Raw genomic sequence first — 57671 nt, 5'->3', positions numbered from 1 at the left:
AAGTTTAAAAAAATGGGGGAATACTATGACGTTACGATTTGGTGTCATTGGAACCGGTGCAATCGGTAAAACACATATAGATCGGATTACCAATAGATTATCAGGTGGAGAAATTGTTGCGGTGACAGATATTAATCAAAATTCCGCAAAGTCAGCCGTAGAAGAATATGGTATTCAAGCAAAAGTATATCCTGATGATAAAAGTTTGATTGCTGATGAGAATGTTGACGCAGTAATCATTGCAAGTTGGGGACCAGCCCATGCAGAAAGTGTGTTAGCGGCAATTGAAGCAGGAAAATATGTATTTTGTGAAAAGCCATTAGCCACGACCGCTGAGAAATCGTTAGAAATTGTCGAAGCTGAAATGAAGTTTGGAAAACCATTAGTACAGGTGGGATTCATGCGGCGTTATGATCAAGGGTATAAACAAATGAAGAATGCCATTGTGAATAACGAAATTGGTGAGCCGCTAATGATTCACGCAGTACATCGCAATCAATCAACAAGTGAAAATTACACAACTGATATGGCTGTAGTGGATACATTGATTCATGAGATTGATGTACTCCATTGGTTAATCAATGATGATTATAAATCCATTCAAGCCATTTTTCCTAAACGTACAACAAAAGCATTAGATCATCTACAAGATCCTCAACTTTTCATTATTGAAACTCAACGTGGCATTGTGATAACAGTTGAAGTATTTACGAATTGTCAATTTGGGTACGATATTCAATGTGAAGTAATTGGTGAAATAGGAACGATTAAATTACCAGAAGTTCCAACACCAGTAGTACGAAAAAATGCTGCAATTAGTCAACCTATTTTACAAGATTGGAAAGACCGTTTTATTGTTGCTTATGATTTAGAAATCCAACATTTTATTGATTCCATTAGGAAAAAAGGTTACCCAGAAGGACCTACATCATGGGATGGTTATATCGCAGCTGTAACAAGTGATGCAGGAGTAAGAGCGCAAAAAACCGGTCAAAAAGAGTTAATTGAATTAAAAGCTAGACCTGAATTTTATAAATCAAAAAATTCGCCGATACAAAATCTTATGAGCTAGTGCCTAAAGAATCTGTGTTTCGCAATTTCAACCGCATTATAGTGGAGTAAGAAGAATAAATTCTTAGTACGAGGAGGAAATAGTCCATTGAAGATGGGGATTTGCGCTTGGTCCGTTCCAATGGATGGGCCATACGGAGTAAAAGTAGCGGCAGACTACGGTTTTAAAGGAATGCAACTAGATATTGGGGAGCCTGAAAGAGGTTTCCAGCTTTCTTACCCTCATGTACAAGAAGTTTATAGACAATTTGCAAAGGAATATGACATTACATTCACTGCTATATCTGTAAGGCTATTTGATCGTTATGGAATGACAAGAAAAAACGGAACGCCTGAAAAAGATATGGTAATGGAAGGTATTGAAAAAGCAATCCAAGCAGCTGAAAGCATGGACATTCCGATTGTCATGCTTGGAAGTTTTTTGGATGGTGAAATTAAAACCGTGGAAGACTTCGATCGTACTGTAGAATGTTTAATAAACGCTTGTGAACTGGCTGAAGGAAAAGATATTATCATTGCCACAGAAAATTTACTATCTATTGAAGAAAACCAGAAACTTTTTGAGGTAGTAAATAAAGATAACCTTAAACTATACTTTGATACGCAAAATTACTATTTAAATAGAAACTATAATGCAGCGGAAATGGTTAGGGAGCTTTATGACTATATTTGTGAAGTGCATGTGAAAGATGGTAAGGGACATATAAGCGGAGCTCTGTTAGGTGAAGGGGATTCCAGCTTTTTCGAAACAATGGAAGAATTAAAAGAAAAAGGGTACCAAGGATGGGTTCTGATTGAGAATTACTATGACCAAAAACCACTATCAAATGAAAGCGACAAGCCATTAGAATTACTTGAAAAAGATGTAGAGATATTGAAGAATGCAATGGTTTAATACTATAAATTATTTTACGTTACCAAAATAAATTAAAACAGCTAAAGAAACCTCTTTTATAGAACAGTTTTATTCTATTAATAAGAGGTTTTTTAGTAGTTGGGTAGTTTTATCGGAAGAACATGCACATTATATCAGTATTCACACAAAAATATCGGGAATCAACCGCAGGAAGGTTTCAGCAAGCCCCACAAACTAAGTAATAAAAAATATATAGAAATAAGGTGAAAAAGATGAAACTAGGAATTGTTACGGATAGTTTAGCTCATTTGAAATTTGAAGAAATGTTAAAGACGGTATCTGATTTGGGATACGAAACGATAGAAATTGGATGTGGAAACTGGTCTAGTGCCCCACACTTGGACTTAGACGGACTTTTAAATAGTAAAGAAAAGCGGGAAAGTTATCTCCATACTATTGAAAAATATGGTATGAAGATTGATGCATTAAACTGTTCGGGTAATCAATTGGCACCTAATAAACAAGGAGAAGAACATCGAAGAGTAATAGAAAAGACATTTCAACTAGCTGAACTTTTAAATGTTAAAACAATTGTCATGATGTCTGGTTTACCAGGAGGAAATCCAAATGATACCACACCGAATTGGATCACGACTAGTTGGCCACCAGAAAACAAAGAAATACTAGATTGGCAATGGAATGAAGTAGCTTTTCCTTATTGGGAGAAAACAGTTACGTTAGCTAAAGAGCATGGAATCGAGAAGGTTGCCATAGAAAATCATGGTTCTCAGTTAATTTACAATACAGAAACGTTAATGAAGTTAAGAAATCAAGCAGGAAATATGATAGGGATGAATCTAGATCCAAGTCATATGTTTTGGATGGGAGCAGATCCAATCATAGCTGCCAGATCATTAGGTGATGCGATTCATCATGTTCATGCGAAAGATGTTCGATTTGAAAAAGGAATTTATGAAAAAGATGGATTATTAGACACCAAAACAGTAGATCGGTTTACAGAACGATCTTGGAACTTTGTGGCGATTGGATATGGTAATCCATCATTATGGTGGAAAGAGTTCTTCTCAGCTATTCGAATGAGCGGTTACAAGGGTTCCATCAGTCTTGAATTAGAGGATCATACAATAGATACAATGGCGGCATTACACCATTCTACCAATATTTTAAAGGATACTATTGGAAGGAATTTTAATTAATTGCGACTCGAGTATTCAATCTATTCCCTCTTATTTAATTTTGTTAAATTTTCAAAAAATATATTGCAAAAACCGGTTTATATGGTAATATAAGAGAAAGCGCTTAACTGTAGTATAACACTTACTAAAATACATAGAGGAGGAGGGCTATACTTAATTAGTGTCTTTTTATTTAGAATTACTTGATTAGGAATTTATGTAAGCGCTTATTCAAGATAACACGAAGGGGTGAATGATTAGATGAAAAAGATATTTGCTTTACTAGTTTTAGCGTTACTAATAATTGCTGGATGTAGTAGTAATAGTAGCAGTGATAGTGGTAGTAGTAATTCGTCTGGTGGATCTGACAGTGGATCGGGTAGTGCGGATGAAATATCTGTAGCAATGGTTGCAGGTACAGAAACTGCTGCAATTAAACAACTAGTCCCCCAATTTGAAGAAGAAACTGGTATTAAAGTAAACTTAAATGAATTTAACTATGACACACTTTACGAGCGCATTTATAACGATTTACGTTCTAATGGTGGGGCGTACGATGTAGTATTTGCGGATGATCCTTGGATGCCAATGTTTGCTGGTGGTGGATTCTTAACTCCACTAGACGAACTTGGATTTGAAGTGGAAGATGATTTCGCTGAAACATCTCGTAAAGTAAGTATGTGGCCGGCACCAGAGGGCCCACGTCTTCCTGGGTCTGATCCGAATGAAGAACCACGCTTCTATGGTGTTCCATCTGTTGGAAACGTGCAAATGTTATTCTATCGTAAAGATCTTATGGAAGAACCAGAAACTTGGGCTGATGTGGAAAATGCTATTAAGGAACATGCGGGTAAAGATATTGAGTATGGATTCATCCACCGTGGTGCACGCGGTAATGGTATTGCAACAAACTTTAATGCTTTCTTATGGTCGCATGGAGCTGACTTCTTCGATGAAGATTGGAATGTAACAGTGAATAGTCCTGAAGCAATTGAAGCTTTAGAGTTTTACTTAAGCATGAGAGATACTGCTCCAGATGGGGTTGCGAACTATAATGCCGATGAAATTGGCCGTGTAATGGTACAAGGTGAAGGTTTACTATCAATCGTATGGCCATCTTGGGCTCCTGAAATGGAAAAAGAAGGTTCATCTGTTAAAGGGAAAATTGGATACACTTTAGTTCCAAAAGCAGAAGGTAATGATCATGCGCCAATGATTGGCAATTGGATTATGGCCATTCCTGAGGTTTCTGAGAAGAAAGAGGCTGCTCTTCAGTTTATCGAGTGGGCAAACTCTAAAGAAATTCAAAAAGAAGCGGTATTAAATGGTGGAGTTCCAACACGAACTAGTGTGTTAACGGATCCGGAATTACTAGAAGAATATCCTTATTTAGATGCAATAGCTGAAGGATTAAACAATGCTAATTTCCGTCCACGTACACCATTATACTCTCAAATCGAGTCTATTTATGGTACAGCACTTAACCAAGCAATGACAGATGATTTAACGGCGAAAGAAGCTCTTGATAAAGCTGCAGCTGAGATTGAAAAACTAATGGAAGATAATGGTTATTATAAATAATCATTTTAGCAGCATTACGTACTGTGATGCTGCCCTCCATATTATTTGGTTCAAAGGGGAGGTTGAATAGAATGGGTAATCAGGATAATTTGGCACAACAATTCGATATGGAAAGATATGAGGGAAAAGGCTCGAAAAATGTAAAAAGCCCTAAAAACAATCAAAAGCCGGCTAAAATCAATTCCGAAAAAAATTTACCATATTTGTTATTATTACCGACACTAACGCTACTCGCAATTGTAACTATTTTTCCAATCATATATTCATTAGTTGTTTCTTTTTCTGGATATGATACTTTTGGGAATTCAATAGGTTTTACAGGTATCGATAACTACTCTAATGTACTAACAAATGGCGATTTTTGGAATGCGATTTACGTTACTCTATTGTTCACTATGTTATCAGTATCGATTGAAATTACTTTAGGTTTCACCCTTGCTAACATGGTATCTAAAGATGGAAAGGCTATGCAGTATTTACGTTGGTTGCTAATTATACCAATGATGTTGTCCCCGTTAGTCGTAGCGGTTGTTTTCCGACTTATGTTAAATACGGATATGGGAATCATTAACTACTTATTGCAAAGTATTGGATTACCGAAGATTAATTTCCTTGGAGAAGCTTCTTTAGCGTTTGCTTCCTTAGTTTTTGTCGATATTTGGCAATGGATGCCAATGTGTTTCTTAATTATTCTTGCCGGATTACAGGCTTTACCACGTGATCCATTTGAAGCGGCAGCAATTGATGGAGCAACTAAATTCCAAATCATTCGTTTTATCACTATTCCGATGTTAAAGCCAATTATTATTGTAGCTCTAGTGATCCGTACGATGGATGCACTTCGTACGTTTGACCAGGTGTTCGTTTTAACACAGGGTGGTCCAGGAACCTCAACAGAAACAATCAGTTATTTAATGTATCGTTCCGCAATGAAGTTTACAGATTTTGGATTTGCTTCTGCTGGTCTATTTATTGTATTGATTATTACCATTGTTATTTCTACTTTACTAATAAGAATGATGAATACATCTCAGGCTAAAGGCTAAAGGAGGGATAAGGATATGTCTAAATTCAAAAATACGGTTGCTCGAGGAGAATTAGGGTCTACCATATTCCGTTATGTATTCCTAGTAGGTTCCATTCTATTTGTATTATTTCCGTTGTATTGGATGGTCATTACTAGTTTAAAAACGGAAGGGGAGCTATTTGCTAAAGCGCAAACGTTCTTCCCTAAAGAATTAACTTGGGAACATTATTTTGATCCTGTTAATGGAATTTTTGCAAGTGGTAGTGCGTTCCCACAGTTTTTTATCAATAGTATGATTGTTTCTTTCGTATCTATGATTCTCTGTTTAGTAATCGGTGCCTACGCGGCTTATAGTTTGGCACGTTTCAAAATGAAAAATAATCGTAGTGAAAAGATTTCTTTTCTCATCTTAACTGCTCGTATGTTGCCACCGATAGTTGTTGTTATTCCTATGTATCTAATCATGCAACAATTAGGGTTAATCAATACACATTGGGCGATGCTAATTGTGTATACCGGATTTAACTTGCCATTTGTAGTATGGATGTTAAAGGCATTTTTTGAAGAAATTCCGGAAGAACTTGAAGAATCTGCGATGATTGATGGTGCATCTCGAATGAAATCATTCCACATTATAGTGTTACCATTGGTTTTACCAGGGTTTGTAGCGACGTCTATTTTTACCCTAATCTTAACTTGGAACGAATTTATGTTTGCGATGTTCTTGCTAAATTCAACAAACATGATGACACTCCCAGCAGGTATTTCAACATTTATTACGCAGTACGAAACGAACTGGGGCGCCTTGACAGCCGCTGCAACTATATCTATAATTCCAGTATTGATATTCTCATTTATTGCCCAAAAACACCTTGTACGAGGAATGACGATGGGTGCAGTAAAAGGATAAATATTTATAGGAAGGAAGTGCTTTTATGTCAATAGTGAATTGGGGAATTTTGAGTACAGCTGATATCGCAAGAAAATTAACAATTCCGGCTATATTACGTGCTAAAAATGCAGAGTTAATAGCAATTGCAAGTCATAGTGCGAGTGGGAGTGCTAGTTTACAAGCTAAGAAATTTAATATCCCAAAAGCTTATCATAGTTTTGAAGAATTATTAAATGATCCATCAATTGATGCCGTTTACATTCCGCTTCCAAACCATTTACATGCAGAATGGGTAAAGAAGGCAGCTGAAGCCGGTAAACACGTTCTTTGCGAAAAACCTGCCGCACTAACGGTAGAGGATACAAAAGAAATGATAGAGGTTTGCGAGAAAAATAATGTACTTTTCATGGAAACGTTTATGTATCAATATCATCCACAAAATCAGAGAGTAAGAGATATTATTACTACTGGAGAAATTGGGGATGTGAAACTAGTCCGCTCCCATTGTTCCTTTTTCTTAGATAATAAGAATGGTAATTTCCGATTAACGACGGAAACAGGTGGTGGGAGCCTTTACGATGTAGGAGTTTATTGTATTCACACGATTCGTGACATTTTAAAACAAGAGCCTACTCATGTATACGCAAAAGCAATTCATAAGGGAAACCCTGTTGATATTTCTACCACTGGGATTATGGAATTTGACAATGGGGTTAAAGGTGTTTTTGATTGTAGTATGGATATGGCTCAACATATGAGTTATGAGGTAGTTGGTACCAAGGGGATTATTCAAGTCCCAAGAGCATATCGCCCAGATTTATTTAATGGAGAAGGAATTATCCAAGTTATTAGTAATGATGGGGAAGTGAGGAAAGAAATCATCGAAGGCGATGAATATAAATTAGCAATGGAGCATATTTCGGATTGTATGTTAAATCAAGCAGAACCTCGTTATGATAGTAAGAGTACGATTCATAATATGAATACGCTGGAAGCTTGTTTTGCCTCTATAAAATCTGGTACAGAAGTAGAAGTAAGTAGAGTAGATTAATATTTTTTTGAGGTCCTTGGAAAGCGCTTAACCATTTTATGCAGATAAGAGAGTCCTAACTTTCTTATCTACATAAGTTTTTTAATAGTTTTATCGACTAACCACCAGTGGGGGATGAAGGAAAACCCCCACTGATGGAAGTCCTCTTTATTTCTGTTTCATAGAGAATCCAATAGATTCTTAGATGTTACATATGTATTATCTGTTTCTTTTTAGTATGGAGGGGGTAAGGATGAAACCGACAATATATGATGTTGCGAAAGAAGCAAAAGTTTCCATAGCAACAGTATCCAAAGTCATCAATAAAACAGGTAGTATAAGCGATCCGACTAGAAAAAAAGTAAACAAAGTGATCCAGCGTCTAAACTATAAACCTAACGTAGTTGCTTCAGCTTTAACCAAAAAACAAACAGATTCCTTGGCATTAATTATTCCAGATATTTCGAACCCATTTTTTTCAGAGATTTCGAGATTCATAGAGGATAAAGCACACGAAATGGGGTTAACTTTATTTATTTGTAGTACGGATTATAATGAGGAAAAGGAAAAACGGTATATAGAGTTACTGCAAAGCAAACAGGCGGATGGATTTATTATTGCATCTGGGTTCCAAAACATTCACTTAGTAGAAGAGTTTCACCAAAACAATATTCCCGTTACATTACTTGCTCAAGATAATTTAACCGAAAGTTTTAATGTTGTTTCTGTCGATGATTACCGTGGTGGCTTTTTAGCTATTAATCATCTTATTTCGCTGGGGCATCAAAATATTGCAGTAATTGCTGAAAAGGTTCACAGCAGTACGCTTAGGTTACACGCATATCGTGACTTATTAGGAATGCATGGAATGCCAGTAAGCGAAGAAAATGTAATAAGAACGACAGCATCGATACAAAATGGGGAGAAAGCGATGCTTGGGTTGTTACAAAAAGAGGATCGACCAACTGCGGTATTTGCGGCGAATGATATATTAGCGGTAGGAGCGTTGAAAGCAGCAAGAAGTTTAGGGCTGGAAGTGCCAAAAGATATATCCGTCATTGGGTTTGATAATATGATTCTTTCTACAACAACAGTTCCGGAATTAACAACTGTTGCTCAACCAATTAAAGACATGGCAGACAAAATTGTGGATGTTTTAATTAGACAAATCAAGATGCCTCATTTGGCTACGGAAAGAACTTTATTTGTACCTGAATTAATTGTAAGGGAATCAACAGCACAGCCTCCAAAACACCTAAAAAATTGAAAAGTATTAACTAATAATAAAAACATGTGAATAATTGGTATGTTTAAATCTTTTCTATCGAGTTTATTTTTAAGTTATTAACCACTTATTCACAATTAGAAAGAAACGTAGTGATATTCACAATATAAATCACTACGTTTGTTATTGTTATTAATGAATAGTGGATAGTTTTCTTTATGGTAGAATACAAGACTTACCAACAAAATTATAGAATTTGACAAAGATCTACAAAAAAACACTTGACTGAAAACGCATCCACAATTAATATATAATCATAACATGATAGTTTGGTGGTGTAACTAATACTTAGCGGTTAATTTATTATTAAGTATTGGTACGCTTCTGAATGGAGGATGCATAAATGGTGGATATAAAAGTAGGTATTGTAGGTTTAGGTAGACTTGGTAAAACACATGCGAATAATGTTGCTTCCAATATACCGGGAATGACATTAACTGCTGCATGTAGTGTTGTAGAATCAGAATTAGACTATGCTAGAGAACAACTTGGTGTAACAGAAACATATATTTCCTATGAAGAGATGGTTAATAGTCCAAACTTAGATGCAGTCGTAATTGTATCACCATCAGGATTTCATACAGAACAAATTAATCTAGCGATGGAAAAAGGGTTGCATGTTTTCTGTGAAAAACCAATTGGATTAGAAATAAAAGAAATTAAAAAGACAGTTGAAATTATTGAATCCCGTCCCGAACTGGTTTTCCAACTTGGATTTATGAGACGTTATGATGAGTCGTACCAATATGCAAAAGAAATGGTAGAACGCGGGGATTTAGGTGAACTAACGGTTATTCGTTGTTATGGTATTGATCCTTGTTCAGGTTTGGAAAGCTTTGTGAAATTTGCTGGGGCAAGTAACAGCGGTGGACTTTTCGCCGACATGTCTATTCATGATATTGACATAGTTCGTTGGTTCTCAGGTAAAGAAGTAAACCGTGTTTGGGCACTTGGTAAAAATGCTGCATACCCAGAATTAGACGAAGTTGGTGAATTGGAGACCGGCGCTGCAATGATGCAATTAGAAGATAAAACGATGGCTCTACTTGTGGCTGGACGTAACGCAATTCATGGCTATCATGTAGAAACAGAATTAATAGGAACGAAAGGAATGTTACGGATCGGGGCTCAACCAGACAAGAATTTAGTTACGGTCTTTAATGAAAACGGTGTCGTTAGACCTACATCACAACATTTCCCTGAACGTTTCAGAGATGCATTTTTAAATGAAATGAAAGAGTTTGCATCTTGTATTAGAGAAAAACGTCAACCGGGAGTTAGTGCACGTGACGGTTTAGAAGGAACAAGAGTTGCATATGCACTACAACAATCTATTGATACGAAAGAACTTATTGATGTTACTCGTGATTAATTAGTCTCATTTTTGAAAACGTTTGATATTATAAAATTCCCGAGTGCGTTGGGTCACGCCTTTCGCAATTTGGGGAAAATAATTCTTCAATAGATCATGCAGAAAAAGAAGGATGGATAAATTATGGGAATAGTATTTGCCACATTTGTATTAATCGTTGGTGGGATTTGGTTTTATGCATATAAACGAAGTAGAGCAGTAAACATGGATAGTTCAGATGGTTTTTTCCTTGGTGGACGGAGTTTGACAGCGTTTACCATTGCTGGAACTGTAATCATGACAAATTTATCAACAGAGCAACTAGTTGGACAAAATGGTCAAAGCTACATGGCCGGAATGGAAGTAATGGCATGGGAAGTAACCGCTGCCTTTGCGCTTGTATTCTTGGCGCTTGTCTTTCTTCCTAAATATATGAAATATGGTGTGGATACTGTAACTGATTTTGTGGAGATTCGTTACGATACGACTACGAAAAGGATTCTTTCTTTCCTATTCATCTTCACTTACATGACATCTTTTTTACCAGTTGTGCTTTATTCTGGATCACTTGTATTTAATAAAATATTTGCAGTGGATAAGTTATTAGGTGTAGACCCGCTAATAGCCGTGGCTATTATCTCTACTATTACTGGTATTATTGGTCTATTTTATTTACTAGTCGGTGGACTTTCTCTAGCGGCACATAGTGATACGATTTATGGTGTTGCATTAATTGTTGGGGGTCTATCGATTCCGGTTATTGCATTAATTGTTTTAGGTGATGGAAGCTTTATGTCTGGATTAAATTTGGTGAAAGATACAGCGCCTGAAAAATTAAATGCAATTGGTGCAGTTGATTCACCGGTTGTTCCATGGCCTACTCTATTTTTAGGTATGTTCTTTAATAATCTATACTTCTGGTGTACAAACCAAATGATTGTACAAAAAACCCTTGCAGGTAAAAACTTAAAAGAAGGTCAAAAAGGTGCTTTATATGTAGCATTCTTTAAAATCTTTGGAGCGTTTTTCTTAGTATTCCCTGGAATTATTGCTTTTGTTATGTTTGGTGATTCATTAGCAAATCCTGACAACGCTTACCCTGCTTTAATAGAAGCTATCTTACCTGAATGGTCATATGGTATCTTCGGTGCAGTTATCTTTGGTGCAATTTTAAGTTCGTTTGTGGGTGCATTGAACGCAACAGCTACTTTATTTACTTTAGACTTCTATAAACCTATGTTTAATAAAGGAGCATCTGATCAAAAGGTTGCTAGTGCTGGTAAGTTAACAACAATTCTAGTTGGTATTGTTTCTATTATCATTGCTCCATTCATCGCGTTTGCTCCGAGTGGATTGTATAACGTAATCCAACAATTCAATGGACTTTATAGTATGCCATTACTTGCAATCATTGTTTTAGGTTTCTATTCGAAATATGTTACACCACTTGGTGCGAAAGTTACATTCGTATTCCATATTGTAGGATATTTATTATCTACTGCTTTCATAGATGTTCATTATCTATACATCTTTAGTTATATGTTCATCCTTGATGTGTTCGTTCTTTGGTTAGTTGGCAGAATTAAACCGTTAGATAAACCGTTTGAATTCAAAACACATAACAAGGTTGGCATGGAACAATGGAAACACCGTTATACAGTGAGTGCATTGGTTATTGTTACGATGATTGTCACTTATATTATCTTCTCGCCATTGGTTTTGGCTCAATAGAATAATAGAATGAGAAAAGGAAATTAGCGTGGTTGGCTAATTTCCTTTTTAAGCTTGCTTACATGTGAAAATAATTGCGCAATAAGTAAGAAATCCACTTACAATGTGGATGCTTTTGTATGTTTTCAAGTAATCCACTTACAATAGCTGGACTTAAATTTTGATGAAGTAGCTGCTGCTTTATAAGTATTAACGACTCCTTTATGATCGGTTCATCCATTTCATTTATTTTTTGCTCCAGTAAGTCAAGTAGTTGTTCCCGTTTCATTTCTAAATTTAACGTTTGACTAGAAACTTGGAAAAGCTCTTTTGTGACAAATGGGATACTTATATGTTTTGCTAGTAAATTTGTTTTTTCTACGAGTGAATGTGCTAGTAAATCTAAATCCAAATCTAATGTGGTGCTATTAAAGAAAAACAACTCGGAATACATCCCCATAAAACTTTTAATACAATACATAAGATCATATTTTGTATCGGTAACCTTCTCCCCGAATAATCGTTCAATCATCAATAAAATGGTGTTATCAATTAATGCGTTGTAATAACGCATCTTTACAAGTAGATCTTCATTTAAAGAATGAGTTTGCTCTTTAATGAAAACTTTAGCAAAATCTGAATGTTTATGAAGAAATTGAAAGTTCATGTAGTAAAATGAATACAAAAGCTCTTCGTTTTTTGTTGTCTTGACTATATAGTCAATATCAGATGTAATTGCTTCCATAAAGTGATCGATTAACGCAATAATCAGTTCATCTTTTGACTTGAATGATAGGTAAAAGGCACCTTTTGAAATATCGCAGTAATCTGTTATCTGCTGAACAGAAGTAGCTTCGAAACCTTGTTTAGCAAAGAGTTCTAATGCTTTATCCATAATTAACTGTTTTTTACTCATATAATCTTCTCCTGCTTTTATGATTGACAGATGACCGTTTAGTCATTAGTATAGATAAATAGAATTCATAAGTCAATTTAGGTAGGTGAAAGTGTGAAAGGTTTAGTCAATTTTGTTTTAAAAAATAAACTAGCAGTATGGTTGCTAACCATCATTATAACAGTTTCTGGTATTTATTCAGGAACACGTATGAAAATGGAGACCATCCCGGATATCTCCATCCCTTTTTTAATGGTCGCGGATGTATATCCTGGAGCAACCCCTGAACAGGTAATGGAAGATATCTCCATCCCTTTAGAAAAGGCTGTAGAAGGTTTGGAGGACGTGAAAGCTGTTTATTCTAACTCTTATTCTAACATGGCCAATATTCAAGTGGAATATGATTATGGTGTTGATATGGATGAGGCCAAGCGTGCATTGGAAGCAGCATTAGATTCAGTATCCTTGCCGGAAGATGCAGAGGAGCCAACCATTTCAGCCATTAGTATGAATATGATGCCAGTTGTTGCATTAAGTGTTAGTAGTCAGGATGAAGATATTGTTGAATTAACATCGACAGTAGAGGACATTCTTCTTCCAAAAATCGAGAAGATCGACGGTGTTGCATCTGCCACCATTACAGGTCAACATATTGAAGAAGTCGAGCTTGCTTATGATAAAGCCAAGATGGAAGAACTTGATTTAACTGAAGATGATGTCGAACAAATGATCCAGGCAAGTAATTTAGATGTTTCCCTAGGGCTATATGAATTTGAAGAAGGGGAACAAGCTGTATCTATTGACGGCAAGTTCATGACAGTTGATGAGTTAAAGGAAATGCAAATCCCAGTAACACCATCGGAAACAAATCCATCACCATTTGTGAAGCTTAGCGATATAGCTACAGTTAAGGAAGTTGGTAAAGTACAATCAATTTCACGTACAAATGGGGAAGATGCCATTGCAATACAAATTGTCAAAGGACAACAAGCAAATACGGTTAATGTTGTGAACGATGTAAAAGATTTAATAAAAGAAGAGCAGGAAAAGATAGATGGTCTCGAAATCGATATATCACTTGACCAAGGAGAACCGATTGAGGACTCGGTATTTACGATGGTTGAAAAGGCATTATTCGGTGGATTAATCGCCATCTTAATTATTCTTTTATTCTTGCGTGATTTTAAATCTACTATTATTTCCATTGTATCTATTCCAGTTTCGATTTTAATGGCTTTACTTCTACTTAACTGGTTAGATATGACATTAAATATTATGACACTAGGGGCGATGACGGTTGCAATCGGTCGTGTTATCGATGACTCTATTGTTGTAGTTGAGAATATTTACCGGCGATTGCACTTGAAGGGTGAGAAATTAACAGGTCGTGCATTAATTCGTGAATCGACCATTCAAATGTTCAAACCAATCCTATCCTCTACACTTGTAACGGTTGCGGTATTCGCACCACTTATCTTTGTTGGTGGTATGGTAGGGGAATTGTTCATGCCATTTGCATTAACAATGACGTTTGCACTGGCGGCTTCCTTAATTGTTGCGATTACCATTGTTCCAGCACTATCTCACTTCTTATTTAAGAAAAAGTTGTATAGCGAAAGAACAGAACACAGTCATAAAGAAGCTGGTAAGTTAGCTAATTGGTACAAAGGTATCCTTAACTGGGCACTAAATCATAAAATAATTACATCACTTGCAGCTATTATATTATTAGTTGGTAGTCTGGCTTTAACACCATTGATTGGTTTCAGCTTCCTAGGTAGTGAAGAAGAAAAGGTGATGTATCTTACGTATACGCCAGAAGCCGGTGAGTTAAAGGAAGAGACATTAAAAAATATTGAAGAAGTAGAAAAAGAATTATTAAAACGTGAAGACATTGATATTGTTCAATTATCTGTTACCGATAATGGCGATCCAATGGCAGCAATGATGGGCGGAGGAGGAAATGGTGGATTAATGTTCCTAATCTTTGACCCAGACATGGAAAATTTCCCAGAAGCACGTGAGGAAATTGAGGATTATGTGTTTAACATTGGTCAATCAGGCGAATGGAAGAGCCAAGACTTCTCAAGTATGTCGATGTCTACCGATGAACTCGAGTATACTTTTTACAGTGAAGATTTAGATAAACTAAATGAATCTGTGAAAATGGTAGAAGATGTGATGAAAGAGAATGATGGATTAAAAGATGTTTCCTCTAGTACTGAAGACGCATATGTTGAGTATACATTTAATGTAGATCAAGATGAGTTACTGCAGTATGGGTTAACAGCAGGACAAATTGTTGGAATGCTAAGGACATCCTCGACACCAGAAGTGATTACAACGGTTGAAAAAGATGGTGACACATTGGATGTCGTTGTCCAGCAGGAAGAAGCTAAACAACCTAAGTCAATTGATGAACTACTAGCAACAGAAATACCAACAGCACTTGGCACAACAATGCCGCTTTCTGAGCTTGTAAAAGTGGAAGAAGGTACAACGTTAAATACCCTTGCACGTAGTAAAGGAGAATATTACGCAACGGTTTCAGGTACGATCCTTGATGATGATATATCAAAAGCTACATCTGAAGTAGATAAAGCAATTGAGGATTTAGAGTTACCTAAGGGTGTATCAGTTGGTGTTGGCGGAGTTGCTGCAGATATGACTGAGACTTTTACACAGCTTGGTGTAGCAATGTTGGCGGCAATCTTGATTGTATACTTTATCTTAGTTGTAACGTTTGGCGAAGGTCTGGCGCCATTTGCAATTCTATTCTCATTACCGTTTACGGTAATCGGATCATTAGTTGGTCTGTTTATCGCGGGTGAAACCATTTCTGTTTCTGTTTTGATGGGTCTATTAATGTTAATTGGTATCGTGGTTACGAATGCCATTGTACTTGTAGACCGAATTATTCGCATGGAGCACTCCGGCATGGGACTTCGAGAAGCGATTCTTGAAGCGGGATCAACGCGTCTCAGACCAATTCTAATGACCGCAATTGCAACGATTGGTGCGTTAATTCCGTTAGCAATTGGTTCTGGCGGTGGCGGTTTAATTTCGAAAGGACTAGGCGTTACCGTTATTGGTGGTTTAACAAGCTCCACCCTATTAACGTTAATTATTGTCCCTATTGTTTATGAATTATTATCGAAGCTATTTAAGAAAAACCGTAAAGAAATAGAAGAAAACTAAGTTTAATGGAGAAGCTCTTAAGATGAATTGACATCTTAAGGGCTTCTTTGTGTGTTAGTTTTAAAAATAATTACACAAATTATAGCTTCATTTTTCGAAATTTGTTCGGGGAAAGATTCGTGTGTCTCTTAAATGTATTCACAAAATGAGAAGAACTATTGAAGCCGCACTTTAAGGCAATATCGTTAATTGGCAAAGCGGTATTATGTAAAAAGTTTTTTGCTTTGTTAATCCGATAACTAATTAAATACTGGTGGGGCGAATAGTTCATCTGTTTTTTGAACACCCTTGAAAAGTGAAAAGGGCTCAGGTTCACCTGCTCCGAAATATCTTTAAGACCAATATCTTTCATATAATGTTTTTCAATAAACGAAAGCGATCGACTTATTGTTTGGTCTACTGATTCTACTTCCGATTGATTCGAAATGCCATCTAATTCGTAAAAGATTCGTTGTATGATAATAGATGCAGACTGTTCGTTGACATTAGAATTTTTCATCATGCTTAAAATTTCTTCCATGTATTCAGGAATCCTCCAATTATTCTCAAGCGAAAAGACGCATCCATTATAATGATATAATGTATCAAAAAAGGTCTGACTAGCGTTTCCGGTAAAATGAAACCAATTTATAGTAGTGTAGTCTTCTAATGCCCGATAGAAATGAGGGTTATAACAGTCGAGAAAGACAACTGAATTTGCTTTCGCATCATATTTATTTTGATCGTAACCAAATTCCATACTTCCTTCTTTTACATGCATTAATAGATACTGAGGATATGTTTCCCGTTTAATTTCGTATTTACTAGAGCAAATATAGCTACCACCGTTCGATAGGAAATATAATGCTTTCTTTGCAAAGGGGCTCGCTGTATGAAAGTAGATTTCGGAGGGAGGTAAGACTCCTGTTTCATCCATCTTGTTTCTCCTTTCCCTAACGAAAAAACAGAGCAATTTTTTTCAATTAATATAGCAATTTTCAGTAATGACCTATTAACATAAGTATATTAAAATATTGGTATATAGCAAATTAATATAATCGAAAGTAAAAGGGGAGAAAAATAATGGATATAAGAATAGGTTTAATTGGGGCAGGATGGATGGGTAAATCTCATACGAATTCATTTGTAAACGCTTTACTATTATTTGGACCTAAAAGTGGAAAACCCGTATTTGAGCTAGTATCTGACGTAAGTGAAGAGGCGGCTAAAATAGCTGTAGAAAAATTAGGATATCGTCGTTATACATCGGACTGGAAGGATGTTGTGACGGATCCGAATGTGGATGTTGTGGATATTGCTACACCAAACTTCTTACATTATGAAATTGCAAAAGCTGCATTAGAAAATGGAAAACATGTATATTGTGAGAAACCTCTTACACTTTCTGCTGGTGAATCGCAAGAGCTTGCAGAATTGGCGAAAGAAAAAGGGGTAGTAAATTATGTTGGATTTAATAATGTAATGAATCCAGCGACACATTATATTAAAGAATTAATTACATCTGGAAAACTAGGAGATATTATGCGTTTTTCCGGTACATATGATCAAGACATGTTATTAGATGAGGCATTGCCAATTACATGGCGTCATATTAATAAGTTCTCTGGAAGTGGTGCATTAGGGGACCTGGGATCTCATTTATTAAGTGTGTCTCAATATTTATTAGGCGATATGGAAAATGTAAATGCATTAGCGAAAACATTTATTAAAGAAAGGCCAAAATCAGAGGGGTCTTCTGAAATGGCAGAAGTAGAAAATGAGGATTTAATTACCGTGTTAGCAAACTATGAAAATGGTGCGGTTGGTAATATCTCTTCTAGCCGTGTAGCAACAGGAAGAAAAAATTATCTCTCCTATGAAATTCAAGGTACAAAAGGATCTGTTCATTATTCACTTGAACGCTTGAATGAAGTAAATGTGTACTTCCATTCTGATGAGGAAGTGGATAGAGGATATCGTACAGTTTATCTTGGACCTGAGCATAGAGGATTTAATGCATTTAACCCAGCTCAAGGAATTGGAATTGGATTCAATGATATTAAAATACTAGAAGTTCATGAATTGTTATCAGCTGTAACAAACGGAACACCTTATATTTGTGATTTTGCCTTCGGTGCGAAAGTAGATCGAACCATCAATGCGGTCTTAGAATCTGCTAAAGAAGGTAAATGGGTTAGCCTTAAAAAGGCGGTGGAAGCATGAGTGTTCAACTAGGAATAGCCCCATGTTCTTGGGGAGTTTGGTTCCCAGATGATGAGAAGCAAACGCCTTGGAATAGATGTTTAGATGAAATCCAAGAAGCAGGGTACCATGCTATTGAATTGGGACCATGGGGATATCTACCGAATCAATATGAACCATTAAAAGAAGAATTAGCTAAGAGAAACATCGATTTAGTAGCTACTACGTTAATGGATGATTTAACATCAAATGAAAATGTAGATAAAATGATTGCTCAATTAGATGATATGGCAAAATTGCAGGTTCAGTTTTCAACTGCTAAGTATGTTGTATTAATTGATGCAACGTATACAGATTTATTTACTGGTGAGCTTATTCGTCCGAAAGAGTTAAATGATGAGGAATGGGATGCTTTTATTCATAATATTAAGCGAATAAAAGATTACGCAAAAGAAAACTATGGATTAGAAACCGTATACCATCCACATGGAGAAACTCATGTAGAAACAGAAGAGCAAATTGAACGTTTACTTAAAGATACTGATATTCAATTATGTTTCGATACAGGCCATCATGTTTATAGTGGTGGAGATCCATTATCATTTATTAAGAAACATCACGATCGAATTGGTTATTTGCATATTAAAAACTGTGATGTGAATGTGAAGAAGAAAATGCAAGAAGCAAATTGGTCTTTAGCCGAAGCAGTGAAAGAAAATATTTTCTGTGAACCAGATAAAGGTGTTGTTGACACCAAGGCGATTATGAAGGTTCTGAATGAAGCGAACTTTGATGGTTGGGCCATCGTCGAGCAAGACATGTACCCAGCTCCATTTGACAAACCACTTCCAATTGCAAAACGAACAAGGGAATATTTAGAAAGTGTTGGAATGGTCAGTGATATAAGTCAGAATGTATAGAAATAAGGGTGGGTTTTATCCATGAGGATGAAACTCACCTTTTTCTATTTAGGGTATGATGCTTAGGGCCGCTTAAATTAAGCTGAAGCACCACTTCCTTTACTTTCTATTTGGCTATAAGTGACGTAAATCATGAAGTGTCGTGGCGAAGTTGTCACGGACATTAGAAGTGAAAAAGATGTATTAAAAGTCCATGATAGGCGTTCTCACGTACATTTAGAAGTAAAACTGAATATGAAAAGTCCGTGATAGGCATTCTCACGTACATTTGGAAGTAAAAAAGAAGATGTTTTGTCCATGATGACAGGGGAAGCCATGGATGATAAAAGAACAAGATGAATTTCGAGAACCATTCTTATGTTTTCTATTCATTTATCCCACCTAAACGGGCAGTAAGGCTCCCGCCTCAAGCTTCCCGGGAAACAGAGAAGGTAGGTGGGAGATCAACTGCCCGTAAAGGTTCGACAAGTCGGTAGAGGATGGAAAAAACCACTACTTATAAAAGCATAAAAAACTGTAGAAATCTATCTACAGTTTTAATAAATAAGATACAATTGGTCTAGAACTTCATCTTTCTAAATTGATTTGGGGCGAGGTTTGTGTGTTTTTTAAATGTTGTTATAAAATGTGCTGAACTATTAAAGCCACATTTGAATGCGATATCATTTATGGGCAACGTAGTAAAATATAATAACTCTTTCGCATGTGTAATGCGGGTATTAATCAAATATTGATGTGGTGATAGATTGGTATATTTTTTAAATACTCTTGAAAAATGATATGGACTTAATTGCGCATATTCTGCTAGATCTTCAATCGTGATATTCTCCATGAAGTGATTTTCTATATATAGAATGACGCGCCTAATTGCTTCATCTTGTGAATCTGGACTATGGTTAGAGATAATCTCCAACTCATAAAAGATTTTATGTAAAAGAATGGAAGCGGAATGTTCGTCTACATTATTTTGTTTCATGCTAGTTAAAAGTTGATTTATATAGTTAGCAATAGTCCAATTATTTGCAAGAGAAATGACACATTCACTATTCTTATAAAGTAGGTCAAAATAAGCACTGCTGGCATTACCTTTAAAATGAAGCCAATCAAAAGTCGTTCGTTCCAGTGCACGATATATATGATGTTCATTACAATCAAGAAGAATAAGGTTGTTCTTCTTTACTATTTTTACATTATTTTTATAATGAAGTTCCATTCTACCGCTTTTTATATAAATCAATAAAAACTGTGGAAGATTATCTCTGTTAATTTCATATGGGATTGAACATACATAATTGCCTCCGCTTATAAGATAATATAATGCCTTTTTCGCAAAAGGGCTAGCTGTATGAAAATATATTCTTGATTGAGCTAATACTCCTTTTTCAGACACAGTATACCTCCCATGGGACGTTAATATATTAAAATTAGTAAAGCGCTCACCTATTTTAGCAAGATTTCTAAATAATATAGCAGTTTTAAGTAATGACCTTTCTTTCATAGTATAATAAAATAAAATTGTTATCGCAATAATATAAAAGTTTAATAGAGAAAGGAGAGCAAATAAAATAAATTCTTTTACCTCTCTTTTGTAAACGCTTTAATTTTATTGGTATCTTTTAGGGGAGGGTTCATCATTCTGAAATTAACGTTAATCTAAGATTAAAAGATTAGAATAATAGGGAGGAAGACTGATGACAACAAATGATTTGTCAGCGATTGAGCGGAAAAAGAAGCTTTCTAAAATTACTTGGATAGCAACTTTTGGTGGTTTGCTATTTGGGTTTGATACAGGGGTAATTAATGGTGCACTTCCATTTATGTCCTTACCGGATCAATTAAACTTGAACGCTTTTACAGAAGGTCTAGTTTCTAGTTCGTTAATATTTGGTGCCGCTTTCGGTGCTGTATTTGGTGGGCAACTTTCTGATAAATTTGGACGTAGGAAATTAATATTATGGTTAGCAATACTATTTTTCTTTTCAACCTTAGGTACTTCGTTTGCTCCTAACGTGCCGATTATGGTTATCTCGCGTATCTTCCTTGGATTAGCGGTTGGTGGGGCTTCGGTTACAGTGCCAACATTTTTATCGGAGATGTCTCCAAAAGAACGTCGTGGTCGAATGGTTACGCAAAACGAATTCATGATTGTTACTGGGCAGCTTTTGGCCTATGTTACCAATGCTGTTTTAGGTAATACGGTAGCAGATCCTGGTGTATGGCGTATTATGCTTGTTATCGCAACTATTCCAGCTGTCGTTTTATGGATTGGAATGCTGTCTGTTCCAGAAAGTCCTCGCTGGTATGCAGCTAAAGGTAAAATGGGGGATGCCCTAAAGATACTAAAAGATATTCGAAATATTCAACAAGCGAATACAGAACTAAAAGAAATTAAGGATAATATTGAACTGGAAGAAAATATTGAAAAGGCCTCCATGAAAGATTTGGCGGTACCTTGGATTAGAAGGATTGTCCTACTAGGAATTGGTCTTGCGGTTATCCAACAAATTACTGGTGTTAACTCAATTATGTATTATGGCACTGAAATACTGAGAGATGCAGGATTTGGAACACAAGCAGCGTTAATTGGTAATGTTGCAAATGGGGCAATTGCGGTTATCGCAGTTATAATAGGAATTGGTTTACTTGGTAAGTTCGGACGTCGCCCTATGCTAATTGTAGGTCAGATTGGGGTAATCGTATCCCTAACACTTATTGCTATTTTTTCTAATGTTTTAGCAGGGACTGCAGCACTTCCGTATGTTGTATTATCATTAACGGTTACATTCTTAGCATTTATGCAAGGTGCGATTGCGCCGGTAACATGGTTAATGTTAGCTGAGATTTTTCCATTGAGATTACGTGGACTTGGAATGGGTGTGAGTGTTTTCCTACTATGGATGACCAACTTTGTAATTAGCTTTTTATTCCCAATTTTATTAGAATTTGTTGGGTTATCAGTTACATTCTTCGTATTTGCGGTATTAAATGTACTTGCCGTATTATTCGTTGTAAAATATGTACCAGAAACAAAAGGTGTATCACTTGAAGAATTGGAACAAAAATTCAGATCCTATGATACACCAGATAATAAAAAGCCAGCAGGTTTTTAATCGTTCTATATAAACTGCACCTACCATTATTACGGAAGGTGTAGTTTTTTTAATTTCCATAAAATTGATTCTCCCAATCTATCTATTCAAACTCTATTACTCTTAATCGATTTATGGCTAAGTTCATATAAAGTTAACAAAGAAGTTAACATAATTTGATAATAACTATTGACTGAAAGCGATAACAGTATTATTATGTAACCATAAGTTATTTAACTTCATGAAATAGTATAAGATTTAAAGAATCATTTATAAGGATAAATAAACGAGGAGGAATATAGCATGGCTGAAGCTAGAAAACTAAAAAACTTTATTAATGGGGAATGGGTAGAAAGCAAAACTACTAAATATGAGGAAGTTTATAACCCAGCAACAAAGGAAATCGTTGCATTAGTTCCTATCTCAACTAAAGAAGATGTAGACCACGCTGCAGAAGTAGCTCAAAAGGCTTTTGATAAATGGAGTAAAGTTCCAGTTCAAAAACGTGCTAGAATTCTATTTGCTTACCAACAATTATTAGAAAAAAATAGAAACGAGTTAGCTCGCTTAATTACTATTGAAAACGGAAAAAACACGACAGAGGCATTAGGTGAAGTTGGACGTGGAATTGAAAACGTTGAATTCGCAGCTGGTGCTCCTACATTAATGATGGGTGACTCTCTATCGAATATTGCGACAGATGTTGAAGCTGCAAACTATCGTTATCCAATTGGAGTTATCGGTGGAATTACACCATTTAACTTCCCAATGATGGTTCCTTGTTGGATGTTCCCTATGGCAATTGCAATGGGTAACTCTTTCGTATTAAAACCATCCGAAAAAACGCCATTGTTAACTGAAAAATTAGCTGACTTACTTAAAGAAGCCGGCCTTCCTGATGGAGTATTCAACATCGTTTATGGTGCACATGATGTTGTTAATGGAATTCTTGATCATCCAGAAATTAAGGCTATTTCATTCGTTGGTTCTAAACCAGTTGGTGAATATGTATTCAAACGTGGAAGCGAAAACCTTAAACGTGTTCAAGCGTTAACTGGTGCGAAAAACCATACTACTGTATTAAAAGATGCTGACTTAGATCAAGCAGTTAAGGATATTATCTCTGCTGCATTCGGTTCTGCTGGTGAACGTTGTATGGCATGTGCTGTTGTAACAGTAGAAGAAGATGTTGCTGACGAATTCATGGCAAAACTTAAAGAAGCGGCAGACAACGTGAAAATGGGTAACGGACTTGACGATGGTGTATTCTTAGGACCAGTTATCCGTGAAGAAAACCAAAAACGTACAATTAGCTACATTGAAAAAGGTTTGGAAGAAGGAGCTACACTAGTTAGAGATGGTCGTAAAGATGATTTAGAAGGTGGTTACTTCGTTGGGCCGACTATCTTTGAAGGTGTAACACCTGAAATGACAATTTGGCAAGATGAAATTTTCGCTCCAGTATTATCCGTCATTCGTGTTAAAAACTTGAAGGAAGCAGTAGAAACTGCAAACAAATCTAACTTTGCTAACGGAGCTTGTATTTTTACAACGAACACTTCTTCTGTACGTTACTTCCGTGAAAATATTGATGCAGGTATGTTAGGGGTCAACTTAGGGGTTCCAGCACCGATGGCATTCTTCCCATTCTCTGGATGGAAAGATTCTTTCTACGGTACTTTACATGCTAACGGTAAAGACAGTGTAGACTTCTATACTCGTAAAAAAGTTGTAACTGCACGTTACGCTGCTCCTGAATTTAACTAATAAGAACTATTAATCTATCATTACAATACAATTAGACCTCTTTACAGAGTAAAGGGGTCTGTTCTAAAAATGAATACTTTCTATACGTTAAGGAGGAAAAGTTAAATGAGTAAATTACTCCACAAACCTATGCAAGAAACGATATCTGAAGGTGTCACTTTAGTTCATGATGTGAACAAAAAAAATTCAGATTTAAGATATGTTGGTTTTAAAGTGATAGATGTAGAACCTGGTGCTAAATATGAAGAAACATTAGAAAAAGAAGAATGTTGCATTGTTGCGTTAACTGGAAAAATTAACGTAAAAGAAGGCAATGAATCCTTTGAGAACATTGGAACTCGTGAAAGCGTATTTGAAAAGAAGCCAACGGATAGCGTGTATGTTTCTAATGACCGCACATACGAAGTGGAAGCCGTAACAAAAGCTAGAGTTGCCCTATGTTATTCTCCATCAGAAAAACAATTACCAACCAAATTAATCAAAGCAGAAGATAACGGTATTGAAGATAGAGGAAAATATTCAAACAAACGCCATGTTCATAATATTCTTCCTGATTCTGATCCATCTGCAAATAGTTTATTAGTAGTAGAAGTGTTTACGGAGGGTGGAAACTTCTCAAGTTACCCACCACATAAACACGACCAAGACAATCTACCTGAAGAATCATTTTTAGAAGAAAGCTATTATCATGAAATGGATCCACCACAAGGATTTGTCTTCCAGCGTGTCTATACAGACGATCGTTCATTAGATGAAACCATGACTGTGGAAAATGGTGATGTTGTTGAAGTTCCTGTTGGCTACCACCCAGTAGGAGTACCTGATGGTTATACATCTTATTACTTAAATGTAATGGCAGGCCCGACACGTATTTGGAAATTCCATAATGATCCAGACCATGAGTGGATTTTAGACCGTAAATAAGATTTTCTTTTTTGAGAGGGGTAAACATAATGAGTATTGAATTCAACCAAGATAGAAACTATGACATTATTGCAATTGGCCGTGCGTGTATCGACCTTAATGCAGCAGAATATAACCGTCCAATGGAAGAAACCATGACTTTTACGAAATATGTTGGCGGATCGCCAGCTAACATTGCCATCGGAAGTTCAAAATTAGGATTAAAAGCAGGATTTATCGGAAAAATTCCTAATGATCAACATGGTAACTTCATTAAGCAATACATGAGTGAAGTAGGAATTGATACTTCTAACATGGTTGTGGATCAAGAGGGACATAAAGCAGGTCTTACTTTTACAGAAATTAAAAGCCCAGAAGAATGCAGTATTTTGATGTATCGTGAAGACGTTGCTGACCTTTATTTAAATCCTGATGAAGTTAATGAAGATTATATTAAACAATCCAAAATTTTATTAGTTTCTGGTACAGCCCTTGCTAAAAGTCCTTCCCGTGAAGCGGTTATTAAAGCAGTGAGCCTAGCTAGAAAAAATGATGTAAAAGTAATTTTTGAATTAGACTACCGTCCATACACTTGGGCTTCTAAGGAAGAAACAGCTATCTATTACTCCTTAATTGCAGAACAATCCGACGTTGTAATCGGAACTCGTGATGAGTATGACATGATGGAAAACCTTGAAGAGGGCGAAGGAAATAACGAAGCTACTGTGAACGATCTATTTAACCATAGTCCGGAGCTACTTGTTATTAAACACGGTGTGGATGGATCTTATGCATATACGAAAGCCGGAGATGTGTACAGAGGTCTTGCCTATAAGACTCAAGTATTAAAAACTTTCGGTGCTGGAGATTCTTATGCTTCTGCATTCTTATACGCAATTGTCAACGGAAAAGACATTGAAACAGCGTTAAAGTTCGGCAGTGCATCTGCAGCTATCGTTGTAAGTAAACACAGTTCTTCTGAAGCAATGCCAACCGTTGAAGAAATCGAAAGTTTAATTGCTCAACAAGGTTAAATCTACAGGGAAAGGTTGGATTTAAAGAATGGGTAAAAAAATTAGATTAACAACTGCTCAAGCATTAGTTAAATTTCTAAATCAACAATATATCCATGTGGATGGGGAAGAATTTCCTTTCGTAGAGGGAGTCTTCAATATATTTGGACACGGTAATGTTCTTGGGATTGGTCAAGCTCTTGAACAAGAAGCTGGTCACTTAAAAGTAATCCAAGGTAAAAACGAACAAGGAATGGCTTTAGCAGCAGTCGCTTATAGTAAACAAATGTTACGCCGTAAAATTTATGCGGTGACAACATCGGTAGGGCCTGGATCTGCTAATTTAGTTACTGCAGCAGGTACTGCTCTTGCCAATAATATTCCCGTCCTATTCTTACCAGGAGATACTTTTGCAACGAGACAACCAGATCCAGTATTACAACAAGTAGAACAGGAATATAGTGCAGCAATTACAACTAACGATGCATTAAAACCAGTTTCTAGATATTGGGATCGTGTAACTAGACCTGAACAGTTAATGTCTAGTCTAATCCGTGCATTTGAAGTGATGACAAATTCTGCAACTGCTGGTCCTGTAACGGTTGCTATTTCCCAAGATGTAGAGGGAGAGGCATACGATTATGATGAAGCTTTCTTTAAAAAACGTGTTCATTATTTAGACCGTAAAGCACCGGTAGAAAGAGAGATTCAAGGTGCAATAGAATTAATTAAAGCAAGTAAAAAGCCGCTTATTTTAGTCGGTGGCGGTGCAAAATATTCGGGTGCTCGTGAAATATTAATGGAACTATCCGAAAAACATCATATTCCATTAGTAGAAACGCAAGCCGGAAAATCTACAGTTGAAGCAACATTTAAGAATAATCTAGGCGGAATGGGTGTTACTGGCACACTTTCTGCAAATAAAGCTGCGAAACAAGCTGACTTAATTATTGGTATTGGTACGAGATATACAGACTTTGCGACATCTTCCAAAACTGCTTTTGATTTTGATCAAGCCAAATTCTTAAATATCAATGTTAGTCGTATGCAATCTTATAAATTAGATGCTTTCCAAGTAGTAGCAGATGCGAAAACAACTCTAGAACAATTGGCGCCATTATTGGAAGGATATGTTTCCGAATTTGGTGATATCATTTCAGAACTTAAAGCGGAATGGTTAAATGAACGCAACCGTTTAGCAAACGTTGAATTTAATCGTGAATCCTTTGACCCAGAAATTAAAGACCATTTCTCTCAAGAAGTGCTTAACGAATATGCAGATGCTCTAGGTACAGAACTTGCGCAAACAACCGCACTCCTTGCGGTAAATGAAGCGGTAGATCCAGATAGTAACGTCATTACATCGGCAGGTTCTCTTCCAGGAGACATGCAACGAATTTGGAATCCAGCTGTTCCAAATACGTACAGTGTGGAGTACGGTTATTCTTGTATGGGGTACGAGATTTCTGGTGCGTTAGGAATCAAACTAGCTGAACCTGAAAAAGAAGTCTATTCCTTTGTTGGTGATGGAAGTTTTCTCATGCTTCATTCCGAATTGGTTACATCTATTCAATATAACCAAAAAATCAATGTCGTTTTATTTGATAACTCCGGATTTGGTTGTATCAATAACCTTCAAATGGGGAATGGAATGGGAACCTATTTCACAGAATTCAGAACCCATGATAATCAAATAATGAATATCGATTATGCAAAAGTAGCAGAAGGTTATGGTGCAAAAGTTTATCGTGTCAATACTGCCAGTGAACTAAAAGCTGCAATTGAAGACGCGAAGAAACAAACTGTATCTACTTTAATTGAAATTAAAGTATTGCCTAAGACTATGACGGAGGGTTATGAAAACTGGTGGCATGTAGGTAATGCTGAGGTTTCCGAATCACCAAGTATTCAGAAAGCCTATGAAGAAAATAGTAAAATGCTTGAAAAAGCAAAACAGTACTAAATATATATACTTTATCCCACCTTTACGGGCAGTAAGACTCCCACCTCAAGCTAACGGGGAACAGAGAAGCTAAGTGGGAGATCAACTGCCCGTAAAGGTACGATAAGTGCGACTAACCATCAATGGGGACAGGTGGAAAATCCCCACTGATGGAAGTTTTCTTTATCCGACAACGATTCCTTTGTTGTCGGAAACTATCATACTAGCTTAGAAATCTAACGTACGAAAAAGAGGCGAAGAACGATGACTAACAAAATTCATTGGGGAATTGCACCTATTGGTTGGAGAAATGATGATATTCCCGAAATTGGTCAAGACAATACATTAGGGCATCTGTTAGGAGATATTGTAATAAGTGGATTTGAAGGAACAGAAGTTGGGGGATTTTTTCCAGAACCTGATGTTTTAAATAAGGAAGTTCAATTACGTGACCTTAAAATAGCAAGTAAATGGTTTTCTAGTTACATTATTCGTGATGGTATTGAAGAAGCTTCAAAAGCATTTCATGATCACTGCGATTACTTACAAAAAGTAAATGCAGATGCAGCCGTTGTTTCTGAACAAACACATAGCGTTCAAGGTTTACGAGATACAGATGTTTTTGCTAATAAACCATATTTTTCGGATGAAGAATGGGATTTATTATGTGAAGGATTAAATGAACTTGGGAAAATTGCCAAGGCATATAATCTAAAACTAGCATATCACCATCATATGGGAACTGGAGTGCAAACATTAGAAGAAGTAGATCGTTTAATGGAGAATACAGATCCAAATCATGTTCATCTATTATATGATGCTGGTCATATTTTTGTTTCAGATGGTGACTATATGACACTTTTAACCAAACATATGGATCGCATTAAACATGTACATTTTAAAGATGTAAGAGAAAATATAATGAAACAATGTAAAGAAGAGGGTAAATCCTTCTTAGGTTCTTTCCTAGAGGGAATGTTCACTGTACCAGGAGATGGCGTAATTGACTTTACGGAAATTTACCAGTTTCTGATTGACAACGATTACAAAGGCTGGATTGTCATTGAAGCAGAACAGGATCCTGCCAAAGCCCATCCATTAGAATATGCACTTAAAGCAAGGAAATATATTGACGAGAATTTACTTCAAAAAAAGTTGTAACGAACTAATTATAAATTTATCCCCTTGGAAGATAGTTGAGGTGTAGAGGATGAAATTAGCTTATAATGTCGCAACTACGAAAGGAAATGCAACGTTAGAACAAGACTTGGAACTTTGCGAAAAGTATGGATTTGACTTTATTGAAATTCAAATGTGGAAATTACCTGCCTATTTAGAGAATCATAGTCTCGATGATTTAGCAGGGTTTTTCCGTACTCATCATTTGAAATTACTTTCACTTAACGCGTTAGAGTTTTTTAACAATCGATCTAAAGAAGATGAGGAACAAATTATTCAAACATTTAAGGAATGGCTCGAGATTGGGAAAAAATTAGGTGCACCATATATTGTGGCTGTCCCTAACATAACTGAGGAAAAGATCCTGCTTGAAGACATTAAGAAAAGTTGTGTCAAAATGTTAAGGGAGTTCTCTGATTTAGCTAAAGGTTATGGGATTAAAATAGCTTTTGAATTTATCGGTCACCCCCAAGCTACTGTAAATACGTTTAAGCAAGGATATGAAATTGTACAAGAAGTTAATCGTGATAATGTCGGGTTGGTACTAGATTGTTTCCATTTCCATGGTATGGGTTCTAGATTAGATGAATTAAAACAGGCGGATGGTTCAAAAATTTTCCTTTTACACATCGATGATACAGATGATTATCCAATCGGAATTTTAAGAGACGAAGATCGCTGCTGGCCAGGACAAGGTGCAATTGATTTAGATGGAATTTTATCTACTTTAAAAGAAATTGGATTCCATGGCGAGGCTTGTTCCATCGAATTATTTAGACCGGAATATTATAAAATGAATCCCGAAGAAGTGATTAAAACATCGAAAGAAACGATGGTAGATGTGCTTTCCAAACATTATGAAGTAAAGGGGTCCATTAATCAATAATATTTTTTAAAAACGAGAGAAGTGATATAAATGTTTGTTTCTATGAAAGAACTTCTTAATGAAGCAAAAAATAAGTATGCTATTGGTCAATTTAATATGAATAATTTTCAATGGGTTCAGGCTATTTTAAAAGCAGCAGAAGAAGAAAAATCACCCGTTATTATCGCTTCCTCAGATAGAATCGTGGATTACTTAGGTGGTTTTCGCTTAATTGCCTCAACTGTTGAAAAAATGATAGAAGAAATGAATATTACAGTACCTGTTGTGATGCATCTTGATCACGGCTTAAGTGTAGAAAGATGTAAGGAAGCCATTGATGCTGGTTATAGTTCTGTAATGTTTGATGGCTCGAAATATTCAATTGAACAAAACATCAAAATGACAAGTGAAGTTGTTGCATATGCAAGTAGAAAAGGTGTTTCAGTTGAAGCTGAAGTAGGTTCTGTTGGTGGAACAGAAGATGGTGTAACTGGTGGAGTAGAATATGCTAGTCCAATAGAATGCGAACGTTTAGTGAAAGAATCAAAGGTAGATGCTTTAGCTGCGGCGCTTGGATCGGTACACGGTCCATATCAAGGAGAGCCTAAATTAGGTTTTGACGAAATGAAAGAAATCTCAGAGCTAACGGATGTTCCATTAGTATTACACGGTGGTTCTGGAATTCCGGATTATCAAATTAAAAAATGTATTGAATTAGGACACGCTAAAATTAATGTAAATACAGAATGCAATGTAGCATGGGCTGAAACAGTACGCCAAATTCTTACAAATGACAAAGAGTTGTTCAACCCACAATCTATCCTAATACCTGCAATGGATGCTATAACAGAAGTGGTAAAAGAAAAAATGCAATTATTCGGATCCTCTAATAGAGTAAAACAATTGATAAGATAGATGGATGGGTTACAATGGAGAAGGGGATGTTTTATCCCAACTAAACGGGAAGTAAGGCTGCCACACCAAGCTTTTTGTAAAAAAGAAGATCAACTACACTAAAGATGCGATAAGTGCGACTAACTATCAGTGGGGGATGAAGGAAAAATCCCACTGATGGAAGTCTTCTTTACGCAGCTTCTTCTTTTGGCAGTTAGAGAAAAAATCTTTCCCGTCTAGGGGTCCGATTACTCGCCGTATAAGTGCAACTAAGGCATTCACCTAACCTAATAGCGATTGCTAAGTTGCTAAGTTAAGTTTTAAGTGAGGGAAGGAATGATAGGAATGACAAAAGTAAAATTAGGTAAAACGGATTTATGGGTTAACCCAATTGGACTTGGCACAAATGCTGTTGGTGGCCATAACCTATATCCGAATTTGGATGAACAAGTAGGTATTGATCTAGTGAAAGCCGCAATCAATCATGATATGAATTTCATTGATACAGCATTCATCTATGGAATTGGTCGTTCAGAGGAATTAGTTGGTCAGGCTATTAAGGAAACAGGTAAGCGTAGTGAAGTAGTACTTGCAACTAAAGGTGCTCAACGTATTGTGGATGGAAAAGTAGAAATTGATAATTCGCCAGAATTCATGAAGCAATCGGTTGAAGCTAGCTTAAAACGTTTAGATACGGATTATATTGACTTGTACTATATTCATAATCCCGATGGTAAAACTCCACTTTATGAGGCGGTAGGAGCCCTACAAGAACTAAAAGATGCTGGGAAAATTCGTGGAATCGGAACATCTAATTTAACGCCTGCACAACTTGAGGAAGCAAACAAAGATGGCTATGTAGATGTATTCCAGGGAGAGTATAACTTATTAGCTCGTGGTGCGGAGAATGACTTTTTCCCATATACGTTAGAACATAATATTGCTTTTATTCCATTTTTCCCATTAGCTGCTGGAATCTTAGCAGGGAAATATAATAAAAACACAAAATTCCCAGCTGATGATTTAAGACATAACATGCCACATCTTCAAGGTGAAGCTTTCGTACAAAACCTAGAAAAAGTAGAAGTGTTACGTAACATTGCGAATGAAAAAGATGCTGAAGTCGCTTCTATAGTTCTTGCATGGTATTTGACCCAAGACGCGATAACCGCTGTTATTCCAGGTGCGAAAAACCCAGAACAGGTATTGAAAAATCAAAAGACACTGGACGTTACTCTTACTGAGGATGAAATAGAGGAAATTAATCGTGTTTTCAGCTAAAGTTAATATTTAAACTGTGGACTAATTACTGGCCGTGATGGTCCGATAAGCGCGACTAACCATTAGTGGGGGATGAAGGAAAACCCCCACTGATGGCATTCTTCTTTATCCGCCTTAACTGGTTGGATGCCCCCTACTGAATGAGTTTCACTTTATTACGAAACAAGCCTTTTTATTTAACCGCTTTTACAGTGATTGCTTTCGTATAATTATTCGTAAGACATCCTTCGATATCACTTTTCTTAAGCAAACCTAACTCAATGGCGGCATGAATCTTTTCGCTATCTGGTGTTTTAACGATTTGAATTAAATCATTCATATTTAATTCTTCTAGTTTTTCCACGGTATCCTTCTCCGCCCACTTTTCTGTTTTCCGAACTTGTCTTTGTAGTTTATATTGTTCTTTGATTAATTCGCTTTTTTCGTTCTCCCCATACTCATTATCAAAATATGTATGAAAGATCTTCTTTAATTGGTTAATTTCTGCTTCGATTTTTTTCTTTACCAGATTTAACTCATAATATCTTTCTACCATTTCCTTTGTGATTAGCTCTTCCATTTTAACTCCTCCTTTGAAATTGTTAATAAATTCTATGGAAATGGAAGGGGGAATATGTCATAGGAATAAACTTGAGTTAATTGCTGGGAAAACATCTTCTTATGCATCTATCCAAATGCCTTGCGAATGCCAGTGTACCCATTCAAGGAAATATTAAAATAGGACATACTCATGTAGAAATGCTGCTTGAAAATAAGGATAATAAATATGATGGGATAATTAAACAATATTCACTTGATTAATATAAAGTTATCTAATCTATAAAAAAAAGGTTTTTAAAAAAATCCGGTGAAGATGACACTACGATGTTTCTAGCTGGCAATAGCGCATTTAGCCGACTTCGAACCTTTTTATCCTCCTTTTTGAACACCTACTAAAAAAGTAAAAATGGAATTAAAATAATAAACTTTTAGAATTCAATTGACAATTCACTTTTATATACTATAATAAAGATAATAGGTACTAAGGAGGAGATAAACTTACATAAAAAACAGAAAGATAGGATATTCAAACTATTACTTTAAAACTAATAATTGTCGGAATGGATGTATTGCCTCATTTGCCTCGAATGCCAGTACAGTACTGTGTAGAGTGAATGGACAATATTTCAGTATTATGACGTTACATCATTGTAACCGTCAAACCTCTGAATAAAAGATTTCTACTAATTATTCACCGTTTACTCCTTTTTAACACTTTATTCTTGGCCTTCAAAGAACAACTTCTGTCAAAATACTAAATATCCATTTCACATATTCAAACTATTCTAAGGGACCTTTTGTAAAATTAAATAGAATAATATTATTTTCATAATCATACTTATCATTTATCAATAACATCAGAAAGAATACTGGCTGATTCTATGAATTAGTTGTTATTTGTATGCGGTAAAAATAATACTTATTACCTTCGTTTCATATTTTTGGTCAAAGATGAAAAGGTGTTCCTTAGAAAGTTAGCCCACATTCTTCTTACATAACCTCCAAGTCATAAGTGAAAAAGATAGTAGTACCTAACTGCTGTCTCTTCGTTAAATAAAACAAAAGCTGTCGTCCCCCGACAGCTTTTGTTTTTTATCTTTAGTTAATGTTTTATCCCACCTAAACGAGCAGTAAGACTCCCACCTCAAACTTCTGGGGAAACAAAGAAAGTAAGTGGGAGATCAACTTCCCGTAAAGGTCCGATAAGTACGACTAACTATCAGTGGGGGATGAAGAGGAAAACCCCACTGATGAAAGTCTTCTTTACCCCAGCTAAACTGGGATTACCCAAAAGAAAAACGAACACCCTCGATCAGATACTAACGAAGATGTTCGTTTTCTAACTTTAATAAAATCGTTTAAAACTATCGAAATGCTTACTCCAATAAGGATTATCTAAACTTACAATAGATACACCGGAACTTGTACCAGCTTGGAGGAATTTATTATCTCCAAGATAGATTCCCATATGAGAAATACCAGATCGATAAGTTCCTGAAAAGAAGACTAAATCCCCAACTTGTGGATTGTTCACGTAATAAGAGCGTTCAAAATAACCATCCGTAGAAAGACGATTTATTTTCTTTCCAGCTTGATTGTATACGTAATAAATAAATCCGCTACAGTCAAATCCACTAGTAGTTGTACCGCCCCATTTGTAAGGGATGCCTATTAAACTTTTTCCAACACTAACTAGTTTGTTAACATCGTAGTCTACATTTGTATTTGTAGAAGAGCCAGTCTTTGTACTTTTTACAGAACCAGTTGATTTCTCTTTCGTAGCACCAATGCTTAATTTTTGTCCAATGTATATCATATCAGACGATAAGCTATTCCATTTCTTAAGATTAGCGACACTAACCCCATGTGCCTTACCAATTTTAGAAAGGGTATCTCCTGATTTGACCGTATATACAGAAGCTTTATTTCCATCTTGTTTACTAGCCGAAGATGATGTACTAGTTGAAGAATTGTTACTAGATTTACCAGCTATGTTTAATTTTTGACCAACATAGATCAAATCAGAACTTAGATTATTCCATTTCTTTAGATTAGCTACAGAGACATTATACTTTGCACCGATCTTAGAAAGAGAGTCTCCAGCTACAACGGAATAAACAGTAGAAGAGCTGACTTTAGTTTCTTTTTTTCCGCTTGTTTTCGTATTTTGAGATTCTTGTTTACTTACAGTTAGCACATTTCCAGGGAAGATAAGAGTAGTATCTAATCCATTCCATTTCATTAAATTAGTAAGGGATATATTATGTCTTGACGCAATTCCACTTAAAGTGTCCCCAGCTTTAACTGTATATGTATTAGAAGTGCTTTTTGAGCTTTCTTGTTTTTTCGATGCAGTATCCTTGGCTGAAGAACTTGCTGAACCTGTTTCTAGTACTTGATTTGGAAAAATCAAATCCGAGGTTAAGTTATTTATCTTTTTCAAATTCGTTACTGTTGTATTGTGTTTCTGAGCAATAGTCCAAAGTGAATCTCCGCTCTGTACCTTATGAGATGCTGCTTCAACTTGATCCGCTCCGACCATAGCCGATGCAATTGCTGCACCTGCTGTAACCGACATGATTACTTTTTTATTCGCCAATTTTCACTTTCCTCCTACTAAACTTGTCAATAATAAATCTATTATACCATTTTTTTCTAAAAATAGTAGAATTATCTAGGAGAATTTAGTATAGAATTTAATTGAAAAAGTAGAATTATAGGTTTTAGGCGATTGTACCGCACATAAAAAAGGAATCAACTAACATGTTAATTCCTTTCAATCTAAAAACTTATACATATTTATTACGGCCTGCACCTAGTCCAAATATAAGAACAATTACAGAGTCTATTAAGATGACAATTAAAGGAAGCGTCCATCCATTGGAAATATCGTTCAGAAAACCGATTAATAACGGACCTGTTGCGGCAAGTAAATAACCTAGTGTTTGAGCCATACCTGATAATTCCGCGGCTTCAATTGCCGTTCTTGCACGAAGTCCGATTAATGTTAAAGCCAGTGAGAAAGCTCCAGCTAGCGTAAATCCGATAAATGTACAACTAATAACCATCATTGTAGTTGTTGTACCTAATAAAAGTCCCCCATAACCAAGAAACGAACTAATAATGATAGAAATAACGACTCCCTGTTGATTACGAAACTTTTCTGCTATAACTGGAACGAGAAAACTTGCAGGAAGTCCTATAAACTGTGTGAAAGATAACATCCAACCCGCTGTAGCCATACTAACCCCTTGGTCATTTAAAATGGTAGGTAACCATGAAATCGTTGAATAAAACAAAAACGACTGCGTACCCATGAATATAGCAACTTGCCAAGCTAGAGGTGATTTCCACATTTTTTTATTCGTGCGGATAAACTTTCTCTCCATATGCTGGTCAGAATTTCCCTTTCGTGCCAAATAGAAAATATTAAATAGTGCAAGAAGCGTAGGTATTCCCCATATAAATAAAGCGACTTTCCAACCGAGATTTAATCCATCCGCAATTGGAACGTTGAGACCAGAGGCAGCTGCAGCAATAACTCCCATTGCTGTTGTGTATAAACTAGTCATTAAACCTATTTTATGAGGAAACTTATCCTTAATAAAACTAGGCAATAATACATTTAATACCGCTATTCCTAGTCCGACTAATAAAGTTCCTGAAAAAAGAAGGATTACAATAGAATTGGAACGTATACTAATTCCGATAAATAACATAAGTAATCCAATTAACATTGCCCATTCATTAGATAACCGATTTGCTAAACTTGGTGCTAACGGTGACATAATCGCAAATGCAATGACTGGTAAACTTGTTAATAATCCAGCACTGGAGCTTGATAAACCAACATCTGCTTGAATAGAACCAATAATAGGCCCAACAGATGTAATAGCTGGCCTTAAATTTAATGCGATTAAAACAATACCACTAATTAATAAGAATGAATACACCTTATTTGTCTGCTGTTTTGAACGCTCTATCTCCATACCGAAAAACCCCTTTCACATTATTAACAATATAGCACATTCATTGAATCTTCAAAATAGATAAATGAAAAAGGGCTTTTGTTATAAAATTTGTATGGCGTTGGATAACTTAGGTACAGAAATAGCCACGTCCGGCTCCAGCGCCCAGCGACTAGCGAGACTTCCTTCACCTCCGTACGATAAGTCAACATCGACTCACTCCGTTCGTCGTGTTTCCTTTATCTCCTGCGGCTCAGTCCAGTCCGTACGTCGCTAAACGGGCGCTTCCACCTTTGTTTTTCACAATAGCCCTTCTTGTTCAAATAAATAATCATATGGTATATCCATAAAAATATATTTATTCTTTGAAATTGGATAAGAATAGGTACGAATTTGTTCATTTCGATCAATGTCCGTGTACAAGTTGGAGAGGATTCCTTTTTTCTCTACATTCATCCGTACAATACTTTCAAAAAAGTAAGGACGCCAACTCCAGTTTTTCTGTCTGCCCTCTGGAATTAATTCCCAATTACCTTCACGATTCTTTTCCGCATTGGAAGATAACTGTATTCCTTCATCATTACAAATATATACTCGGAAGGCGAAAGGACTACATGCATTTCCAATGGTAATTATAATTTCATCATGTGGTGCATTCGCATCTATATCTTGCAAGGTTTGCTTGAATAATTGCTGGATATCAGTAGTAAGTTGTAGTTGGGCTTTCATTTTTTTCTTTTCGTATTTAACAAATAGTTGAAAATCCCTCTCCATGATATCCTTATACGTATCTTTCTCTACAAATTGTGGATTTGACTTTGCCAAGTAACGCCCTTGATAATATCTTCCACCGTTTCGCCACGCATAATTAAATTGATTATACGTGGAGATTCCTTTAAAAAGTAATGTAGATCCCATTTTATGTGCTAACATGGAAATGGAATAATGGACATCATTATATAAGTGTGGCAACGCATCTTCTTTCAAAAAGCTGACATCGATTTTAATGATATTTGGTTCGAAATAAGTAAGTTTATCCAAATTCCCGCTTGTTTTTCCGACATCATCAAAAGCGATTTGGATTCCTAGAGTTTTTATGTATTTAAATAAGGAATTGAGAGAATATACTTCTTCTGTTATTTGTTTTTCCTTCAATTCTAGAACAATCTTACTTAGATCGAGCCCTTTACTTTCGTAGGATTGTAAAAGCGAAAGGATCGTCTCACCATCGTCTTCATAAAGTAATTCCGCATCGTAGCTGAAAAATAAAAGGACGGTTTTATCAGTTTCTAAATAATAATCTAGTGCTTTTTGTTGGATACAAGTAATGACTTCTAATCGGAAATCATGTGGGATGGAACTATCTTTGAAAAACCAATCTAGACGTTGTTTTTCACCATCCTCGGTTAAGTAATAAGCTTTTAATTCGTAGCCAATCACTTTACGAGTATCTGCACTTACAATAGGTTGATAATATGGAATAACGTGGTCTAAATTCATCATGATATCTAATGGATCCACTTCTAGTCCCCCCAAACTTGCAACAATTTAATAGATATTATAACAAACATAATGAACATCGTCTTGACTAGAGAACGAGAATTTCATAAAGTAATATTAGAAAGCGTTATTACGCGATCGAGTACACGGAAAATAATGAGGTATTTAATATGAATAGTTATATGCAAGATAGAATTAAAGGTTTTACAGAAAAAAATGAAAACAAAGCACGCTTTTTAATTAAATGTCCCGATCAACCAGGGATTGTTTCTACTGTTTCGGAATTTTTATTTAAACAAGGGGCGAATATTGTCGAATCTGACCAATATACAATGGATCCAGAGGGTGGACAATTTTTTATGCGAATTGAATTTGAATGTCCTAACCTTATGAAAAATGCCAATAAAATAGAAAAAGATTTTCAACCAATTGCGGAAGAATTTCATATGGATTGGAGAATTATGTATGTTAGTCAATTGAAGAATGTGGCGATTTTCGTATCGAAGGAACCACATTGTTTACTAGAATTATTATGGGAATACCAAAGTGGAGATTTAATGGCTAATATTGCATTAGTTATAAGTAATCATGATACATGTCGTGAAATGGTGGAATCCCTTGGAATTCCTTTTTACCATATTCCTGCTAATAAGGACATTCGACAAGAAGTTGAAGAAAAACAGAAGCAATTACTAAAAGAGTATGAAGTCGATTTAATTGTACTAGCTCGCTACATGCAAATTCTAACAGATGACTTTGTGAAAAATTTTAAAAACCAAATTATCAATATTCATCATTCCTTCTTACCTGCATTTATTGGGGCGAAACCGTACGAACGTGCTTATGCTCGGGGAGTAAAAATGATTGGTGCCACTTCCCATTATGTAACAGGTGACCTAGATGAAGGTCCAATCATAGAACAAAATATTGGCCGTGTTGATCATCGTGATAATGCTAGCGATATGAAAAAAATCGGCCAATCCATTGAACGTAGTGTATTAGCAAGTGCAGTAAAATGGCATTTAGAAGATCGAATTATTGTTCATGAAAATAAAACGATTGTATTTTAAATAATAAACATAGCAGTTCAATTCACGTATGAGTTGAGCTGCTTATTTTTTTAAGGAAGGAAACGCTAAAGGGTAGCATTGTAATTAACTACAAATATCTCAAAGTTATATGAATCAAATAAATATTATTCCTGATAATCGGGAATAATAAAATGGTGAAATATATGGGATTAATAAAAAATACTTGGAACACCAAAGGAGAATTGAAAATATGTCAAACATTAAATTAGCTGTAATTTTTTATTCAATGGGTGGAACAAACTATCAACTATCTAAATGGGCAAAAGAAGAAGCAGAAGCTGCAGGTGCGGAAGTTCGTTTATTAAAAGTTCAAGAGTTAGCACCAGATTCGGTGGTTGAAGCAAATGCAGCTTGGAAAGCAACAGTGGAAGCTACAAAAGACGTAACGGTGGCAACTTCAGATGATTTGGAATGGGCGGATGCAATCATATTTAGTGTACCTACACGATTTGGAAATATAGCTTCTCAAATGAAACAGTTCCTAGACCTTCAAGGCGGACTTTGGGCAAATGGTAAGACGGTCAATAAGGTTGTCAGTGCGATGACTTCAGCACAGAACCCACATGGTGGTCAAGAAGCAACATTGTTATCGCTATATACTTCTATGATGCATTGGGGTGCAATCATTGCAACACCAGGTTATACAGATCCAGTCCTATTTAGTGCGGGTGGAAACCCATACGGAACAAGCGTAACAGTGGATCAAGATGGTAAAATGGTAGAAGATGTGGAAGCTGCAGTGAAACATCAGGCGAAACGTACCGTAACGGTTGCCGAATGGGTTAAAAAAGGAAAACAATAATAGATTATAAAGGGGTATAGGTTCCCTTTTTGGGTACAAAACATATTCATAGTGTTTGAACGAAAAGCAACTTGGAATCCTGGTAAACATAGATTTACCAGGATTTTAATATTATACAGAAAAACAAAGATTCTGCTATTTCGTATTTAAAGGGATTACTGTTTTTAAAATAAAAGTATATTCTTTTTTTCTTAATGATTTATACTTTTTATAACAACCCATAGAACGGAGCCAATTATGAGCCGGATTAGATTTTTTGTTTATCAATTCATATTGTTTCTAGCACTTCTTGTTCTGAATATTTATTCTGATTCATACATAAGTAAACCATTTTCGATTGTTGACATAATAGCGATATGCATCAGTTTCCCTATTTTTGTGTCAATTGTCATTCTCATAGGCATGTTGTATAAGCGCTTTAATGCTAGGTTACGAAACAAGATCTTACTTTGTGGAGCAGCCTTTATTTTGGCAATCATCGTTATAGCTACAGTAGAAAATGTTTGGTTTGAAATAAAAGGGGAGATGTTGTTTAAATAAGTTCGCTAAATACGATTAAGAGAGGAGGAATTGGATGATAAGAAGCAAATTGGCACTCATTATTTCGTTTGTTATTTTAGCTATATGTATGTCTTTATATTTCCCATTCCTAATAATGCCATGTTAGGAGCGCATTTTACATTCATGTCGTTCCCACTTAGCAATCATGATGGATATATTTTTCTTGGTATCATTGGATCCGTTTTATTTGTAATCGCCATGATATTACTTGGTATTGGCATGAAAAAATATCACTGGCGTACCATAATCATCGTTGTCCTTGTGTATTCATTTTTGCCTAATATTCTTATTACCATCTACCAAGAAACATTAGCAAGTGGCATTGCAGCCATCTCATACGATAACAATGGCGAGTGTAGTTTTGAATCTGTGGGTCAAGATCTATTGGATGGGGAATGTCATCTTGTTTTACATAATCGAAGCAATGAAGATGTGTCCTTTGAATTAGAATTTATAGATTCCCCGTACATGGAGGATGGGGTACGAATGGAGTCACTTATGAATCTGGCAGGCCCATATCCAATGACGATTGAAGCCAATCAAAAAAAGCCTATTCAATTAAAGGAACTGCTTGAAGTATCAGATGATCCTAATCATATAGAAGAAGGTACATCCTATGATGTTCATATTAAGTTAATGTACGGGAAGAAAGCACGATCTCTTTAGTTAATAGTACAATTCTTGGTTATTCTTTTGCCTAAATAATTAAAATAAAATTATCTTACATTTATTGGTAGCAAATCCATATAATGTATTACCACTTTTGCATAAGATAAACTATCAAGAATTTAATGTATGTTCTAAGTGGGGTATTAGAGCAGCTTAAGAGTCGGTCGTAAATAAAAAATGGGGGGAATCATTCATGGAACGTCAAGATGAGGGATTATTAAATAAAGAAAGCGATGTAAAAATAAAAGAGGAAAGAAGAGAGGGGGAACCGACCTCAGCTTTCAAAGGGGCGTCTTGGGCAGCGCTTTTAATAGGTGTTGCAGCTTATCTAATTGGTTTATTCAATGCTGAAGCAATGCAGCTAAACGAAAAGGGATATTACTTTGCAGTATTAGTATTCGGACTTTATGCAGCAGTATCCTTACAAAAAGCAGTAAGGGATAAAGATGAGGGAGTACCAGTTACTAGTATTTATTATGGTATTAGTTGGTTGGCACTGATTATCGCAATTGCATTAATTGGTATTGGACTATTCAATGCAGGAAGTATGGTCTTAAGTGAGAAAGGATTCTATGGAATGGCATTTGTTCTCAGCATATTTGCAGCTATCACCGTTCAAAAGAATATTAGAGATACACAGAAAGCAAGAGAAAGAGATTGATCACTAATTAATGGGCAGTTCTAAATAGAAACTGCCCTATTTTTGATCTTGAATTGCCTTTCTTGCCAACCTATCCGCATTTCCATTTTGTTTTTCTGGTATCCATTTAATAAAAACATAAGCAAAATGGGTGGATAGTTCTCTAACCTTTTCTAACAGAGGTAGAAATGTTTTGTTTTTCGTATAATCACGGTCAATGGTATTTACGACGATTTGGGAATCCGATCGAAATGATAAAATTTCACCTGGAAACTCATTTTTACAGATTTCCAAAGCTTTAATAACGGCATAAAACTCGGCCTCATGGTTTGATAAATCTTTTAAAGGTATGGCATATTCATATTGTTTTTTATTTGCTTTTATGTATATACCAGCCCCGCTAGGCCCAGGATTTCCACTAGACGCCCCATCCGTGTATATTTCTATCAATTTTTTCACCTTCTTAAAATATAATAGGAAGATAAATAAAAAGCCCTTCTCAATAATGAGAAGAGCTTTTTATGTGAATGCAACTTATAGTTTTGTAACGTTAGCTGCTTGTGGTCCACGGTTACCTTCTTCGATATCGAAAGAAACTTCTTGACCTTCTTCTAAAGTTTTGAAACCGTCGCCTTGGATTGCTGAGAAGTGTACGAATACGTCGTCTCCACCTTCAACTTCGATAAATCCAAAACCTTTTTCTGCGTTAAACCATTTTACTGAACCTTTGTTCATAGAAAATTCCTCCATGTGCTCACGGCACGTTTATTACTAATTTCTGTTCTAGATAACCAAGACCATAATTACTTTGAAGAAGTATTTAAGTACTTGGCAGAAAGGAAAGCATGAGACCTTCTTTCTGCTTAAGTGCAACTAGGCATTCACCTAAGGCTTGGCGAATGCCAAGTTTTCTAATATTGCACACGAACATCAATAAGTTAATAATAGTATATCACAATCCTATATATAAATATACATAAATTTTATAAAAAATCTTTCAGTAAAATATGGAAGGATTTTTATCACCTAGTTTTCACTTTTTTCTAATTCCAATTGTCCTTCCCAATTCTATTGGCTTTTCGAAAGAAGTTTGTTTTTCTACATATGTTTGAATGGCTTTCATAATTTTAGCGGGAAATTTACAAGACCTTCTTATTGTTTCATCAATCCCGATTATAATAGGGAATGGGAGTTAAACCAAGGGAAGTGAATTTTTACTTCTCTTCTGTTATTTAGACTGTAAAAGATATTTTTCGACAAAAATGTATAGGAATCGAAGGGTGACATGGGGCTACTTTAAATTTATAATGGAATATAACATTCAGATAATTTGGGGAAGGGAGAAATGTTCGTTGCCGATTAATATACCAAAACAATTGCCAGCCCGTGAACTATTAAATAAGGAAAAAATATTTGTAATGGATGAGGATAGGGCGCTTACACAAGATATCCGTCCACTTAATATATTAATTTTAAACTTAATGCCTGAAAAAGAAAAAACAGAATTACAGTTACTTCGACTATTGGGTAATACGCCATTACAAGTAAATATTACTTTTTTAAGGACAGCGACCCATCGCTCTACTCATGTGAGTAGTTATCATTTAGATTCCTTCTATACAACTTTTGAAAAAGTAAAGAATAATCGATATGACGGATTAATTATTACTGGTGCACCCATTGAGCATTTGGAATTTGAGAAAGTAAATTATTGGAATGAACTTACTCAAATTATGGATTGGGCAAAGGAAAATGTTACATCGACATTAAACATTTGTTGGGGAGCACAAGCCGCATTGTACTATCATTACGGAATTGAGAAATATGATTTACCTAGGAAATGTTTCGGGGTATTCGAACATACCATAGCAGATCCAACAGTAAAATTAGTGAGAGGATTTGATGAAGTATTCCAAGCTCCACATTCTCGGCATACCGGTAATTCAAAAGAAGCAATTGAATCACATCCAGATTTATTTTTACTTTCGAAATCAGAGGAAGATGCGCCGTTTATTATCATATCTAGAGATGCAAAAAACATTATGATAACTGGACATTTGGAGTACGACGCAATGACACTTTCAGATGAATATCACCGTGACCTAGAACGTGGGAAAGATATAGATATACCTGTTAATTATTTTCCTAATGATGATGTAAATAAACGTCCACTACATACTTGGCGGTCACATAGTCATCTGCTTTTCTCTAACTGGTTAAATTACTATGTATACCAACAAACACCATACGTATGGAAATAAAAGAATATAAGTTCTGTTTTTTACATAGGATGATAGTATACTTGGGATGAAACTTAAAAGCGATTAAAATACGCAGATGAATAAAAAAACAACAGCTAATGGGCAATATTGTAAAGGGATGATTTTGGGGAAAAATACAATGGGAAAAAGGGTGACTATTGTGGAGAAAGTGAAAAGGAGAAAGGTAGAAGCATTTCAAGGGGATAAAGAAAAGGCAAAGCCGGGGGATGTTGTTCAATTTTTACGAAATAATATTATTTTGGAAGGGATTGCATTACCCTCAAACGCGGAAAATAGTATCATTGTTGATTTATCATCAACGAGCTTTAAAGTACTAGAGGAAATAAATCATGGCTATTCTAATACAGTAGTAGCGCATCATAAGTATCGGGTAATAGAAAAATCTAATGAAGAGTGACTGGTAAAATGGCACTTATCATTTCCATAGCATTAAACAAGGCGATCTAACAAAATGGATCGTCTTTTCCGTTTAGATGATAGAAAAGAAAACTCTTTGCATAAGGGAATTGAGACTTTTGCCAAGATTTATAGCGAATGTCAATTTTTCTAAAGTAACATAACCACATTATTTTAAGGAACACTAACATTGGAGGTGATTACAATGTCCAAAAGAAAAGTTAATCCACTAACACATGGTTTAGGTTCACCAGATGTAGAAGGGCAAGGAACAACAAATAGGGAAACTGGAAGGAAAAAAGCTGATTCTTCCAGAAAGAAACAAAAACGTTTTTAATATCTAGTGCTATATATTTCATGGAAAAACAGGCGGGAAAATAATTCTATCTATGTTTATTATGTTCAGGCACTCATTACGTCTATGAGAGCCAGTTCTTTGGATTTTCAATTGAGTTTGGGAACTCATTACGACGATGAGCGCCCATTCCCTAGATTTTTAATTGAGTAAGGTCACTCATAACTTCAATGAGTGACCCTACTCCAAATTTTTAATCTTGTTTGGGCACTGATAACCTTAATGAGTACCCATTTTCTAGATTTTAGCCAAGTTTGGGAACTCATTTCCATTATAAGTTCCTATACTCTATATAGCTTACCTTCTAAAACCACCCTTTTTTTCTAAACCATAATATCATCATAATGGTCAAAACTATCATTAATCCAATAACGATAAAATACCCGTAATGCCATTTAAGTTCAGGCATATATGTAAAGTTCATTCCGTAAATTCCTGCGATAAAGGTTAATGGTGCAAAAATCGAAGTGATAACCGTTAAAATTTGAATCACTTGGTTTTGTTGATAGGAGTTAATGGAAATGAAATTATCTCGAATATCGTTCGTAACGTCGCGATTCGAATCAACCATTTCAGAAAGCTTGAGTAAATGGTCATAGATATCCATGAAGTATTCTCTGCGACCCTGAATACCTACGAGATGATGTGAATTTAAGATACGGTACAGCAGATCACGAATCGGATTGATTGTATGCCGTAATTTGAGTAGTTCATGTCTTAAATCGAATAATTGATCCAATAAAATATCCATGCCCAAATGATGAGGATTTTCTTCCACGACATTAATTTCTTCTTCTAAGTGGTAAATGATTGGAAAAAAGTTATCTACCACTTTATCAAAAATTTCATAAAAGACACGGAATTCATCCCAATGATCCATCTTTTCTTGTTTAATCAAGTTATTCCAAACTAAATTAACTTCGGCCAAATCGGTTAGGTGGAACGTGACAATAAAATGCTCCCCAAGAAAGAAACCAATTTCATGTTGATTATATTTCAATTCACCAACTGTATGGGTGATGACTAATGAAAAATCATCATAATAGTCCATTTTGGATCGTTGTTGTCCTTGGATGCAGTCTTCTATAGCAAGTGGATGGAAGTAGAGCACGGATTTTAATTTATCAATTTCCTCTTCAGTGGGCTTATTAAAGTCAATCCACCACCATTTATATTTATGGGTTTCGAAATTATCTAAGTCCCTTTCTAAAACTCTCTTGTTTTCAGAAGTTACAGCTAAAATCTGAATCACAGTAAAATTCCCCTCTAATATGTATTCTTCTATATCTTTTAACTATACCCTTAAAGCCTATTGGCTATTCCTTACCAATTAATCTGCCAATGGTCTGAAAAGCTTTTTTCCTGCCCATACTAGAGATTAAAACCTGATATTACTAGAGTCAGAGAAAAGGAATGGGATAACGTTGAAAAAAGCTATTCTATATATGATAAGACCGCTAGAACCTAATGAACAATTTACAAGGCAAGAGTGGACGATGAATGAACATAGTAAAAAGTTTAATATCCAAATCATAAAGAAATTCTCAGACATTGGCTATCCCGCAAGTAATTTAAAACGCCCGGCTTTACAGGAAATGATTAAATTTATGGTAAATAGTAATGAAAAAATGGACCTCATTTATTTTTATGGAATCGAACAATGTGAAAAAGATTGGATACGAATCAAGTACTTAGAATCCACCATAAGAAGCTACGTTCATGAAATTGTATTTATAAAAGATAAGTTAGTTGAAGAACATGTCATAAATAAAAGGGAAATGAGTTAACACCAAATTACCATTTATGCAGGAAGAAAGTTTAGTTTTGTCCCACCTCAAGCTTCTGGGGAAACAAAGAAGTTAGGTGGGAGATCAACTGCTCGTAAAGATCCGATAAGCGCACCTAACCATCAGTGGGGATGAAGGAGAGCCCCCGCTAATGGAAGTCTTCTTTATACCTCCTTTCTGTCGAAAAACAACTTCGAAAATCTTCCAAAAATTAAGCGACAATATACGGTATATCTGTTACGATATAAGTAGTTATCATTTTTTTGCAGGTAGGAAAGTATAAAAATCTTTCCCGTCTGTATAAGTGCAGCAAATAGGAGGTATGAGATGGCTTTTAGGGGAAGAACAGATGGTCCAAATGGTTCAAATGTAGAGCAGTTAAAAAAGATGAAAAAACTAGGTGGTCGCTCTGGTATTTTTATCGGATTTTTAGTTGTGCTATTCATTATCGTTGGACTTGGTTTAAGCTGGGTTACCGAATACATATGGATGGATTCGCTAGACTTTTCTTCTGTGTTTACCACCATATTAAGTATTAAGGTTATGCTTGGAGCTATAGGGTTTGTATTATTTGCAATTATTACGTATATTACCCTATTTTGGATAAAACGAACTTATCTTTCGCAATTTTCTATTCACCAGCTTCCACCATTTTTACAAAGAGGGAAAACATTAAACTTAATTATTTTAGCAGGAACTTTATTTGTTGGCTTAATTGGAAGTACAACGGTGCAGGGGCTTGGTTGGGAACCAGCGCTCAAAATCATGAACTATGTACCATTTGGTGAAACAGATCCATTTTTTAATCGGGATATTTCATTTTATATGTATGTCTTACCATTCTTGAAATTTGTAGTGAATCTACTATTAAGTTTAAGTATATTTGTTTTAATAGTAGAGGTTGCCGCTTATTCAGTCTTTCATATTTATCGTATGAATAAATCTGCCCAGTCACATTTATCTCTAACGGTATTAATTGTTGGGGTGTTGTTGGCAGTAACTCACGTTTTAGAACCGTTTAGTACGCTATTGACTAATCGTGTTAATATATTTCAACATAGTGTCGTGCACGGGCTAAGTTTTACAGACCGTATGGTTAATATTCCAGTATCTTACGTTCTTGCGGCATTTTCAATTATTGCTGCTGTTTGGATTATTCTTAGTTTACGTAAAGGAAGAATCCATAAGCTTATTATGCCAATAGCTATCTATTTTGGAATTATTATTTTGGGGCAAGGAGCATCATTTGTCGTTCAACAATTTATCGTTTCTCCAAACGAGTTTAATAGAGAGGCTCCGTACTTAGAACATAATTTGAATTACACTAGGGCGGCATATGGCTTAGAAGGAATGGAAGAAAAGGAACACCCTGGTAATGTTGATTCATTAAGCGAAGATTTAATTAAGCGAAATCAACTAACAATAGATAATGTACGTATTAACGATGCTAGACCACTTTTGGATGTTTATAATCAATTACAAACATTCCGTACGTATTATCAATTTAATGATATCGATATTGATCGTTATAAGATTGATGGGAAGTATCAGCAAGTATTTATCGGCGCTAGGGAATTGAATACAGAAGATTTGCCGGAGCAGGCACAAACATGGGTTAACCAAAACCTACGTTATACACATGGATATGGGATTGCAATGAGTCAAGTGAATAAAGTAACTTCTCAAGGTCAACCAGAATATTTAGTTAGAAACTTACCACCACAAGGTGCGATCGATATTGAAAAACCGCAAATTTATTTTGGGGAAGAAGATTATCGGAGTGTCATTGTCGATACAGAGGTAAATGAATTTGACTATCCAGCTGGTGAAGAGAATGTATCCACCCGCTATGAAGAAGAAGCGGGAATTCCATTAACGGGTCTAAATCGTTTATTATTTGCCATTGATGAAGGATCCATTCGTATTCTTGTGTCTGGACAAATCAATAAAGATAGTAAATTACTGCAAACACGTAACATTATGGAACGTGTAGAGCGTATTGCTCCATTCTTTGAGTATGATGATGATCCTTATGTTTTCGTACGTGATGATGGAAGTCTTGCATGGATGATAGATGCGTATCTAATTGGGGAAGGATACCCATATGCGGAAAACTTTGACGGAAGAAACAATTATATTAAAAACCCTGTTAAAGTTGTAGTCGATGCTTATACAGGAGAAACAAACTTTTATATTACTAATCCTGATGAACCGCTCGTACGGACATACCAGAATATGTTCCCGAACTTGTTCACTACGGAAATTCCTGATGATGTACGCAGTCATTTCCGTTATCCGGAGCAACTATTTAAGATTGAATCCGCGATGTATGGAACCTATCATATGACAAATCTTGAACTTTTCTATAATAGAGAAGATTATTGGCAGTTTCCAACCGAAAAATACTATAATGAAGATGTCGAAATGGAACCTTATTATACAACTATGAAACTTCCTGAATATGATGAAGAAGAGTTCATCCTTATGGTGCCATATGCTCCAAGAAACAGGCAAAATATGATTGCTTGGATGGGGGTTCGGAATGATGGGGAACACTACGGTGAAAAATTTGTTTATAGGTTCCCTAAACAAGAAAACGTTTATGGACCACAGCAAATTGAAAACCGGATAAACCAAGATAGTGTCATTTCTCAGGAATTAAACTTATGGTCACAAGGTGGATCTTCAGTCATTCGCGGAAACTTATTCGCGTTACCGATAGAAGATACGGTTCTTTATGTCGAACCTATCTACATTGAATCTTCTAACGAGACTTCTCTTCCTGAAGTGAAACAAGTCGTTGTTGCATATGGTGATCATATTGCAATGGAAGCTACGTTTGATGAAGCGTTGCAGAAGATTGTGGATCGTGTAGAAAAGGGAATTAAACCAGAAGAAGTTCCAGATGCTGACGGTGAGGTAACAGATGAGGGCAATACAGAGGAAGATCAACAAGACCAGCCAAATACGGATCCAATTCTAAATGCGGATGAAGTACTAGGTGAAGTGTCTGATCTTTTCAATCAATACCAAAAAGCACTATCTGAAGGAGACTGGCAAAAAGCCGGAGAAATAATGAGTGAGCTAGATCAAAGATTGAAATAATATAACTTTTCGACCATCAAATTAATGCAGATTTGGTGGTCGTTGTTATTTTAAATTAATTTGGTAATACATAAGGAAGGGATAAGAATATATATGAATATGTTAATAACTTGTTAAAACCAAATTCGGAAAGCGCCCGGCATTTGGTTTGACAACTAAACAAAAAGAAAGTATTTTAAAGTTATAAGATTTTAAGATTTGGAAAATAAATAAAGTGTTATTTTATCCCACCTAAACGGGCAGTAGAATCTCACCTTAATCTTCTCGGGAAACAAAGAAGGTAGTTGGGAGATCAACAGCCTGTAAAGGTCCGATAAGTGCGACTAGGCATCAGTGGGGATGGAGGAAAACTCCCATTGATGGAAGTCATCTAGATAAAAACTTACTAAGATTAAACTTCCTAAGAGGGAAAATGTGCTGAATGGAGTGACTAAGATGTTAGAAAAGAACCGTCGTTTAGGTGAAATATTAAAGAACATGGGCCGTGTAATGGTTGCGTTTTCTGGTGGTGTTGATAGTGCAGTTGTTTTAAAGCGAGCTCAACAAGAACTTGGAAATGACAATGTATTAGCTGTTGTTGTGAATTCCGAGCTATTCCGTGATTCTGAGTTTGATGCTGCTGTTGAATTTGCGGAAGACATGGGTGTCCGTGTTCATAAGACAGAAATAAAAGAATTAGAGGATTCACGAATCGTTGTAAATAATCCAGATAGCTGGTACTACAGTAAAAAATTGTTGTACACTCATCTAAATGAACTTGCGAAAGAAATGAATTTTCCATATGTATTAGATGGAATGATTATGGATGATGAAGAAGATTTCCGTCCTGGGTTAAAAGCAAGAACAGAAGAGGGCATTCGTAGTGTACTCCAAGAAGTAAATATGTATAAAACGGACGTACGTGAACTAGCAAAAGAATTAAATCTACCAGTTTGGAATAAATTAGCATCTTGTAGTCTTGCATCAAGATTCCCTTATGGAACAACATTAAATAAAAAAATCGTTAATCAAGTAAATGAAGCAGAGCTTTATCTGAAAGGCATCGGTTTTGATGAAGTTCGTGTTCGCTATCATGACAATGTTGCACGTATTGAAGTGGCAGCAGATAAAATCATTTCCTTACTTGAGAAGCGTGAGCAAATTCAACATAAACTAGTATCATTAGGATTTGATTATGTTTCTTGTGACCTAAGAGGGTATCGTACTGGTAGTATGAATGAAGTATTGTCTGAAGCTGCTAACGAGCAACTTGCAGCTAATGCTTAAATCGTGTTGATTTAGGGATCTATGGTAGCAGTTTTTAATCTCGATATAAGATTAAAAACTGCTTTTTTAGATGGATTGGAAAAGTTTTTAATGATTTACCCTATCTAAACGGTTAGTAAGAAGGTAAAGATGGATATGCTTTTAAAAAAGGAAATTTATAAATACGAGGGGCTTTAGAATGAAAATATTATATTTTGATTGTTTTTCAGGTATGAGCGGAGATATGACAATAGGTGCACTACTTGATGCTGGAGGAGATTTTTCTCACCTGGAGTCAGAACTTAAGAAATTGAACTTTGCGGATGAGTATGAATTGAAAATGGACAAGGTAGTGAAAAACGGAATTACAGGAACTAAATTTGATGTCGTGTTAAAAAATGAAGAACATCATCATGACCACTCACACGAACATACGCATAATCACGACCATTCTCATGAGCATGGTGAGGGTCATAATCATCACACCAATAACCATCATGAGCACGATGATCACAGTAAAGACCATGAACACCATCACGACCATCATGTACATGACCATGCACATTCTCACAACCATAGTCATGGAGACCATCATCACCATCATCGAGCTTACCGTGATATTGTACGTATGATTTCAGAGTCGAATTTGTCGGAAAAGGTTAAACATATGTCCTTAGAAATTTTTAAAAAAATTGGTGAAGCGGAAGGGAAAATTCATGGAATGCCACTAGAGACTGTTCATTTTCATGAAGTAGGTGCAGTGGATTCTATCATTGATATTGTAGGTACTGCCATATTATTGGAACAACTTGAAGTTGAAGAAATCAAGGCTTCCCCAATCCCAACTGGTTCTGGGAAAATTCATATCGACCATGGAATTTATCCGGTACCCGCACCAGCAACTTTAGAAATTTTACGTGATGTTCCTATCGCAAATAGTGAAGTCAGGGGAGAGCTAACTACTCCAACAGGTGCTGCTATTGCCGCAGTGTTGGCTAAGGAATTTTGTACTTTTCCTTCGATGAAGGTGAAAAAAGTTGGCTATGGAGCGGGAACGAAAACTTTCCCTCAACATCCGAACGTATTACGCGTTGTAATAGGTGAAGAATGAAAGAATATACTTTCGGGGAGGGAAGAAGGAAATATGGAAGATATTTTACTTAAAGTTCAAAATGGATCATTAAGTATTGAAGAAGCAAAGAAACAACTTGCTACATATGAGGATTTGGGCTTTGCAAAAGTGGATCATCATCGTAAGAAGCGTCAAGGTTTCCCCGAAGTTATTTATGGGGAAGGAAAAACAGTAGAACAAATGATTTCCATTTTAGAATCTATAAAAGCAAAGGAAAATGATGTTCTTATTACGAGGATTTCAGAAGAGAAGGCTAATCAGATCTTGGAAGTTCATCCAGAGTTAACGTATGAAAAATTAGCGCAGATTTTATATTGGAAATCCACTAAAAATACGGATGGAAATAATGATGGGTATATAGCGATACTTTGTGCGGGAACTTCTGATTTAAAAGTAGCGGAAGAAGCTGCTGTGACAGCGGAAATAATGGGATGTAATGTTCGGAGATTTTACGATGTTGGTGTAGCTGGTATTCATCGTTTATTAGATCAAGCGAAAGAAATTCAACAAGCCACAGTGTCGGTTGTCATTGCGGGAATGGAAGGGGCATTACCAAGTGTTGTCGGTGGACTCGTATCACATCCTGTTATTGCTGTTCCTACAAGTGTTGGCTACGGTGCTAATTTTCAAGGTCTTTCTGCACTATTAACGATGCTGAACTCCTGTGCCAGTGGAATTAGTGTGGTGAACATTGATAATGGTTTCGGTGGTGCGTATAACGCAGTATTAATAGATCGGTTAGCACGGAAAAGTTAGGAAGGGAATGAGTGAAAGTGGAAATAAAACACCCTCCAAACGAAGAGCATATCGATAACAATATGGTGAAAATGGAAGTAAACCTTGATGACACTTCAGGGGAATTGCTTGGTTACGTGATGGAGTTATTATTTACAGCGGGTGCTAACGATGTTTTTTATACGCCCATCTATATGAAAAAAAACCGTCCAGGTGCATTACTTCAACTTCTTTGCTCTATGGATAAATTAGAAAAAATGAAGGAAATTTTGCTGCAAGAAACGACAACGTTAGGAATACGTTATTATCCTATAACTGTTCACCGCATGCAAAGGAGATTTATAAAAGTGGATACCAAATGGGGCCCAGTCACTGTAAAACAAGGAATATCAAACGGCAAAGTATTTCAAAGTTCCCCGGAATATGAAGAATGTAAAACGATAGCTAAGACACATTACATACCGTTAAAAAAGGTGTATGAAGAAATATGGAAACTTCTATAAAGAACAAAGGCGCTGGAGCCGGACGTGGCCTTTTCTGAATAAAGCTAGAGATTGCGATACGCAATTTTCTCTAGCTTTTTTCTTTATGGGCAGTAAAACCCCCACTAACGGAAGTCTTCTTTATATAATCATTATAAAGTTTACCAATAAGTGCGAAAATATTTCTGATAAAAAAGGATTTTTGCCATTCTTTGGCGAAATAATAACCATGACTATCTTGTTATTTTCAAATAAGAGAAGGGTGAGATGTAGAGCTAAAAAGTTCATAAAAACAAGGGGAAAGTTTTTTTATATGATATTACTTTTGGGGGATAGTTTAAAATGAAACTAGTTAGTAAATTAGCTTACATAACCATTGCAATTCTTTTATTAGTAGCATGCTCAGGCTCTAATACGGAAGAATCCAATGGAACTGCAAAAGGTAATAAATCGGAAACATTGAATCAGGATGAAGTAATCAAAATTGCCATGAGTACAGAAGTAGATAATTTAGACCCTTACATATCGGCTGCAACAGACACGCAGTCTATGATGGACAACGTATTTGACGGATTGCTAGATACAGATGAAACTGGCAAACTAATTCCAGCCATAGCTGAGTCTTATGAGATATCAGATGATGGCTTAACCTATACGTTTACATTAAAAGAAGGAGTAACATTCCATAATGGTTCTGACTTAACAGCTGAGGACGTTATCTATTCTTATGAAAGATTAAGTGGATTAAATGGAGAAGAACCTCTTTCGTCCCAATTTGAAATGATAGAAAAAATAGAAGCTCCGTCTGACTATGAAGTGGTAATTACGTTAAAAGAAAAAAACTCTGCATTTTTAGCTGCGAATATTCGTCCTATTTTACCTGCAGATTATGAAGAACAAAGCACGAACCCTATAGGTGCAGGTCCATTTAAGTTTAAGGAATATCAAGTTGGACAGAAATTGACATTGGTAAGGAACGAAGAATACTATGATCAACAAAATATACCTGAAATAAGTGAAGTTCAATTTATTGTGATGCCAGATCCAGAGGCTGCCGTTCTAGCCATGAAGTCAGGTGAAATTGACATCATTCCTGGAATCACCCCTCAAGGATTGCTTCAACTAGGTGATTCTGTAAATACGGTATCTGGTCCACAAAATATGGTTCAATTAATGGCATTAAATCATGATGTGGAACCATTAAATGATGTCCGTGTCCGTCAAGCTATCAACCTAGCAATTAATAAAGATATAATTATTGAAACAGTGGCAGATGGAAAGGGTACGAAACTAGGGTCAAATTTCAGCCCAGCGATGGATTTTTACTATGAAGCGGGATTAGAAGATGTGTATGCTCCAAATATCGAGGAAGCAAAATCATTATTACAAGAAGCCGGGGTTCCGGATGGCTTCCCTTTAGAATTAACGGTACCATCTGATTATTCATTTCACGTTGATACAGCACAAGTGATTGTGGAACAATTGAGTCAAATTGGTATTGAAGTAAATATTAAACCGATCGAATTTAGTTCCTGGTTAGAAACGGTTTATCAAAATGCACAATATGAAGCAACAGTTGTTTCATTTACAGGAAAATTAGATCCGTATGAGATACTTGTAAGATATGTAAGTGATTACCGTTCTAACTTTGTTAATTACGATAATAAAAATTATGATGAATTAATTAAAAAGGCTATTGCTGCGACAGACATGGAAGAGATGGCAGGGTATTATAAAGAAGCCCAACGCCTATTAACAGAAGATGCGGCAAGTGTATATATTATGGACCCTGATCGTACGATTGCAATGCGAAGCGATTTAGAAGGGTTAAAAATGTACCCTATTCAGAAGTTTAATTTAGAAGATTTGAAAATTACGAACCAATAGTTCTATTAAGCGAACAGTATTAGAGGATCCACATACTGTTCGCATTTTAGTAAGGAGACCGAAACGATGAGATATTTTCTATATAAACTATCAAGCTTTATTACTACGATAATCATTGTTTCTATTATGATCTTTTTCGTTTTTCAACTTTTACCTGGTAACCCTGCGCAAATTATATTGGGAATCGACGCTGATCCGCATCAAGTAGCACAATTAGAGAAACAACTCGGTTTAGATCGTTCCCCAGTTGAGAGATATATGGACTGGGTAGCGGGCGTTTTGCAAGGGGACCTTGGAGAATCTTTACGATATCAACTACCAGTAAGTGATATCGTAATAGATAGAATTCCCGTTACTGCTTCACTCGCCATTCTATCTTTATTTTTTACGGTTGTAATTGGGGTACCTTTAGGAATTTTTATTGCTCGATCAGATGGAAAGTGGATTTCAATCTTTTTAAATGTATTGACCCAACTTGGAATCTCCATTCCTTCTTTTTGGTTTGGCTTTATTCTTATTTTAATTTTTGGTGTGACATTACAATTATTTCCAACCTATGGGTATGTACCATGGTCGGAAGACTTTCTTGGTGCTTTACGTTCATTTTTCTTACCATCATTTGCGATAGCGATTGGAAATATTGCTATCGTCATTCGCTACTTACGAAATACGATATTAGATCAGTCCAAAATGGATTACGTTCGCACTGCTAGGGTGAAAGGACTAAAGGAACGTTCTATTTTATACGGTCATATTTTAAGAAACTCGTTAATACCGGTATTAACCATTATGGGATTGCTTATAGCTGATACGCTTGGTGGTAGTATTATCATTGAAAATGTATTTTCCTTACCGGGACTTGGAAATTTACTCATTCAATCCATTACGTCTAGGGATTTTCCATTAGTTCAGTCGATGGTATTATACATTGCAATCATCGTTCTTCTCATTAATTTCATCGTGGATATGTTATACAAGGTTATTGATCCGAGAATTCGGCTTAAGGGGTGATGAACTTGAAGAAGGCAAAGAGTATTCCATTTTATATTGGCGTCGGATTAATTGTATTTTTACTTTTAGTAATGATTATTAGTATTTTTTATACCCCATATGATCCGAACGCCATGGATTCCGCTAATCGTTTAGCTGCCCCTTCAATGGAACATCTATTTGGTACAGATAACTTTGGTAGAGATATTTTATCCCGAATAATGGAGGGATCTCAGACCGCATTTATCATTGGAATTTCATCTGTTACAATTGGGTTCATATTTGGCTTTTTATTTGGAGCCATTGCAGGATATTTTGGTGGTTGGTTTGATGAAGTGATTAGTAGATTTATAGATGCGATGCTTGCTTTTCCTGGTATTCTTCTTGCTATTATGCTCATTGCAGTATTTAATACAGGAATGACGAATACCATTATCGCTTTAGGGATTATGAGCATCCCATCTTTTGCTAGAATTACGCGAAGTAGTTTTATTCAATATAAAGAATATGACTTTGTTAAAGCCAGCATTGCCAAAGGAGCCGGTTCATTCCGAATCATTTTCCAACATATTTTACCAAATGCAGTCTCTCCTATTTTAGTTGCTGTTGCATTAAGTTTCTCGGGAGCGGTTTTATCTGAATCAGGGTTAAGTTATCTTGGGTTGGGCGTACAACCACCAGATCCTAGTTGGGGACGAATGTTAAAAGAAGCACAAGCCTATATAGCATCCGCTCCATGGTACGTTATTTTAACAGGATTAGCGATTACGTTTTTAGTTTTAGGATTTAACTTACTTGCAGATGGTTTACGGGATAAACAAGATAGAAAAGCATAGCCCCATTCAATGATACGAGGAGGACAAAACATTGCGTACACCAATACTAACCGTGGAGAACATGAACGTTTCCTTCGAATTAGTTAATGGAAATTACAAGGCATTAGAAAATATAACATTCTCTGTTTATCCAAATGAGGTTGTTGGAATTGTTGGAGAATCCGGCTGTGGAAAAAGCTTAACAACTCAAGCAATCTTAGGAATCTTGCCTAAAAATGCAATAGTAGAATATGAAAAGATGGAATATAAACAAGTGAGTTTAAGGGAATTAAGAGACAAAGATTGGCGAGAAATTCGTGGAAAGGATATTTCTATGATATTCCAAGAGCCAATGTCTGCTTTAAACCCTTTAATTACAGTAGGAAAACAAATAGGAGAAGTATTAAAAGTACACACATCCTATTCAAAGGATGAAATAAAAAAACGGACGATTGAAATGATGAAAAAAGTTGGTCTACCTCGAGCGGAAGAGTTGTACAAATCATATCCCCATCAATTGTCTGGTGGGATGCAACAACGAGTTGCTATAGCAATTGCTCTTA

General features: G+C 35.9%; 50 protein-coding genes (1 of these 50 cut by a window edge). 39 read left to right on the top strand and 11 right to left on the bottom strand.

Going from position 1 to position 57671, the window contains the following annotated elements:
- Positions 1-25 precede the first annotated feature (25 nt).
- From iolG (KM885_RS01005) to KM885_RS00960, 10 genes are all read left to right on the top strand, one after another.
- Complete coding sequence (iolG, locus tag KM885_RS01005; protein WP_060667772.1) at positions 26-1072, top strand: bifunctional inositol 2-dehydrogenase/D-chiro-inositol 1-dehydrogenase; 1047 nt, start codon at positions 26-28, stop codon at positions 1070-1072.
- A gap of 93 nt (positions 1073-1165) precedes the next feature.
- On the top strand, positions 1166-1966 hold the full coding sequence (locus KM885_RS01000; protein WP_225344059.1) for a sugar phosphate isomerase/epimerase family protein: 801 nt from the start codon (positions 1166-1168) through the stop codon (positions 1964-1966).
- A 233-nt stretch (positions 1967-2199) separates the two neighbouring features.
- On the top strand, positions 2200-3144 hold the full coding sequence (locus tag KM885_RS00995; protein ID WP_060667770.1) for a sugar phosphate isomerase/epimerase family protein: 945 nt from the start codon (positions 2200-2202) through the stop codon (positions 3142-3144).
- A gap of 240 nt (positions 3145-3384) precedes the next feature.
- Positions 3385-4704 carry an ABC transporter substrate-binding protein gene (locus tag KM885_RS00990; RefSeq protein ID WP_060667769.1) on the top strand — a complete coding sequence of 440 codons (1320 nt, stop codon included), beginning with the start codon at positions 3385-3387 and terminating at the stop codon, positions 4702-4704.
- Between the two features lie 71 nt (positions 4705-4775).
- Complete coding sequence (locus KM885_RS00985; RefSeq protein ID WP_060667768.1) at positions 4776-5750, top strand: carbohydrate ABC transporter permease; 975 nt, start codon at positions 4776-4778, stop codon at positions 5748-5750.
- A 15-nt stretch (positions 5751-5765) separates the two neighbouring features.
- Positions 5766-6641 carry a carbohydrate ABC transporter permease gene (locus KM885_RS00980; RefSeq protein WP_060667767.1) on the top strand — a complete coding sequence of 292 codons (876 nt, stop codon included), beginning with the start codon at positions 5766-5768 and terminating at the stop codon, positions 6639-6641.
- Positions 6642-6666: 25 nt separating this feature from the next.
- The gene (locus KM885_RS00975; protein ID WP_060667766.1) at positions 6667-7674 is read left to right on the top strand and encodes a Gfo/Idh/MocA family protein; all 1008 of its coding nucleotides are present in this window, start codon (positions 6667-6669) and stop codon (positions 7672-7674) included.
- Between the two features lie 232 nt (positions 7675-7906).
- Positions 7907-8920 (top strand): LacI family DNA-binding transcriptional regulator, encoded by a 1014-nt coding sequence (locus tag KM885_RS00970; protein WP_060667765.1) that lies wholly within the window; start codon positions 7907-7909, stop codon positions 8918-8920.
- 361 nt (positions 8921-9281) lie between these two features.
- Positions 9282-10310 (top strand): inositol 2-dehydrogenase, encoded by a 1029-nt coding sequence (gene iolG / locus KM885_RS00965; RefSeq protein WP_060667764.1) that lies wholly within the window; start codon positions 9282-9284, stop codon positions 10308-10310.
- A 120-nt stretch (positions 10311-10430) separates the two neighbouring features.
- Positions 10431-12020, top strand: coding sequence for a solute:sodium symporter family transporter (locus KM885_RS00960; protein ID WP_379565641.1), 1590 nt, complete (start codon positions 10431-10433; stop codon positions 12018-12020).
- A gap of 58 nt (positions 12021-12078) precedes the next feature.
- Here the strand turns inward: KM885_RS00960 and KM885_RS00955 are convergent, their stop codons facing one another.
- The gene (locus KM885_RS00955; protein WP_060667762.1) at positions 12079-12915 is read right to left on the bottom strand and encodes a TetR/AcrR family transcriptional regulator; all 837 of its coding nucleotides are present in this window, start codon (positions 12913-12915) and stop codon (positions 12079-12081) included.
- Between the two features lie 93 nt (positions 12916-13008).
- On the opposite strand from KM885_RS00955, the gene KM885_RS00950 reads away from it, so the two are divergent.
- Positions 13009-16092: an efflux RND transporter permease subunit gene (locus KM885_RS00950; RefSeq protein ID WP_216883427.1), complete on the top strand. Its 3084-nt coding sequence runs from the start codon at positions 13009-13011 to the stop codon at positions 16090-16092.
- A 79-nt stretch (positions 16093-16171) separates the two neighbouring features.
- Here the strand turns inward: KM885_RS00950 and KM885_RS00945 are convergent, their stop codons facing one another.
- Positions 16172-17008: an AraC family transcriptional regulator gene (locus KM885_RS00945; RefSeq protein WP_060667760.1), complete on the bottom strand. Its 837-nt coding sequence runs from the start codon at positions 17006-17008 to the stop codon at positions 16172-16174.
- A gap of 146 nt (positions 17009-17154) precedes the next feature.
- Here KM885_RS00945 and KM885_RS00940 point away from each other — a divergent pair, with 146 nt between their 5' ends.
- Entirely contained in the window at positions 17155-18294 is a 1140-nt protein-coding gene (locus KM885_RS00940) for a Gfo/Idh/MocA family protein (RefSeq protein ID WP_244986863.1), read from the top strand.
- Positions 18291-19193, top strand: a complete 903-nt coding sequence (locus tag KM885_RS00935; protein WP_060667758.1) for a sugar phosphate isomerase/epimerase family protein — start codon at positions 18291-18293, stop codon at positions 19191-19193. Before KM885_RS00940 ends, KM885_RS00935 begins: the two co-directional genes overlap by 4 nt.
- Before the next feature lie 559 nt (positions 19194-19752).
- On the opposite strand, the gene KM885_RS00930 is transcribed toward KM885_RS00935, so the two are convergent.
- Complete coding sequence (locus tag KM885_RS00930; protein ID WP_216883426.1) at positions 19753-20583, bottom strand: AraC family transcriptional regulator; 831 nt, start codon at positions 20581-20583, stop codon at positions 19753-19755.
- Between the two features lie 301 nt (positions 20584-20884).
- On the opposite strand from KM885_RS00930, the gene KM885_RS00925 reads away from it, so the two are divergent.
- From KM885_RS00925 to KM885_RS00885, 9 genes are all read left to right on the top strand, one after another.
- A complete protein-coding gene (locus KM885_RS00925) occupies positions 20885-22303 on the top strand; it encodes a sugar porter family MFS transporter (RefSeq protein WP_216883425.1) in 1419 nt (472 codons plus the stop codon).
- 282 nt (positions 22304-22585) lie between these two features.
- Positions 22586-24049 (top strand): CoA-acylating methylmalonate-semialdehyde dehydrogenase, encoded by a 1464-nt coding sequence (locus KM885_RS00920; RefSeq protein ID WP_216883424.1) that lies wholly within the window; start codon positions 22586-22588, stop codon positions 24047-24049.
- A 105-nt stretch (positions 24050-24154) separates the two neighbouring features.
- Positions 24155-24973, top strand: coding sequence for a 5-deoxy-glucuronate isomerase (iolB, locus tag KM885_RS00915; protein WP_216883423.1), 819 nt, complete (start codon positions 24155-24157; stop codon positions 24971-24973).
- 29 nt (positions 24974-25002) lie between these two features.
- Positions 25003-25986: a 5-dehydro-2-deoxygluconokinase gene (gene iolC / locus KM885_RS00910; protein WP_216883422.1), complete on the top strand. Its 984-nt coding sequence runs from the start codon at positions 25003-25005 to the stop codon at positions 25984-25986.
- A 28-nt stretch (positions 25987-26014) separates the two neighbouring features.
- A complete protein-coding gene (gene iolD, locus KM885_RS00905; protein WP_216883421.1) occupies positions 26015-27928 on the top strand; it encodes a 3D-(3,5/4)-trihydroxycyclohexane-1,2-dione acylhydrolase (decyclizing) in 1914 nt (637 codons plus the stop codon).
- 243 nt (positions 27929-28171) lie between these two features.
- The gene (gene iolE / locus KM885_RS00900; protein WP_216883420.1) at positions 28172-29068 is read left to right on the top strand and encodes a myo-inosose-2 dehydratase; all 897 of its coding nucleotides are present in this window, start codon (positions 28172-28174) and stop codon (positions 29066-29068) included.
- A 49-nt stretch (positions 29069-29117) separates the two neighbouring features.
- On the top strand, positions 29118-29972 hold the full coding sequence (locus KM885_RS00895) for a sugar phosphate isomerase/epimerase family protein (RefSeq protein ID WP_216883419.1): 855 nt from the start codon (positions 29118-29120) through the stop codon (positions 29970-29972).
- Positions 29973-30002: 30 nt separating this feature from the next.
- Positions 30003-30866 (top strand): class II fructose-1,6-bisphosphate aldolase, encoded by an 864-nt coding sequence (gene fba / locus KM885_RS00890; RefSeq protein WP_216883418.1) that lies wholly within the window; start codon positions 30003-30005, stop codon positions 30864-30866.
- A 324-nt stretch (positions 30867-31190) separates the two neighbouring features.
- The gene (locus KM885_RS00885; protein WP_216883417.1) at positions 31191-32126 is read left to right on the top strand and encodes an aldo/keto reductase; all 936 of its coding nucleotides are present in this window, start codon (positions 31191-31193) and stop codon (positions 32124-32126) included.
- Between the two features lie 172 nt (positions 32127-32298).
- Here KM885_RS00885 and KM885_RS00880 read toward each other — a convergent pair whose 3' ends face one another.
- The 4 genes from KM885_RS00880 to KM885_RS00865 form a co-directional block, all read right to left on the bottom strand.
- On the bottom strand, positions 32299-32685 hold the full coding sequence (locus tag KM885_RS00880; protein WP_216883416.1) for a hypothetical protein: 387 nt from the start codon (positions 32683-32685) through the stop codon (positions 32299-32301).
- A gap of 1326 nt (positions 32686-34011) precedes the next feature.
- Positions 34012-35265, bottom strand: coding sequence for a C40 family peptidase (locus KM885_RS00875; protein WP_240473207.1), 1254 nt, complete (start codon positions 35263-35265; stop codon positions 34012-34014).
- A 190-nt stretch (positions 35266-35455) separates the two neighbouring features.
- The gene (locus tag KM885_RS00870) at positions 35456-36655 is read right to left on the bottom strand and encodes a CynX/NimT family MFS transporter (RefSeq protein WP_060667748.1); all 1200 of its coding nucleotides are present in this window, start codon (positions 36653-36655) and stop codon (positions 35456-35458) included.
- A gap of 279 nt (positions 36656-36934) precedes the next feature.
- Positions 36935-38155 carry an EAL domain-containing protein gene (locus KM885_RS00865; RefSeq protein WP_216883415.1) on the bottom strand — a complete coding sequence of 407 codons (1221 nt, stop codon included), beginning with the start codon at positions 38153-38155 and terminating at the stop codon, positions 36935-36937.
- 149 nt (positions 38156-38304) lie between these two features.
- Here KM885_RS00865 and purU point away from each other — a divergent pair, with 149 nt between their 5' ends.
- Positions 38305-39204 carry a formyltetrahydrofolate deformylase gene (gene purU / locus KM885_RS00860; RefSeq protein ID WP_060667747.1) on the top strand — a complete coding sequence of 300 codons (900 nt, stop codon included), beginning with the start codon at positions 38305-38307 and terminating at the stop codon, positions 39202-39204.
- A gap of 211 nt (positions 39205-39415) precedes the next feature.
- A complete protein-coding gene (gene wrbA / locus KM885_RS00855; RefSeq protein WP_047184113.1) occupies positions 39416-40027 on the top strand; it encodes an NAD(P)H:quinone oxidoreductase in 612 nt (203 codons plus the stop codon).
- Positions 40028-40329: 302 nt separating this feature from the next.
- Here wrbA and KM885_RS00850 read toward each other — a convergent pair whose 3' ends face one another.
- Positions 40330-40506, bottom strand: a complete 177-nt coding sequence (locus tag KM885_RS00850; protein ID WP_165589174.1) for a hypothetical protein — start codon at positions 40504-40506, stop codon at positions 40330-40332.
- Between the two features lie 91 nt (positions 40507-40597).
- On the opposite strand from KM885_RS00850, the gene KM885_RS00845 reads away from it, so the two are divergent.
- Positions 40598-41254, top strand: a complete 657-nt coding sequence (locus tag KM885_RS00845; RefSeq protein WP_244986862.1) for a hypothetical protein — start codon at positions 40598-40600, stop codon at positions 41252-41254.
- Positions 41255-41450: 196 nt separating this feature from the next.
- A complete protein-coding gene (gene yiaA, locus KM885_RS00840; protein ID WP_060667745.1) occupies positions 41451-41918 on the top strand; it encodes an inner membrane protein YiaA in 468 nt (155 codons plus the stop codon).
- Between the two features lie 36 nt (positions 41919-41954).
- Here yiaA and KM885_RS00835 read toward each other — a convergent pair whose 3' ends face one another.
- Positions 41955-42347, bottom strand: a complete 393-nt coding sequence (locus KM885_RS00835; RefSeq protein WP_060667744.1) for a ribonuclease HI family protein — start codon at positions 42345-42347, stop codon at positions 41955-41957.
- Between the two features lie 84 nt (positions 42348-42431).
- Positions 42432-42632 (bottom strand): cold-shock protein CspD, encoded by a 201-nt coding sequence (gene cspD / locus KM885_RS00830; RefSeq protein ID WP_047184109.1) that lies wholly within the window; start codon positions 42630-42632, stop codon positions 42432-42434.
- A gap of 617 nt (positions 42633-43249) precedes the next feature.
- On the opposite strand from cspD, the gene metA reads away from it, so the two are divergent.
- From metA to KM885_RS00815, 3 genes are all read left to right on the top strand, one after another.
- Positions 43250-44158 (top strand): homoserine O-acetyltransferase MetA, encoded by a 909-nt coding sequence (metA, locus tag KM885_RS00825; protein WP_047184108.1) that lies wholly within the window; start codon positions 43250-43252, stop codon positions 44156-44158.
- Between the two features lie 139 nt (positions 44159-44297).
- Positions 44298-44576 carry a DUF2187 family protein gene (locus KM885_RS00820; RefSeq protein WP_216883414.1) on the top strand — a complete coding sequence of 93 codons (279 nt, stop codon included), beginning with the start codon at positions 44298-44300 and terminating at the stop codon, positions 44574-44576.
- Between the two features lie 204 nt (positions 44577-44780).
- On the top strand, positions 44781-44912 hold the full coding sequence (locus KM885_RS00815) for a YuzL family protein (protein ID WP_083452488.1): 132 nt from the start codon (positions 44781-44783) through the stop codon (positions 44910-44912).
- A 322-nt stretch (positions 44913-45234) separates the two neighbouring features.
- Here the strand turns inward: KM885_RS00815 and corA are convergent, their stop codons facing one another.
- Complete coding sequence (gene corA / locus KM885_RS00810) at positions 45235-46182, bottom strand: magnesium/cobalt transporter CorA (protein WP_216883413.1); 948 nt, start codon at positions 46180-46182, stop codon at positions 45235-45237.
- Positions 46183-46354: 172 nt separating this feature from the next.
- On the opposite strand from corA, the gene KM885_RS00805 reads away from it, so the two are divergent.
- The 10 genes from KM885_RS00805 to KM885_RS00760 form a co-directional block, all read left to right on the top strand.
- The gene (locus KM885_RS00805; RefSeq protein ID WP_216883412.1) at positions 46355-46717 is read left to right on the top strand and encodes a recombinase family protein; all 363 of its coding nucleotides are present in this window, start codon (positions 46355-46357) and stop codon (positions 46715-46717) included.
- A 327-nt stretch (positions 46718-47044) separates the two neighbouring features.
- Positions 47045-49822, top strand: a complete 2778-nt coding sequence (locus tag KM885_RS00800) for a UPF0182 family membrane protein (RefSeq protein WP_216883411.1) — start codon at positions 47045-47047, stop codon at positions 49820-49822.
- A gap of 426 nt (positions 49823-50248) precedes the next feature.
- Entirely contained in the window at positions 50249-51088 is an 840-nt protein-coding gene (gene larE / locus KM885_RS00795) for an ATP-dependent sacrificial sulfur transferase LarE (protein WP_216883457.1), read from the top strand.
- Positions 51089-51266: 178 nt separating this feature from the next.
- Complete coding sequence (larC, locus tag KM885_RS00790; protein ID WP_216883410.1) at positions 51267-52178, top strand: nickel pincer cofactor biosynthesis protein LarC; 912 nt, start codon at positions 51267-51269, stop codon at positions 52176-52178.
- A gap of 33 nt (positions 52179-52211) precedes the next feature.
- The gene (larB, locus tag KM885_RS00785) at positions 52212-52955 is read left to right on the top strand and encodes a nickel pincer cofactor biosynthesis protein LarB (RefSeq protein WP_216883409.1); all 744 of its coding nucleotides are present in this window, start codon (positions 52212-52214) and stop codon (positions 52953-52955) included.
- Between the two features lie 17 nt (positions 52956-52972).
- Complete coding sequence (larC2, locus tag KM885_RS00780) at positions 52973-53437, top strand: nickel pincer cofactor biosynthesis protein LarC2 (protein ID WP_216883456.1); 465 nt, start codon at positions 52973-52975, stop codon at positions 53435-53437.
- 321 nt (positions 53438-53758) lie between these two features.
- Positions 53759-55303 (top strand): ABC transporter substrate-binding protein, encoded by a 1545-nt coding sequence (locus tag KM885_RS00775; RefSeq protein WP_216883408.1) that lies wholly within the window; start codon positions 53759-53761, stop codon positions 55301-55303.
- Between the two features lie 66 nt (positions 55304-55369).
- A complete protein-coding gene (locus tag KM885_RS00770; protein ID WP_216883407.1) occupies positions 55370-56314 on the top strand; it encodes an ABC transporter permease in 945 nt (314 codons plus the stop codon).
- On the top strand, positions 56314-57129 hold the full coding sequence (locus KM885_RS00765; protein WP_216883406.1) for an ABC transporter permease: 816 nt from the start codon (positions 56314-56316) through the stop codon (positions 57127-57129). The genes KM885_RS00770 and KM885_RS00765 overlap by 1 nt, the downstream gene beginning before the upstream one ends.
- Positions 57130-57160: 31 nt before the next feature.
- Positions 57161-57671, top strand: the 5' portion of a protein-coding gene (locus tag KM885_RS00760; RefSeq protein ID WP_244986860.1) for an ABC transporter ATP-binding protein. 479 nt of this gene lie beyond the right edge of the window; the window shows 511 of its 990 coding nt (coding positions 1-511); the start codon lies at positions 57161-57163; its stop codon lies beyond the right edge, outside the window.

The organism is Oceanobacillus caeni (assembly GCF_019037185.1).
In the GTDB taxonomy this organism is placed as follows: Bacteria; Bacillota; Bacilli; order Bacillales; family Amphibacillaceae; genus Oceanobacillus; species Oceanobacillus caeni.
Note: the sequence above shows the minus strand (reverse complement) of the source record. Positions and strands in the feature narration are given on the sequence as shown.

Excerpts from the sequence above, each read along its gene's own strand:
- KM885_RS00770 (WP_216883407.1), top strand. The coding sequence starts at position 55,370 with ATGAGATATTTTCTATATAAACTATCAAGCTTTATTACTACGATAATC.
- KM885_RS00800 (WP_216883411.1), top strand. The coding sequence starts at position 47,045 with ATGGCTTTTAGGGGAAGAACAGATGGTCCAAATGGTTCAAATGTAGAG.
- KM885_RS00920 (WP_216883424.1), top strand. The coding sequence starts at position 22,586 with ATGGCTGAAGCTAGAAAACTAAAAAACTTTATTAATGGGGAATGGGTA.
- fba (WP_216883418.1), top strand. The coding sequence starts at position 30,003 with ATGTTTGTTTCTATGAAAGAACTTCTTAATGAAGCAAAAAATAAGTAT.
- KM885_RS00935 (WP_060667758.1), top strand. The coding sequence starts at position 18,291 with ATGAGTGTTCAACTAGGAATAGCCCCATGTTCTTGGGGAGTTTGGTTC.
- wrbA (WP_047184113.1), top strand. The coding sequence starts at position 39,416 with ATGTCAAACATTAAATTAGCTGTAATTTTTTATTCAATGGGTGGAACA.
- KM885_RS00820 (WP_216883414.1), top strand. The coding sequence starts at position 44,298 with ATGGGAAAAAGGGTGACTATTGTGGAGAAAGTGAAAAGGAGAAAGGTA.
- KM885_RS00885 (WP_216883417.1), top strand. The coding sequence starts at position 31,191 with ATGACAAAAGTAAAATTAGGTAAAACGGATTTATGGGTTAACCCAATT.
- KM885_RS00880 (WP_216883416.1), bottom strand. The coding sequence starts at position 32,685 with ATGGAAGAGCTAATCACAAAGGAAATGGTAGAAAGATATTATGAGTTA.
- KM885_RS00775 (WP_216883408.1), top strand. The coding sequence starts at position 53,759 with ATGAAACTAGTTAGTAAATTAGCTTACATAACCATTGCAATTCTTTTA.
- cspD (WP_047184109.1), bottom strand. The coding sequence starts at position 42,632 with ATGAACAAAGGTTCAGTAAAATGGTTTAACGCAGAAAAAGGTTTTGGA.
- KM885_RS00870 (WP_060667748.1), bottom strand. The coding sequence starts at position 36,655 with ATGGAGATAGAGCGTTCAAAACAGCAGACAAATAAGGTGTATTCATTC.
- KM885_RS00980 (WP_060667767.1), top strand. The coding sequence starts at position 5,766 with ATGTCTAAATTCAAAAATACGGTTGCTCGAGGAGAATTAGGGTCTACC.
- KM885_RS00955 (WP_060667762.1), bottom strand. The coding sequence starts at position 12,915 with ATGAGTAAAAAACAGTTAATTATGGATAAAGCATTAGAACTCTTTGCT.
- KM885_RS00975 (WP_060667766.1), top strand. The coding sequence starts at position 6,667 with ATGTCAATAGTGAATTGGGGAATTTTGAGTACAGCTGATATCGCAAGA.
- KM885_RS00995 (WP_060667770.1), top strand. The coding sequence starts at position 2,200 with ATGAAACTAGGAATTGTTACGGATAGTTTAGCTCATTTGAAATTTGAA.
- iolC (WP_216883422.1), top strand. The coding sequence starts at position 25,003 with ATGAGTATTGAATTCAACCAAGATAGAAACTATGACATTATTGCAATT.
- larB (WP_216883409.1), top strand. The coding sequence starts at position 52,212 with ATGGAAGATATTTTACTTAAAGTTCAAAATGGATCATTAAGTATTGAA.
- KM885_RS00990 (WP_060667769.1), top strand. The coding sequence starts at position 3,385 with ATGAAAAAGATATTTGCTTTACTAGTTTTAGCGTTACTAATAATTGCT.
- KM885_RS00940 (WP_244986863.1), top strand. The coding sequence starts at position 17,155 with ATGGATATAAGAATAGGTTTAATTGGGGCAGGATGGATGGGTAAATCT.
- iolB (WP_216883423.1), top strand. The coding sequence starts at position 24,155 with ATGAGTAAATTACTCCACAAACCTATGCAAGAAACGATATCTGAAGGT.
- KM885_RS00765 (WP_216883406.1), top strand. The coding sequence starts at position 56,314 with ATGAACTTGAAGAAGGCAAAGAGTATTCCATTTTATATTGGCGTCGGA.
- KM885_RS00815 (WP_083452488.1), top strand. The coding sequence starts at position 44,781 with ATGTCCAAAAGAAAAGTTAATCCACTAACACATGGTTTAGGTTCACCA.
- iolG (WP_060667772.1), top strand. The coding sequence starts at position 26 with ATGACGTTACGATTTGGTGTCATTGGAACCGGTGCAATCGGTAAAACA.
- KM885_RS00925 (WP_216883425.1), top strand. The coding sequence starts at position 20,885 with ATGACAACAAATGATTTGTCAGCGATTGAGCGGAAAAAGAAGCTTTCT.
- KM885_RS00850 (WP_165589174.1), bottom strand. The coding sequence starts at position 40,506 with ATGATTGCCAAAATAAAGGCTGCTCCACAAAGTAAGATCTTGTTTCGT.
- KM885_RS00970 (WP_060667765.1), top strand. The coding sequence starts at position 7,907 with ATGAAACCGACAATATATGATGTTGCGAAAGAAGCAAAAGTTTCCATA.
- larC (WP_216883410.1), top strand. The coding sequence starts at position 51,267 with ATGAAAATATTATATTTTGATTGTTTTTCAGGTATGAGCGGAGATATG.
- KM885_RS00945 (WP_060667760.1), bottom strand. The coding sequence starts at position 17,008 with ATGGATGAAACAGGAGTCTTACCTCCCTCCGAAATCTACTTTCATACA.
- iolG (WP_060667764.1), top strand. The coding sequence starts at position 9,282 with ATGGTGGATATAAAAGTAGGTATTGTAGGTTTAGGTAGACTTGGTAAA.
- KM885_RS01000 (WP_225344059.1), top strand. The coding sequence starts at position 1,166 with ATGGGGATTTGCGCTTGGTCCGTTCCAATGGATGGGCCATACGGAGTA.
- purU (WP_060667747.1), top strand. The coding sequence starts at position 38,305 with ATGAATAGTTATATGCAAGATAGAATTAAAGGTTTTACAGAAAAAAAT.
- iolD (WP_216883421.1), top strand. The coding sequence starts at position 26,015 with ATGGGTAAAAAAATTAGATTAACAACTGCTCAAGCATTAGTTAAATTT.
- KM885_RS00985 (WP_060667768.1), top strand. The coding sequence starts at position 4,776 with ATGGGTAATCAGGATAATTTGGCACAACAATTCGATATGGAAAGATAT.
- KM885_RS00895 (WP_216883419.1), top strand. The coding sequence starts at position 29,118 with ATGAAATTAGCTTATAATGTCGCAACTACGAAAGGAAATGCAACGTTA.
- iolE (WP_216883420.1), top strand. The coding sequence starts at position 28,172 with ATGACTAACAAAATTCATTGGGGAATTGCACCTATTGGTTGGAGAAAT.
- yiaA (WP_060667745.1), top strand. The coding sequence starts at position 41,451 with ATGGAACGTCAAGATGAGGGATTATTAAATAAAGAAAGCGATGTAAAA.